The sequence below is a fragment of the Paenibacillus sp. FW101-FHT12H11 genome (assembly GCF_058790355.1).
Genome location: NZ_JBYTCO010000003.1, coordinates 323,833 through 381,503, shown reverse-complemented (window position 1 = coordinate 381,503; position 57,671 = coordinate 323,833). Strand labels below are relative to the sequence as shown.

The window sequence follows — 57,671 nt, the reverse complement described above, 5'->3', positions numbered from 1 at the left end:
GACTGGATGGCATTAAGTGTCGATGCGTTAGCTTTCACTTTAAACGCTTTAGGCATTTCGTTGGAAGCAATCATGATGTTCTTCTTGTCTTCAAAAGCAGCATCTGGAATCCATTGAATATCGATTTTGGCATTCGTATATTTCTCTATCGCCTGCTCAATATCGCTGCCTTTTTTAGGCGCTTCTCCAACTTGCGGTGTAGCAATCGTCACTTCTAAAGGCGTGTTGTCCACCGCTCCTTTCTCCTCTTTCTTCGGATCGGTGCTGTTACTACATCCTGCAAGTGCAGCTGTTGTCAACGCGATGGAACAAAATAAAGCTATATACCTTTTTTTAATCATTCTTACCCCTCCATAATTAAGAATAATATGGTACATATACAAAGATAAACCTTAATAGGCTATCCCTTTACCGAACCTAATAAAACGCCTTTGGCGAAATGCTTCTGCAAGAAAGGATAGACAAGAACAATTGGTATTGTTGCAACCACAATTGAAGCCATCCGAATCGTTTGGGGTAAATAATCTGTAGGATCGGACTGTGAGGCCGAATCTCCAATTTTATCTTGAGACATAAGCACAATTTGCCTAAGCACCACCTGTACGGGCCACTTCTCAGAATCATTGATATAAATGACCGCGTGGAAAAACGTATTCCAATGTCCTACCGCGTAAAACAGTCCGAAAGTCGCCATAGCCGGCATAGACAAAGGCAAAACAATTCTGAACAACGTGCCGATATCGTTGCATCCGTCAATTCTCGCAGCATCTTCCAACCCATCTGGGATTTGCTGAAAAAAGTTTTTCAGAACAACTAAGTTAAACGCACTGATTGCTGTTGGAATCATAAGAGACCAATAGGAATTGATTAATCCAACCGATTTAACGACGAAGTAGGTTGGGATCATCCCGCCACTGAAAAGCATTGTAATCAGAATCAAAAGCATGAATATTTTACGACCACGCAATGTGGCACGAGCTAATGGATACGCTGTAAATGAAGTCAAAATTACATTAATCAATGTTCCTAAAACGGTTACATAAATCGATACACCGATACTTCTAATCATCGTATCCGTTGAAAAAATGTATTTATACGCGCTAAGCGTAAATTTGGTAGGTATCAGCAGCAATCCGCCTTTGACAACCTCCGAAGGGGCTGCAAACGAAACCGAAAGAATATAAACAAAGGGAATAATCGTGATCAAGGAAACGAGGGTCAGTAGCGCATAGTTAACCCAATCGAACATTTTATTGCTTAATGTCTTGTCATTCGTTGGCATTGTTGATCTCCACCTCCTTAGAGCTTCTCGTGATCATATTTTAGTACACGCCTTCTTCGCCTAACCTCTTCGCTAAACGATTCGCGCCAAGCACAAGTACCAGCCCAACTAACGATTTGAACAAACCAACTGCAGCACTGTAGCTATACTGAGCCTGTGTTAAACCCTTCATATACACATAGGTATCGAACACTTCTCCAACTTCCCGGTTCATTGAATTCAACATAAGAAAGATATGTTCAAAACCTGTATCCAGGAAACTGCCCAATCTTAGAATAAACAGGATCACAATCGTACTCCGGATAGCAGGAATAGTAATGTGCCAGAGCTGACGCCACCGACCAGCACCATCCATCCGAGCGGCCTCATATAATTGCAAATCTACCCCTGACAAAGCAGCTAAAAAGATAATCGTACCCCAACCAGCCTCTTTCCAGATCGACTGACTAATGATCATCGGTCTGAACCATTCCTCGCTTAGCATAAAAGGAATTTTCTCAAAACCAAAGTGTACAAGCAACTCATTCACGACGCCACCCTCTGTCGTAAATAGTACATAAAAAATACCGACAGCAACGACCCACGAAATAAAATGAGGCAAATAAAGCAGGGTTTGGACAATTCGTTTGAACATCTCTCTTCTCGCTTCATTAACCATAAGGGCTAAAATAATAGGAAGAGGAAAAAAGAAGACTAAATTATAGATGGCTAACAGTAAAGTATTTCGAAATAGTGACCAGAATTGGGGTTCCGCAAAAAACCGTTCAAAATGTTTGAAACCAACCCATGGACTGTTTATAAATCCAGTAAAAGGCTTGTAGTCCTGAAACGCCATGACCAGACCAAGCATCGGTACATATTTAAATACGACAAAATACAAGATTCCAGGAAACAAAAGTAAATACATCCATCGATCTCTTAGGAGATCTCGTACAAGCTGTGATCGTTTAAATGAGCTAATTTGAGCTCCTTGCACCAGTGTATCCGATGGTCGCGTCACTCGACTTCCTCCTGACTGAAATGTTATTCGTTTATATCTCGTATGATACGTTATCATCTTCGTTACAGGCTATCGTACTCATTTAACTTCTTTATTTGATTCGTGAAAACCCTTACAGGGCAAGGACTTTAGGTCGTGCGAAATCTTCGTGTGATCATATATTTGTTCCATAGACAAAAGCCCCTTCGCGAAAACTCGCAAAGGGACTTAAGTCAACATGCATCTCTACGAGTGTTCGTTAATAGGAAAACTAACTCTCCCCAAGTTGGCTACACTCCTCTTACCGAAAGACCATGTTTATCGAAAATATCTTTCATAACCAATCTTGCTCCGTCTGACGGAACTCTCGCGGAATTCGCCGTGCTACCCCTGTTTGAATTGCAGCTTGGATGACGGAATCACGAATACGTCTCACAACTTCCTGATTAAATACACTTGGGATGATATAGAGCTTGTTTAACTCCTTTTGTGTTACGACTGAAGCAATCGCTGCGGAAGCAGCAAGCTTCATCTCTTCATTGATAATAGCAGCCCGACAGTCCAGAGCCGCACGGAAAATACCAGGAAAACAAAGAACGTTATTAATTTGATTAGGGAAATCCGAACGACCTGTAGCGATAACGCCTGCAATATCCTCAATTTCTTCAGGATGAATCTCAGGTGTTGGGTTTGCCATCACGAACAAGACAGGACGTTTTGACATCCGCTCCACATCCTCTCGCTTCAGTACGCCTCCTGCTGATAATCCTATAAACACATCAGCTCCATCGATTACTTCATGAAGGGATCCAGTCCGCAGGTTAGGGTTCGTCCGCTCCGCGTACCCGTTCCACATCGGATTTGTGTAATCTTCCGTGCGAAGTAGCGCTCCTTCCCGGTCTACACCAATCAACTCTTTCACACCAGCAGCAAGTAAAATGTTTGAGCAGGCAATACCTGCTGCACCAACTCCACAAATGACAACTTTGACATCTTGAATCCGTTTACCAACAACTTTCAGAGCGTTGATAAGCCCAGCGTATAGGACGACGGCTGTACCGTGCTGGTCGTCATGAAACACTGGAATGTCCAGTTCCTTACGTAGTCGCTCTTCAATTTCGAAGCAACGAGGTGATGAAATATCCTCCAGATTAATGCCGCCGAAACCAGGTGCTAAATGTTTGATTGTTGTGACGATTTCATCAGTGCTCTGCGTGCTCAAGCAGATAGGAATCGCATCGACATCCGCAAACTGCTTGAACAGCATCGCTTTGCCCTCCATTACCGGCATCGCTGCGTACGGCCCAATATTGCCAAGCCCGAGAACAGCACTGCCATCGGAAACGACTGCGACCGTATTTCGTTTAATCGTTAACTTGTAAGCATTATCAGCGTTCTCATGTATTGCCATACAAACTCTGGCGACATCAGGCGTGTACACCCTCGAGAGATCATCTCTGTTTTGAATAGGCGCTTTGGGCGTCATCTCGATTTTGCCGCCGAGATGAAGTAGAAATGTACGGTCAGACACATGAACAAGCCGTACACCGGCAAGCTCTTTCATCCTTGCGGTTATCTTATCTAGCTGGATTTGTTCCGCAGCGGAAACGGTAATATCACGGACAGTCCAATTCGAACCTGTCTGAATAACATCAATTGCGATAACGTCCCCCCCGTTTTCTGTAATGACCGTTATCAATTGACCAAAGTGAATCTGCTCCGTCTGCAGCTCCAAACGAAGAATAATGTTTTTACCACCCATTGTTTGTTTCATTTGAAGCCTCCATTATTTCGTGCCATTGCTTAAGAAATTCAGCTGCACGTAGTAGATATAAAAGAAAAATCTTTCCAAAAAAGACAAATGCGGTTAGTACAATAGCTTTATCCTTCCTCGTTCACAAGAACATTTTTGCCTTTCAATTTCATGATCAGTGGAATACAAATCCAAAGCAACCCAATAATTAGGAAAACAAGCGAGATAGGCTTCTGCAGGAAGATCATGAAGTCGCCATTGGAAATGGTAAGCGCTCTTCGCATATTGTTTTCCATCATTGGACCAAGAATAAGACCAAGTACTAGCGGAGCTAGCGGGTAATCATTCTTAGCCAGGAAGTAACCGACCAAACCACAACCCATTATGAGCATCAAGTCAAAAGTCGAATACTGAACGGCGTATACACCAAATACCGAAAAGACGATAATTAATGGAATCAGATATTTGGTTGGTGTTTCAATCACTTTAGCAAACACTTTAACCAGAGGCATATTTAGAATCAAAAGCATAAGATTACCGACAAACATGCTGGCAATGACGCCCCATGCAAGCTGCGGATGATCCTGGAATAACAGTGGACCTGGCTGCACATTGTACATAATGAAAGCCCCCATCAGAATCGCGGTTGTACCTGAGGAAGGAATCCCCAGTGTTAATAGTGGAATCATCGCGCCTCCGGAGGCGGCGTTGTTGGCAGACTCCGGCGAGGCTACGCCCTCAATGGCTCCTTTGCCGAATTTCTCGGGATTTTTACTAATCTTTTTCTCCACGATATAGGCAAAGAATGAAGCAAGAATGGCGCCTGCGCCAGGCAGCAGGCCGATAAAGAAGCCAAGCACGGAACCGCGTGCGATAGGTGCCGCACTGTCCTTCAAATCCTGCTTCGTCGGCAGAATACGATTGATTTTGGCCAACTCGCCATCGTTGCCTTCACGTTGGAGAATTGTTTTAAACACTTCCCCAACGGCAAAGGTGCCGACGGCGACTGTTAGGAACTCCAAGCCTTGATATAATTCAGGAATGCCGAATGTGAATCTTTCCACACCCGAAACGTTGTCAATACCGATTGTTGCGAGCAATAGCCCAAAAGCCGTCATTATAAGAGCCTTCACCATGGATTTGCCGGCTAGTCCGCTAATAGCAAGTAAGCCAAGCACCATAAGCGAGAAATATTCGGCTGGTCCAAATTTAATAGCTACCGCCGACAAGGGACGAGCTAAGAAGATTAACCCAATTAACGAAATAATCCCGGCTGCGAAGGAACCAATAGCAGAGATAGCAAGTGCTGCTCCCGCTCTGCCTTGTTTCGCCATTTGGTAACCGTCCAACGTTGTGACGACAGACGATGACTCACCCGGCGTATTAAGAAGAATGGAAGTCGTCGACCCCCCATACATCGCGCCGTAATAAACCCCTGCCAACAAAATAATTGAACTCGTTGCTGCTTCCTCAGGAACTAAGCCTGCGGTCATTGTTGCCGTGATCGGGATCAGAAGAGCTACACCACTCATCGGGCCGATTCCCGGAAGCACCCCAACGACAGTACCAATTAATACTCCAAGAAATACAAAAATGACATTATGCCACTGCATGGCAGTACCTAAACCGTGTAGTACGTAATCAACTGTGCTCATATTATACGCCCCCTAACCATGTAGGGAATCCGGGAAGCGATCCATCCAACACATTGACGTACAAATAATAGACACCATAAGAGAAACCGGCGGCAATAACAAAGGAAACCCATAATTTCCCCTTTTGCATCGTTTGGAACCCGATCATCAAGAATAAAAACGTGGAAATGACGAAACCGATTTCTTCAAGAAATAAAGCATATAAGACTGCTGTAATAAAAATGATGCCAAATCTTTTGTAATCCAAGTTTTCTTTACGTTTTTCTGAACGTTGTTTACGGAAGGTTTCATAAATGAGACGAATGCTCATCAATGACAAGAACGAACCTAGAAACATGGGGAAAATGTTGGCACCAACATTACTCCCGTAAGCGCTAGTGGAAATACCTAAGGAACCAATAATAAACGTCACACCAACAGCGAAAAAGGCAATGCCGGCATACCGGTCAAAAGTAGTATTCATCTCTCTTCCTCCTATCCTAAGAGCAAGGGAGAAGAGAAGTCTCTTCTCCCTTAGCTTTTATTTCTGCATGCCAAGCGCCGTCAGCATATCTTTTAGTTGGTTTTCTTGCTGGCTTAAGTAAGCTCTGAACTCATCCGCTTTCTTATAATCTGTTTCCCAGCTGTTTGCTTGCATTTCTTTTTTCCAAGCATCCGACTCTACCATTTTCTGGATCGCAGCTTCCCAGTAGCTTCTGGCATCCGCGCTCATATTCTTCGGACCAAAGAAACCGCGCCAGATCATGAACTCTGCATCGACGCCTTGTTCTTTCATCGTTGGGATGTCCTTCAAACTGCCGCCTAAACGGGCCGGCGCGGCAACAGCAAGTATTCGAATTTTACCTGCTTTTACATATTGATCTAAGGAGGATGCATCCGTACCCAACACATCGGCGTTTCCACCAAGCAGCGCTGTAACGGCTTCTCCACCACCATCATATGACACATATTTTACTTTCTTCGGATCAATGCCGTATTTAAATGCCGGAAGAATGGAAACAAGATGATCCATTGATCCTGGAGCAGAACCACCCGCTACTGTAATCTTTGTTGGATCAGCTTTCATATCGTTAAGAAGTGATTTCAAATCTTTATATTTTGAATTTGCCGCTACTGCAATGGCGCCGTAGTCTTTTGTCAACTGTGCTAATGGCGTCGTATCATTGTACCCGTAAGGCGTGTTGCCTTCTTTTTTTAAATGATTAATCAGAATAGGTGGCGAACTGACAAATAGCTTGTAATTGTCTTTCACATCTTTTGTCGCGTACTCCGCCATAAATACGGTACCTCCGCCGCCTGGCTTGTTCTCAACAGTAACCGGCTTATCTATGACTTTAGTTTCCGTCAGTACTTTGGCGATTGTCCGAGCCGTCATGTCCCAACCACCTCCTGCACCTGAAGGAGCAACAATGCTAACCGCTTTCTCCGGATAATTGGACTTCGTTACTGATTCTTTGCTTTTATCCGCGGCTGCTGTCGTTGTTGCCGGCTTGGCAGCACCGTTCCCACAAGCAACCAAACTAACTGCAAGAAGACTAACGGCCGTAACTTTCCATGAACCTATTAAAAATTGTTTTATCAAAAGAACCCCTCCATCTTTATTTTCATATTTGTATGCGCTTTCTTTAAAGCGTTTTCAGAATATCATCTATGGGTTCTTCTTGGGAAGTTTATGGAGATTAGTTGAATTAACGTTGTTTTGAACATTTTGTTCATATTGTTCACGGACTCGGACACCCTATAATCATCAAAATGATAGCGCTTTATGATACAATACAAGCAAAAAAGGGGGCAATTTGGTAATGAGGCTGCAAACAAAGCTCATTTTAGTAATTTGCTCTCTCCTATTCCTGGTCATAGTCAGTTTAGGAAGTATCTTTTATTACATCATGACTAGAGCACTTGAGGATCAGATCGGTACGCGCGCACTCAAGGTCGCGGAAACCGTTGCCAGTATGCCCGAAATTCGTTCTGCCTTTCGAACAGTCGATCCTTCTATCATCATTCAACCTATCGCCGAAAGTATCCGTGATAAAATCGATGCCGAGTACATTGTTGTTGGGAATCGCGATGGCATCCGCTACTCACATCCGCTTCCAGATCGAATTGGTAAAGAAATGGTCGGCGGTGATAACGGCCCCGTGTTGGAGGGACAATCGATAATTTCCAAAGCTGTTGGCTCACTTGGCCCCTCCCTCCGTGGGAAGGCTCCCGTATTGGATGATCACGGAAAAGTAATCGGCATAGTTTCTGTTGGATTTCTTACCAAGGATATTGCAATCACTACTACTGTTTACCAATCCCGTATTGAGCTAGTATCTCTCATCGTGCTTGTAGTCGGGCTTATTGGCTCTGTCCTCATTGCACGAAATGTAAGAAGTTCTATACATGGACTAGAGCCAAAAGAGATTGGCGAACTATACACGGAGAAGCAAGCCATTCTGCAAACTATTCGCGAAGGAATTATTGCCGTAAACAGTGACGGCATCATTACAATGGCGAACCGATATGCATTGCAGCTGCTAGAACTGCCCACCAGTGCTAAAATCACAGGCAGACACATTGAAGACATAATTCCTAATACTCGTCTGAATGAGGTGGTTCGAACAGGGGAAGCTGAATTTGATCATGAAATGCTGATTGGAGACCATGACGTCATCGTAAACCGTGTGCCCATCGTGAGCAGGAAGCATGGGGTAACCGGCGCCGTTTCCAGCTTTCGAAGCAAATCCGATCTCTACCGCTTGGCCGAAGAGCTTTCACAGGTGAAACGCTTCGCAGAAGCTTTGCGAGCACAGACGCATGAATTTTCAAACAAACTGTATGTCATTTCCGGGCTTATCCAATTGGAATCGTATCAAGAAGCGGTAGATCTCATATCCAAGGAGTCGGATATTCATCAGAATTGGGTGCAGTTCATTATGCATGAAATTCCTGATCCGATGATTGGGGGGCTGTTAATAGGAAAGTTCAATCATGCACAAGAACTTAAACTGACGTTTGAGCTCGATCATGAAAGTTCGTTTGCGGATATTCCAAAGGCGATCGATCGAAATTTGCTCGTTACTATTATCGGTAATTTGGTTGATAATGCCATGGAAGCCGTTCTGGCTGGCGGGGAAAAGGTAACCCCGATTGTGAAATTATTTTTAACGGATCTCGGTGAAGATCTAATTATTGAATGCGAAGACCACGGAGTTGGAATTTCTGACGAGGTGAGCAAAGTAGTGTTTACTAAAGGATTCTCAACCAAGACTGGCGAGCATCGGGGCATAGGTCTAGCGCTTGTCCAACATGCCGTACACAAGTTGAATGGATATATCACTTATCAAAAAAATCCAATAGGCGGCACCATCTTCACCGTTGCCATACCAAAACATCCTATTTCCACAGCAAGGAGTCATATCCATGAGCCTGGATCGTCAACAAGCAACAATTGAAGTTTTAATTATTGAGGACGATGTAAGAATCGCTGAAATTAACCGTAGATTTATTGAAAAGGTAGAAGGCTTCCACGTGGTTGGAATCGCTACGGACGAGGTGCAGGCCAAAGAGCAGTTAGATATCTTACTGCCTAATCTCGTCCTTCTTGATGTTTATTTTCCAGATGCCAATGGATTGGATATGCTCTCTTATATTCGACTACATTATCGAGATACAGACGTCATTATGATTACCGCAGCTAAAGAAGTTGAGACTATTAAGGAAGCCGTTCGTAGCGGAGCTTTCGACTATATCATGAAGCCGCTTATTTTTAATCGGCTACAGGAAACGTTACTGCGCTATCTGGATTTTCATCATGAGCTGAATCGTTTGAATAACAGCAGCACCATCAATCAAGGCGACGTAGACCGCCTAATGTCTGGTTCGGGCAAAAAGGATATACGCATTGAGACTTCATTCCTTCCAAAAGGCATCGACAAACTGACGCTAGTCAAAATCGTTCAAGCGATTTCCACGGCGGTAAGTGGCATGACGGCAGAACAGATAGCCAAAGAAATTGGAGTAAGTCGCTCGACAGGACGCCGTTATCTAGAGCATTTGGTCTCTTCAGGAGAAGTCATCGCTGATCTTTCATATGGCGTCGTAGGACGTCCAGAAAGAGTATATCGAAAAAAGGAATCCTAAAATGACAACTGCCACTAGCTTGGAAACCGCCGAGCCAGAAATGGTTCTAACAAGCATCACTGAGCATGATTACGAACTAATTTATAAACATGTCTACCGAGTACCGCTATCAGTATGAGCGCTATCCCATAACTGAACGGCCGTATGTAGGGCTCGACAAGTATCCAGTTTCCCCCCAATTTATAACCAAAATAGGTTAATGCCAAATTCCAAGGTAAACATCCGAGACATGTAAAGATAACAAAACGCGAGAATTTCATTTTTGCTATACCTGCTGGTAAAGATATAAATGTGCGAATGATGGGTAAATTTCTTCCAAAAAAAGCCGCGTACTCGCCATATCGGTTAAACCAAAGCTCTGCTTTTTTGATATGCTCAGCTTGAATCCATACGTATTTACCATATTTCTCTATCATTGTTCTTGCCCCAGTTGCTCCAACCCAATAAATAAGGATTGATCCTACTAGATTGCCTAATACACCCGCGCTAACCACTTCAAAATAAGTAAAGGCACCTTTTTGAATAAAAAAACCGCCAAAAAGCATAATAACTTCACTTGGGATTGGAATACAAGCACTCTCGAATAACATCCCAATAAAGATTCCTAGAACTCCGTAACTCGTGACTAATCCTATAGCATTAGTTGAAATCCATTCTATTAACTGATGCAATGATACCACCTCAATCTTAAATTTCTGAGCAAATTTGTCAGCAAATCCATCCCTGATAAATTCCGCTTCCTCACTGTAACAATAAAAAATGAGAATTAAATGAGAACTATTCCGTTAGCGGTATGAAATAAAAAAAACGAAAGACAAATGTCTTTCGTTTTTTTATTATGGAATTTAACCATTCCTATAAAGTCGCGGAACCGCCTTTAACAAACGTTGCGTATAAGGATGTTCAGCCTTAAGATGAAACGCCTCGCGGGCTATCGGTTAACCCGATAGGCTACTCATAGCTAATAATTGATCCATCTTTGTATATAGCTTTAAACAACTCATGCTGCTCCATATATTGCGATATTACTTCACTTTCATTACCAAGAATGGTCAAATGCAAACTTGAACGCATCATTTCTCGAAGAATATGTATGATCTCTCGGCTCTCACTATAAGTTCCGACCACACTGCCAGGGTTTCGCGGATCCAGCTGACCAACTAGCATTTTTTTGATGTCACTAATTAGCAGCAGCTGAGTTACCCGATTGCGATGAACCTCATCTTGACGTGGGGGATGCACAACAACCCCTGCCGCCTTGAGCTCATAATCCCCGTAAGATAAAATTCGAACCTTTACCCCTTTTTCTGTAATTTTTTTCAGATCATTTGTTACCAGAGTTGCAAAATCGGAACCACAGCGAATATATACTTCATGTTTTGCAGTGGCAATCATTTCCTTCGCTTTGTGCAGCATATGATCATAGCCTTTAACGCGCACAATCGTTTCATTGCTTTTCTGTTGATTCAGTTCCTTTAATTCTTCTCGAACATTTTGAATATTGCTTTTGAACTGCGATTCTAAACTGGACAGATAGGACTCCGGCTCGACAGCCATGTACAAAGCTGGCTCTGTCTGCTGCCAAACAATCGCTCCTTTGTCTGCAAGATTGCCCAGTACCCGATAAACCTCTGCACGTGAAATGCCCGTCGTTTTACTAATTTGATATCCTGTGGCCGAAGCTTCCTGAATTAGCGCCACATATACACGTGCTTCATTTTTGCTAAATCCAAATTTGGTCAACAGCTCTGTGATTGAATCCATACTGGCACCTCGCAAGTAGTATTATAACTAACTACTATGATAATGAGAATCTTTATCATTCGTTAAAAATGACTAATATCATATATATGTCTCTATCTTACTTTAATTATCTCGGTTTTTCTTAGTATTTCGTCGATTTTTCAAAAATAAAAGACTGCTTTTTTATTACGGACACAAATTTGGGTATGCATTATTCATTGGATTGTATTTGGCGTAAACTGTAATTCCGTCTTCTATGCTATCGTATAGAAGTTTCATGACTACTGGAATTTACTGTTTTAGGTTGTTCTTCCTTATACAATTTCACTAGCTCATAGCTTGTTAATAAACCTACAATGATTAAAGCAACAGCAGCAATTCTAACTTTCATTTTAGCCCCCATGTTTATCGGCACTTATTGTAAAGACGTAAGTGCCATTCTTATGTGTCAGTTTTAAAGTTCCTCCATGCAGTTCGATAATATTTCTGGCGATGGCAAGTCCTAATCCTGCTCCGTTCTGAATACCTTCGCTTTTCCGCGAATGGTCAACTTTATAAAAACGATCAAAGAGTTTATTTTCTTGTTCCTGCGTAAGTGGTTGACCTCTATTTTCGACTTCGATATAAAACCGCAAATGTTCCGTCTTTAATGTTATGTGAACCGTCCCCGGTTTAACGGAATACTTGACGGCATTCATTAGGAGATTATCGATAGCTCTAACAAATTTATCGCTATCAACCAGAGCAATCACTGGCGAATGACCTGTCTCGTTAACGATTTCAATTCTATTCTCCTGAGCAAAAGGTTCCAGTTCAAAAAGCATTTGGTCGAGAAGCTGATGAACATCAATCGGTTTCAAATTTAATTGAATGTCGGAAGTTGTAAAACGCGTATATTCGAACAAATCATCGATCAATCTTTTTAAATGAATAGCCTTGTTATATGTGTTATGAATAAAACGTGTATATTCTTCTTTATTTTGAAATGCATCCGTTCTTAATAGTTCCAAATAACCAATAATACTTGTAAGCGGTGTTCGTAAATCATGGGAAACCCCCGTAATTAGCTCCATTTTGGAGCTTTCAATTTGGCGTTCTTTTTCGATCTGCTGCTGCAGCCGTTCCGCCATCAGATTGATATTTAGCGCGACTCGCCCTAATTCGTCTTTACGAACAATGGGAACACGATATGACAAATTGCCTTCAGAAATCGTTTGGAGTCCATCAGCCAAATCAATAATGTACTTCACCATGCGACGAGTCAGTTTATAAAAAGAAACAATAAAACCTATAACAAAAGCAATAAAAGCAGTATTAAAAAAATAAAATCCAAATTGTAATTGATTCACTAAAAAACTGGCCAAATAATTAACTAATAAGAAACTGAATATAGCAATAAGTATGCTGAATATGAACGCCCAGAATATCTCAAATCGTATACTTCTTTTGCCGCCGAATAAATTGGACCAATTATTTTTCAATTTTGTATCCAACCCCCCAAACGGTTTTAATATATCGCGGCTCTCTGGGCAATTCCTCAATTTTCTCGCGCAAATTCCGAATATGAACCATTACCGTATTATCTGAAAATCCAGATGGTTCATTCCATGCACTTTCGTAAATTTTGTCAGCGCTAAATACTTGCCCTGGATGGCTTGCAAGCAAGTTTAGTATCGAGAACTCCAGGGGAGTAAGGGAAAGTTCTTTCCCTTTCATCGTTACGGAATGTTTAGTTTTGTCGATAACAAGCTCTTGGATACGGATTAGAGAATCATTGGCTTCCTTTCCAACAAACGTTTGCCGTCTTAGTTGTGCCTTGACTCGAGCCAACAATTCTAAAGGATTGAAGGGCTTCGTAACATAATCGTCGGCACCGGTAGTAAGGCCATTGATTTTATCAATATCTTCTTCCTTTGCGGAGAGCATGATTATGGGGAGTGTCGATGTTTCTCTGATTTTGAAACAAGTTTTGATTCCATCCATTCGGGGCATCATTACATCTAAGATGACTAGATGAATAGGGTTTAGCTTTAATACGTCTAGTGCCTCCACACCATCAGCAGCTTCTAAAACACGATATCCTTCGTTTCGTAAATATACATGAATGACATCGCGAATTTCTGAATCGTCATCAACAACAAGAATTGTAATCATTACATTCTGCTCCTCTTCCATCTTTTAAAAATTACAAATAACAGAATACCTATAAGTAAGACTAATCCCAGATATAGACCGTAGTGATATATCATGGTTCCTATCTTCTCTACATGTCTGCCTGCTAATTGACCTAATACAAAAAAAACAGACGTCCAGGCGAGCGCGGCAGAAAAGGAATATAGGATGTATCGATGATAAGACATTTTATTAATTCCCACTAGATAGGGCACAATATGCCTAACTACTGGAATAAAATAGCTAATGACTAATGCAAAATTGCCGTATTTATTTAGCAGTTGTTCTGAAGTTCGGAGGTGTTTCTCCACATTTTTTTTACGACGGAGTTTATCTAACACTGCCGACCCAAAAAGTCTGCCTAGTAAATAACCAAGGGACAAACCGGTAACAACTCCTAAATAAGTGACGAGAAACGCCGGAACAGAATGGAGTAACCCTGCTTTGCTTACTGCTCCACCGGTCATAACAATAACCTCATCCGGTATTGGCATCCCAACAATTCCAAGCCATAACGCAAAGAACAATGCTGCGTAACCGAACTGACCAATCGAATGAATTAGTGCATCATAATTCATTTAAATTCCCTCTTTCTTACGGCATGTATAAACAAAAGCCGGGGGGAAGTTAAAAGGTACGAAGTCAATTTTTTCAATAATGAATTTATCGGATAAATACTTTTTCATCTGAAGGGAGTATTGGAAAGCAATAAAGTATCCTCCTGGCTTTAGAGCTTTAGTAATTTCATTAAGTAATGATTCTCTTAGGTCACTACTAAAATTAAAAAACGGTAATCCGCTAAACACGCAGTCTAATAGATGTATACCTTGCTGATTTATTATTTTAGTTAGATGGCATGCATTTGAATGGCATGTGAAACTTGGATAATTGGCTTGCAAATCGCTTTTCATCTTATCGTCCATTTCAAATAATAACACCTTTGCAGAATCATTTACTCTTGGTTCAATAAAACGTGTAATAGCGCCTGTGCCGGAGCCGAGCTCGGCTACTGATTTTACATCCTTCCAAAGTACAGATTGAACCATTTTCTTCGCCAGAAATCGTGAACTTGGTACAAGACTTCCTACTCTCTTGGGATTTTGAATAAAACGTTGCAAGAACAATCCAGGCTGATTAGATTTCAAGAAACTCTCCTCCATTTCCATATTTAATATTTACTTACTGTTTGGCTCATTCAGCCAAGAAGGATTTGAAGTTTTTAGCTTCAACAATCAATGCAAACATTTTGTACGAGACTCTGTTAAGACCAACGAGTAAAGGCAGAATATACCGAACAACCGGAACCAACACACCAAAACACACATGTCATGTGCTTATATTACTTGATAAATCTAAGGATCCAATGGGGAAATTTCTAAAGAAAATCTGAAGTAATGTCTATTGAATTTGAATCGCTCAGAGTTATTCAGATTCATCACTTGTCCCATGCGCTGCCAAACGCACAAAAGGCCAGATTAGTTTTTTGTAAACTAATCTGGCCTCTACTATGTTTGCAAAACATATATTTTGAATCCATTAAATGCACTTTGGAGGTCTGAATAATGACAGAACCTAATATTCAACTAACTTCTGCTGAGTTAGCGTGTATATGGACCGAGTACGAATTTGCTTCCATTCCGGCTCAGGGATGGACGCCTTCATGGCTTCGAACCGTCTCTCCGCTTGCTCAGCCTTACGTACGACGACCGTTATCGTGTTATCTCCCATTAGTAAGCCAACGGGTACTTTGACGCCTCTTGTCGCTTCGGTTCCATTTACCGTGACGATCGCCCCGCTATCCTCGGGTTGGGGATCAATCAGAACCTTGTTCTGCCCGATGAAATCTATAAAATCATAGAACGGCAAGCTCTTATTGAACCCGAAGCCGATGGGTAAATCCCCCGGTATGTCGCTTTCCAAAAATAGGCCTAGAAAATTCAATATAGTGTTGCTGCCCGGTCCACCCGCTCGAGTTACCGTTAAAGTGGTGATTTTCTTATACTTATCTAGAGGGGGGCCTGTGTCACCAGAATTTCTATCGTGTTAACTCCAACATTCAGAGCAATTGCTCCCGACGGACTGCCGCTAGCTATTTCTACGCCGTTTACCACAATCTTGGAGTCAGCGTCTTCCGCTGTCGGCGTGACCGTTATCTCGCTTACGTTGTTCGCAACGTCCGCATAGAATTTCCGCCATAATCTCTATTATAAGAGATAGCAGGGCTGAATTGACCTACCCGAGAGGGTAGGTCAATGGGCTAAATCGGGTAGTTAAATTCCTGTTTACAGATTCGGCTCCCCCTTGGTTTTTAAAAGGAAATAAGCCCCCTGAAGCTAGAGGTCTCCGCGTTCAATTCAATAAAAAGCTTTGATACTCGTCGCTCCTGAAAAAAAATCGAGCAAATCCTACGAGTTACCCTAATTGGGTCAATAACATTAGCAAATAGGCCAGTAGCGACCCACTTTTCTTTGAAAATATCCACTCCATTTAATATAAATGAATCGTTGGTAGTGCTCCCAATAAACTTCCAATCCATAAACTCAGCTCGCACCTTTTTGTTGGATTCTTAAACAAAATAATACTTTATTTTCACAGAACAGTTACACTTATCCGGAATTGACGCCTGCTAATAGGGATATAAAAATAAAAAGCTTGAATTCTCAAGCTTTGATAAGATCATTTATGTCGCCGCTTTTATGTCTATGGACACACGTCAGACACGTGTCTTTAGACGCCCATTAACACGCCTGTATTTTTTGTAATTTTTGTTTAAAAAGGACTTCATTCCTATTAATTCCCGACCGATATAAAGGATAATGACTCATTATCGCGACTATAGTCATGAAATATCAGGAAAGAAGGGTTACTTTATGAGAATAATTCACCGCAAGCCAATCAACGCTACTTTGCTTCAAGTAGGTATTAGGACTCGTTCTTCGAACTTCGCCGCAACGGCAGCCATAGAGAACAGATCGACGAAGCCCAGAGGAAAATTCACGACCGGCATGATTAACGGAGCGCTTTTGGTCGTGCCATTCTGGCTTTTGATCGCCTGGTTGATTTTTCACAACTAAGTTGACGTTCCCCGATAGTGCTAAGCCTAGGCTGCCAGACCCATTCACCCGGCAACCTTTCCGAACCTATTAACTCTCCCTATACGCATCTTTACTTCCCTTGCCAAGTCATCAGATGCCTCAGCGTGATCCGGGTGCCTTGCCACAGGCAGAGTCTCATGTGATACATATCGGAGAGTAACCGCCGGGGCCAAACTCCAGCAAAATGATAACCTGCGACCCCGTTCTGATGAATGGAGTTTTTTCGGCATTATTTTTGATTGTCAGCCTGCTGGGCTTATTATAAATGAGTATCAAGTTAAGGCTATTGCCTATTAGCCAACGCAATTGCTTACTTTGTTCCTTCTTCGTTTAGAGGTGTATCCCTTGAGCCTTATCTAGGCTACTCCATTCGGTTACACCATGCCGGATAAGCCCTACTGTGGTTGCCATTGCTGCCCCTAATGACCTTGAACTATCAATCCTACGTTAGCGTAGCGAACTACTTAAAGGCACATTCATTGCGGAGCCTTTGTACGAAGCAGCTTTAATCCTAATCCGATAAAAATTATCCCTGTTATTTTTTTTAAATAGATGCCAAACCTTAAGTTACCTTTCACTTTTCTTGTAACATATGATGAAAAATAGGCAATAAACAAGCACCATAACAACCCAGTGAACGAAAATGTAAGACCTAAAATAAGAAATGGGATTGGACCGTTCGCCTTTGAATCAATAAATTGTGGTAGAAAGGCAATAAAAAACAAAGAAACTTTGGGATTCGTAAGGCTTGTCAACATTCCTTGTATATATATCTTCTTGATATTTTGTTGATTTGATTCAGATGCACTAAAACTTGCATTTGTTTTATCAAGTAGCATTCTAATTCCTAGATAGACTAGATAAATGACCCCAACAATTTTAATGATATTGAATACCATAATTGATTTTGTAAGTATAATCGATAAACCGAAAGCAACTAAAAATGTATGTATTAAAGAACCGCTTATGATACCGAAAACAGAATACACACCAGCTTTTCTACCTTGTGAAATGCTTCTTCCCACAATGTACATTGTATCTGCACCTGGGATTAGATTTAATAAAATCCCCGTAAGCAGAAACACTTCAAAATTGATTATTCCGTACATTTTTGACAATACCGCCTCTCAATTATTATCACACAAAGGAGTTATATTAATTGAAAATACAACTCGTTGTCAATCTCTAATTAATCTAAATTATGACTTAAAAGCACATTTATTTGATATGTCATTCCATGATTCTGCCCGTTCGCTTAATAGGCTGCCAAAATGCGGCAGCCTGTTTTCATGGAGTTCTCGTATTTTAAGGATAACAAAGCAATCCGTTGTTTGCTCAAATTCATCATTTACAAATGCCCTATGACGGACAATCACTCTCTTGATAACTTTATCCTATCTTTAAATAACGCCAAAAAAACTCATAACCAGTTTGGAATTCATTTATGAATCCTTCTTTTATATCACTTAGTAATTTCCTCAATGAATTGACCTGCTTCAAGGTATATTTTATTAATACGGACTCTAATATTTCGAATGGTTCCTCATCCTCAGCGTTTGTAACATCTATACTGAAGAGTGCATGATCGTGATTTCCTCGTTCGACTCGAACATTTCAACGCTTCTACAGACATGAAACAAAATAGTGTAATATAGGTATATTATAGCATGGAAGCCAGATACGAAGGTTCCCTCTGGAAAATTCATAGTGCAAAAAGTAAAGGGGGATCTACGCATGGAGATCATGACATTAAAAAATCATTTGCAAGTTGTGCTGAAGCCAGATTCGTCTTCGCGAAGTGCGGTCTTTGCCTACGCGATTAAAGCAGGATGCAACATGGAAGTAGGCGTCCCTGCCGGGACTGCTCATTTTCTCGAACATATGCTCTTTAAAGGCAGCGCCACGAAAACGGCAAAAAAGATTAACCAGAACGCCGCGGACCTTGGCACGCTTCCCAATGCCTATACCTCGGAGGATGAAACCAAGTACTACATCCAGGTGCAAAGCAAGTATGGCATGGAGGCGTTGGACCTTCTATCAGACTTTTTTTGGCAGCCGGCGCTCCCGGAAGAAGAAATCGAAAAAGAAAAGCAGGTCATCATCGAAGAAATTCATATGTATGCCGATCAACCGTCTTCGGTTTCCGGCGAGGTGCTTGAAGGTCTGTTGAATCGAAGCTCCCTTTTGGGTACTAAGAAAAGCGTGCGGAAGATCCAGCGTTCACATCTCCTTCAGTTTTATAACGCGCACTATCACACAGGCGCTGTAATCTTTGTTGCGACGGGTAATTTTGATGAAAATGCGGTGCTCTCCTATTTGGAACGCCTAAACGTTCATCAGCCGAAGGATCGTACCGAGCAGGCGAGGCGTGAATATGATCTGCAGCAAAAAGAGGCGGTTGTCAAACGCAGCGTCAACCAGGCGCATATTTCATGGGCAATTCCAGTAGCAGGTGACGGGAGCGGCGATGAGCCGGCGCTTGAAGTTATTGCTACGATTTTAGGAGCACATGGAAATGCGTCTTCTCGTTTGTATGATGAGATTCGTGAAGAAAAGGGACTCGCGTATGCGGTCGATGTGGATTATGAGTCTTTTCATGACCACGGCTACCTTTTGGGATATATAGGACTGCCGGCAACACACGTAAACGGGGTAAAAAAGATTCTGTTCAAGCATCTGTCGGAACTGGAGACAAGTCTCGTCAGTGCCGCGGATCTCCGCCGCGCCATTGCCTGTGTGACCGGACAACTGGCAATCGGTATGGATGATGTGCTCGCACAAAATGATTCTCTGAGTTATAGCACACTGTATGGACTGGAGTTTGATGTTGATGCTTTCGTAGCCAAAGTAGAGGCGGTGACCGCAGATGAGGTACTACGGGTGGCGCAGAAATATGCTTTGGCTGGGAACGTCTATGTGGCATCCGTGGTGCCGAAGAATTGGAGCGCCATCGAACAGCTATCTTAAAACCCTGTTAAAATTCGGTATGATTTTTCAATAACAAAGCTTAAACCCACCATTTGTTGGTGGGTTTAAGCTTTGTTATTGTACTATCGCTCCCGTCTTAATCGTTCTTTCAATATGGAATCACAAGTGAACAACTAATATATGATGTTTATTAAATACAACTTCTCTTATTGATAATACTGCCGTGTTCTCCGAATCATTGAATTTCCATTTCTTCTTTATCATTTAACTATTAAACTCCCTCTAGCAATACCCTTTTTGTTTGAACTAAACTCCCTCTATGGAGAATCGCTTTGCTTTCAAATACTCTCGTTTTCTCAGCTTTTGACCTTTAAATACTTTTTAGCAGATAACATTCAATGGTATCAAGTTGTAGAGGCAGAAATTTATGGATATGCTGAGGGACAAAAGACTCTCTACCTAAACCACCTGTTGTAAAAAACGGATGGTATGGTAATGTATGGTTGCACCTTTGGCTCTCCACATGAGCTCATGGTGGTCAACCCTCCGACATCTCGCAGAGTCTACGCTCCCAAATTCCTTCATTCAACCTATCCATGAGGTGGAGGTCAGATATGCTGCTAGGGCAGGATCTTTGTCCGTAAGTTTAGTGCCTTTCCGACTCATCCGTGCTTCTTGTTGTTATCTTGTCTACCTAGATCATCATCATATAAAAGCGAAAATTACTTTTTATTTCTCAAACCTCATATTCCCTCATAATAGGAATGCTGCCCGTTACTTCAATAAAACAAGGGACAGTTGCCGGCTGCGGCGATATCTGTCCCTTGTTTTTCACTAGCGTGTCCCGTTAGCGCAATGGTCAATGCTTTGATAAAATAATTGAAACAACCGAGCGCTCTAAGGAGGTAACATGAAACAGTTCACTGCTAATAAAGCACCTGAAGATATGTTCACTAAGGCTAGATTGAGGAAAATGGGTCTATCCCCCGTTGCTGATCACTCTGCTTTTATTACTTATCCCCCAAGTAAAAGACGCTATAAGTTATACAAGCTTGAGAACGCACGCCCAATTGAAAATAATGTAGGATATTCCTTACTCATCTCTGTTAAAAAATCAAACGAAGGAAATTTAAGCCCAGAGATTTTACGAGAAATGGCTAAACGACTTCACTCACAATATGATTCAAAATAGTCAACTCAGCTATATCCTCGAATTATCTCAAGGAGTTGCTGAATTAATCTGCTCATAGTTTGAGAAACGTCAGCAGCTGTTCAATATTGACCGGCTGCTGCACTGCTTATGTTGAGCTATCGTTCTCCGATAGCTTAATCAAGTTTCTTTCGCAAAATCTAGATTATTATTATCTCTTAATCTAATTACTTTTTCATCAAATAATTTCAACTTGGTTTCAAAACCGTTTCTAGTTTGTTCAAAATCCCTCGTCCATTTGTACATCATCTTCAACATCGTAATATCCAGTTTATAATGGCACTTTTCAATACCAAGTTTTTGCTTAAGAAAACGTGTTAGGATTCTGACCCTTCGTTTCCATAATGGAGTATCAAGAAATATGATTGTATCTGCCATTTGATACAAGCATTGATATGAATCTCTATCTGTTCCTTCGAAAATCCATGCTCCTTTGTTATCAATTTCCTTTATCACTTCGACTTGTTCTTCTGCTGAACGTTTGTATCGTCCCGTAGGTGTTTTATGATGGACTATGGAGTTAAGTTCATACCACGGCACATTAACTTTCTGTGACAGGCGTTTAGCCAACGTCGTCTTACCACTAGCAACAATTCCAATAATGAGGATTTTTCTCATTCCTGTTCAAACTCCCTCGACCATCGCTCATTGCAGAATCAATCGGCTTTATGACCGGTTGCGGCTTTTGTGTCAACCGGATACGGTATCTTTGCGACCAGCCCATCTCGTTCGCTTCATCAGCTCAGGAAACGCAACCGCAAGCAGTACCAACAAGACACCAGCCCATTGAAGCAAGCTTACGTGCTCGTGTAGAACGATGGATGACAGCATAACCGCGACAGGCAACTCGGCAGCACCGAGGATGCCTGTCAAACCTTCTCCAATTTTCGGAACCCCTACCGCGAACAAGACTGGAGGTAAGAACGCGCCAAACAAACCGAGCAGTATCCCAAACGGAAGCAATCCCTCCAAAAGCGCGTGGTTGAACAGGAAGCTGGGTGGGAACAAGAGAAATACAAATAACATCCCCCCTGTAACCATCCAGGCGCTTCGGTTTATCGGATGCATAGAAGGCACAGCTTTGCCACTGAACAAAATAAACAACGAGTAGCTTATCGCGGACATAAAGCCAAATATGACGCCCTTCCAGTTAAACTCAGACAAACCTTGATCAAGTATGCCGGCCGCTAGCCATGTCCCTCCAAACAGGACGGTCAGCGTGATCAACATGATGCCGTTTGGACGCCTCCTCTGTTCGACCGAATTGATCAATACCCCCATCCATGTGAATTGGAATAGCAACAGAATGGCTAGCGAATTGGGAATATATCGCAGGGATTGGTAATACAACAAGCCTGTTACAGCTGTAGGCACACCAGCGACCATCAGGATGACTCGATGCCTCCACGATAACTTCGTGGAAGCCGTCGTGGATGAGGACGTCGTCTTAACGTTTCCGCTCCATCTTCCCTTCCATTTCATGAATAGAACCAGAGCCCAAGCCAATACGAACCCTGTTAACAATTGACTTCCCACGATTTCTCCGAGCGTATAACCTTTTCCATATGCCTTTGTAACGATTGTCGATAAGATACCGTAACAGACCGCGCCTAATAAAACCAATAATCTGTATTTCATCGTTATGATTCCTTCCTTGGATTTCCTCTACTGTATATTGGAAACAAAAAAACTTCCTTACTATCGAATATAGAATCGTTGAAACTTGATTCCATATTCGTAGCAAGGAAGTTAAGGCTTCCTGTAGAGACCCCCACCCTGTATTTCATGGGGTTATACGAATGTATTGTTGATTCCTCAAACTAAAGCAAAACAACATAACAAATAATAAGGCGCTCGCTCGCATTTGTCAACTGATACCTGCTGCCATGGTGCCTTTATTAAGCTATAGTGTCCCAGTAGCTTATTCCGTGAATAGAAAATTCACTCTCTCCTAAAATCGAATTTCTCATTTGGTAATCTTAAAACATGACCATTGATTTCAACAGTATCATCGTCAATCCATACGATATATGCGTTCTCTTCTCTATAATTCCAATAAATATTCTTTTTCTTCGAGCTTTTGTTGAAAACAAGTTCTGCTCTTACAGCAAAATCAGTCGTTGCTCCTCTACTTGAAACATAAGCATTAATTGTATATTTGCCGTTGGGGGAGTTTGATTGTTCAATTAATTCACCTGTTGGGAGCCGATTCGTGTCAAAAAAGGCCCAGTAAATCCCATAACAAATTAATCCAATCAACAATAAGCCAATTGAAAACAAAAATTTAAGCACATTTTTTTTGGTTCTCTTAATTTCATGCATAATGTTTTGCTCATCGCTTGATTGCTCCATATTTCTCCACTAATAATGACCAAATTTAATATTTTTAAAGAAGTATAACCTCATTTTACTATTGCGCAGAAAAAAGGCGATTAATTCTTAACTTAATGTATCTAACCTGAGCAGCTGTTGGCGATTTGCTCCCTGGTGTGTCTGGATTAACGTTCTCCCGTTAGCGTAATGACACTTCTAATATGCACTTCTTTCACCCCAAACATTTGAACATCCCATTCATTGTTCAATTACGACCTAAAAAACATCGTTATCGGGTTTCGATTCCTTCCCGTCGGGAAAGAGATAATGTAATCATTCAATAATGGGTTTGATTTTCTTTCCGCTCTCATTATAAACTGTATACCCTCCGCGAACCGTGATCCAAATCTCATTATCTGTGTGGAGATCGGCTTGGAGCCCTCGGGTCGTTTTAGGAAAAAACAGCAAATGATTATCCGGAATCGAGGTTCCTGGCTGAAGATCCAAACCTGCAGTCAGATCCGGAATACCTTCTTTATCCGTAGCCACAGCCACTGTTTTTCCCATTCGTACGATCATTTGGGAGCCCGGTTTTCCGTAAATCGTTTGCTCCCCAACCAACTCTACATTAGTAATGCGATTTATGTTCTGAATCGTTAACAATGCCTTAATTCCTATGATTAGTGCAGCGATTGCAATTATTGCAATACTGCCTCCGCGCAAATAAGTTAGTTTCATATTCATGTTGGCCCCCTTTCTTTTCTTATCATTGATGATACTAAAATGTAGTTACCGATTCTTCTAATAAAAATTAATAGAATTGCTACTCCTCAAAGTGTAATTGATGCATATAAAAAGAAGCAAGTTCTATGTGTTTGGGAACTCCTGAACATGCTTTGTCCGTTCCGTCGGGAAATGAGGACATAATTCAAAAAAGCCGCATAACATGCGACTTTTAATGTACCCCTATTCTTGTCGCCAGACAAGTTTATCTTTGCCATAAAAGGCCCCTTTTTAAGAACAAGTTGATCTTTGATAGGTTGTTTATACAGCTCCAATCTTAGGCCATGCCAGTTCGATGCCGTTCGCCGTCAGCAAAGATTGAAGTTCTTTGAGCTTTGCTCCGTCAGCGCGAACCTCACTTGGGGTCATGCCTTGGTTCAAACAAAAGGCAGCCGTATAGCCTGCAGACTCCCCGATATTCCATTCAACGGGATGAAGCCTGTAGCAACCATTGGTAATGTGGGTTGTTCCTATATTTTTACAGGCAGCTAGCAAGTTCGTAACCTGCTTGGGAATCAGACTTCCTAATGGAATCTGAAAAGGCAACGAAGAAATGTCGAGGAAGTTCCGTCCCGTCATACTCGGATGCAAATCGATTCGGTAACATCCGATTCCTACGCTGTCAGGGAACTCTACTGCCCCTTGATCGCCTCGGATAGCTGTGCTTACGTGCTGTTCCAAAACCGTAAATTCCGCTTTGATTCTACGCGATTCCCGAATATACGGCGCCTGTGCCATGCCATCAGCGGTCCCTACGACGTCCGGACGCAGCCTCAACCCCGGATAGCCCACTCCCCCGTCAGGCCGGGGAGCTTCCGTCTGCAGCCAATATAATAAAGAAAAGCTCAGCTGTTTCGCTTGATATAGATGCTTTTCGGCCAACTGTTCAGGTACATCATAAGCATTTCCAAGAAAGTAATCGTTCTGCGCCCAATTGACTAACGAAATGTCCGACGTGTATGTCCCCGCCGCGAAGTTCGCTTTATCCACAATTCGGCGATAGATAAACAATGGGTATTTATCCGTACCGGGAAACAGCGTTTCTTCCGTTGGTTCCAACGTCTTGGGATCAGGCGATACCCAGTTCAATTGCGGATTCGGCCAAAATGGTGCCTGAAATGAACGCCAGAACTCATAATCATGGGGTTTATCTATGACATGATTCTCACCTTCGAAGTAGTCCATCGCAAAGCAGTAAGTAAAAGCCTGGATATCTTTGGGATCTGCGGGACCCTCCAAGGCATGAGGTTCGTTTGTTTCTGACTTCGATTCTGCCCCCGTTACATAGTCGACTTCCGCAAGTGGCAATACATCCCCACATTCCGTTGCATCTAGAAAATAAGGTGCATGAACAGTCAGCTTTTCCCCGGTTTCGCGTTTGATCGTAACGGCTTGGATCTCGTCGCCGTGTCTACACGCTTTTACGATTCTACTTCGTGTGTGGATGGTAAGTTTCCCGCTGTTAACGAACGGCGCGAGCATCTGCTGCAATACGGCATGCGTGACACGTGGTTCTGCGCACAACCGGCTTACTCCACCATTTCCTGGATTCAAATAGTACACCGAACGCCCATACTCGGATAACGGATAGTTTTGACGGTAGTACGCTCTGACCTCGTCGCGAAATTGGCGATAGCTTCGTGTACAGCCGAATTGCTCGATCCATTTGTGCTCGTCAGGCGGCACAGCCTGGCTCGTCAACTGACCGCCAATCCAGTCGTATTCATCGGTCATGTACACATTTTTCCCCATCCTACAGGCAGCTAGAGCTGCAGCGCACCCTCCCACTCCTCCGCCTATTATTGCAATATCTACGTGCAGATCTCGTTCCATATTCATCATACAACTTTTACCTCCTTCATCCACATTAGTAAAATTAAGCCTATATAATAGACGGATGGGATCTACTTAAAGTTGCAAAATCAGCTGAACTTTATAAGCTTCCAGGGATTCCTCGGAGGATATCATTTAATGAATAAAAACTAACTCCAATGTTAAAAAAGCGAAAGCCTTCGTCCTCAAAAAGGATGAAGGCTTTCGCTCATCAATCTATTTCGTCCTCATGACCGTAAATTCTTGCTGCCATAAAATCCTACCGCCAATCTCAAGTCTAGCCCGCAGCTGGTTCTGCCCGACCTTTAACGGTTTAGCAGCTTGGTATTGGAAGAAAGCCCTATCCCACTGAATGGGTGCAACCCATTTTGAATAGGCATGGATGGCCTCTGCCAGTGGGGCTCCGATCTCTTCGACAGTCAACTTGGGTCTTAACTCAGGTGAAGCGTCGGCCGCGAACTGCTGAGTGCTGTCTGTAAAAGCTACATTGAACACCATCTGATCGGAATCGACTGATGTGGGAATTGCAAGATCAGTCACATTATACGCCTGAAGTGTAAAGGTAAGGGAGTTATCAACCTTAGCAATAAGAGTACCGAACAAGTTCCGCACATCGGCTTCGTTCAGATATATTTCTCCGTTTGACGAGACCTCTGGCGCTGCAGTCAAGTTAACCTCCTGAACCTCTTTGCCATTCCAAAGTGTTGTCGCCTGCAAGGAGCCCGCCTGAATGCGAAAACCATTACCAAACTTGCTGTTCTGATAGGTGGTCCAGCCTCCTGACTCACTTTTATCATAGCGGAAACCTTCGGATAGAAAGGGAATGGATACATACCAAGCGTTATCACGTACATATCCCACTTGTCGATCTTGAAACTTAAGCTCGTCACCATCAATCTTCGCGCTGCTGTAGTACAAAGTGTAGAAGGAAATGTCTATAGCCGGATCAAATCCTTCACCAACAATATGATCGGTATATGGATTTAACTTCAACCAGACAAGTCCAACATAAGAATCGATCTGATACCAACGATTCCCTAAGGTATCATCCCAATAACGAATCGGATGTACAATTTGAGGGGAAGCTTGCGCGAATTTATACCAATTACCTAAGGGATAGTTCATCAACTCCGCATTGGATTTCAATTCTATGGCCACGTCTGTCGGTTTGGCATCCATCGGATCGGCAAACTGTTTATTCACCCAACCATCCCCTGCCGAAGTATGTACATGATACCAGATGGATTCATCCTGTGAGTTCCCATATGGATTATTGTTAATTCGTTCGAACACTTCGACTTTCTGAGGCTGAAGAACGGCCACCTCTTCCCCATAGGAATCAGGTTGTGCAAAAAGCGTTGTTCGCGTATACAATACTAAGCTTTCTTGGGACTCTTCAATCCTCGCACCTCGGTCATACATCCACTGAACTCCACTCTTTGTCTCTACACGATAGCTGGTGCTGTTGAATGGCGAAATGAACTCTGCTGTTATTTCCCCAACACCTTGCGGGATGCTGCTTACGTTCATGAAATATTCTTTCTCAGGGACGACGCTCCGCAGCGTACCAATGCGATTGAGGGCAATTTGAATCCATTGATCACCGAGCCAGGACGTATGAATCTGAAGCCAAGTCATCGTGTTGTAATCGGAGTTTTCGGCAACAAACCACCTTTTCGCAGCAGCCACCACTTCGACATCCTGAGGTGCCAATGAACCCGTTGATGGTGAATTGGTATTCGGATTAGCATACATCAGAGTATTGTCCAGCAGCGATATTTGCTTCGGAGGGGAGACGTCTAACGCTTTTGAAGGCACATTGATCCACTTATCGCCAAGCCAGGTGCTGACTTTCCACCAATTATACGCATCCGACCAAGGCATGCCTGCCTTGACTACTTGTACCTCTTGAGGAGCCAGATAGCCTTGAGGTGGACCGCCGGAATCTTCGTATTTGTCATAATAAGGGATGTTGCTCAATAACTGAATAACGGCAGGCACTCTACCTGACTCGGGGACATCCGAAGGAAACATTTCGTGCTGAAACTCCGGCTGCACACTAGGTATGGGTTTCCAAACAACAGTTGTTCCTTCCGCTGAAGCGTCGAAAGCACATGACATCATGACTTGCGCTCCGACTACAGCCGCAATGGCTGCTTTTTTCCAGCTCATTGGATCACACTCCTATTCATTCTCTCAACTTAAACCGCTATATTGGTTATACTCGGTATTTGTTCCAAAGTTTCCTATACAAGTTCTCTAAATTCAGCATAAATAACACTTATAGCTCCACAGCTACGGACTGTGGAGCTACAGTTGTGTAAGATACAAATTATCGATGTTGTTCATACCTATTTGAACGAGTCAACTTCTGTAGCAAAGTAATCTCGTCTTCCCTTAGGGGAGGAGTCTCTGCAACGTTGATGTTCTCCAACAATTGTTCTAGAGAGCTAGCCCCTGGGATGGTCACAGCCACCGCAGGATGCGATAGCACATAGCGAATGGCAAGCTGGCTTAAACTACGGCCATTTACATTGGCTGAATCCAGTAATTTGGGATACAGGCTGCTAAGTGAGTCTCCTGTGTAGTCAAGGTAATCTTTCTGAAGCCTCTGTCCCCTATTCGACAGAAATCCTCTCGCTACTGGACCACGAGCAATCATACTGATTGAATGCTCGGTAAGCCAAGGCAGCACCGCTTCCTCCGGCCTTCGATCTAGTAAGCTATACTGACTCATCACACTTACAATCGACGATCGCATTGTATATTCTCGAATGACATTTGGACGAATCGAGGATATACCATAATAACGGATGACTCCCTCTCGTTTCAATTGTTCGAAAGTTTCGATCGTCTCGTCGATCGGGTCTTCAAGCGTACCGCCATGCAATTGATATAAATCAATGTAATCGGTACGCAGCCGTCTCAAACTTTCTTTAACCGCGGAAAGTATGTACGCTTTGGAGGCATCCCATACCCAACCATCTCTGCCTGGAATTCGTCTGTTACCTACTTTTGTGGCTATAATCATTTCCCCACGATTGCGACCTTGAATCGCTGAACCCACGATTTCTTCATTAACACCTTCATCGTACAAATCAGCTGTATCTAGAAAATTCACCCCACGTTCCAATGCTGTATGAATCATAGAAATGGCATGTTGGCTATCTGTACCTAACGACATGCAGCCTAATCCTATTTCGCCTACCATGAGCTCTGAAGTACCTAATTTGTTTCGTTTCATATTTTGTATCCCTCCTAAATATGGATCTACTTTCTCTTCGATTTATCATATACAATTTTTCACTTGAAGGACAATTTAACTAAACAAGCTCTTGCCTAATAGCTACAAAAAAGCCCTATGCACTCCTATCGGATGCATAAGGCCTTTCATTTATTTCTCTACTGGTACCGTTAGCACGTCACTGGAGGTTACTCCGCTCGCATTGACCAATTCACTCCGGTACTCATAAGTACCAACTCCACGTCCGTCAATTGCACTCACCGCACTTTGAGCGCCAGGCGTAGCGGCTTGCAATGATTTCGTTTCGAGCAACACACCATTTTCGTATAAACGGTATTCGGTCGCATTGGTTCCCCACCACATGTTCATAACAATATGAAATGTGCCGTCTCCGTCCCAATTATCTTGGGAGAGCACCGGTTTGCCCGGCGTTGCATTCGAGATGGTGACAACAAGCGGATTGCTCGTAGTCGTACCGAATGGACTAATGAGCTCGCTCGTGTACGTATAAGTGCCGTTCTGTTTGCCATGCACATCAACCTTCGCCACTTGTGCCGCAGGTGCTGCATCCTTCAACGATTGGGTAGAGATGAGGGTACCATTTTCATACAATTTAAATAAAGTACCGTTATTGCCCCACCACATGTTCATGGTTACTGTGTAGTTGCCATCACTTATTCCCATTGCTTCACCACTGTTGGATGATAAGACTGGCATACCTGGAACCCCTAGAGACACCGCCTTCACCACTGTGATTGTAACAGGATTGGTCTGCACGGATACGCCATTCAGAGTAACACCAGCTGTGATTTGAGCAGTACCTTCAGCTATCCCGGTGATATGCCCCTGCATATCAACCGATACTATCGCGCTGTTGCTTGATCCGTACGTAACTGTGGCTACGGTAAGATCAGCAGGTGCTGCATTGTTAAGCGTACCCGTTACCTGCGCCAAAGCCGTTCCTCCTACTTGAAGTGATGTCGCGTTAACCGCAAGCATCGCTTGACTAAGTACCGGTGTTGTTGTTGGCGCTTCGTTTTGAATCGTTATGTCATCCATGTAAGCCGTATAAACGCCATCTCCCGTGTGATCGTATGCGGCGATAACCGCTACGATCGTCTTACCTATAAAGGATGAATCTAAATGATAAGAGATTTTTCCCCATTCACCTACGGTACCTTTTGCGCTTTTGCCGGTAAATCCTGCCTTGTCGCTTAAATGCGTACCGTCGTCAAACACCAGATCAATGAAAGCATGACGACCTAAGTCATTTTCTGCCCGGATATAGTAAGAAAGCTCCAAATTGTTTTGAACTTTTATTTTTGTAGGTGCAATTCGCGCATAAAGCTGAGTATTATCGGTCCCGTTTTCCGACTTGCCGCTAAATCGGAAGGAATATGCACCTCTATGAGAGGTATCTTTCTCGATGGCAAAAGCGTCTAAAGCGGGATCCGAATGCTGACGCTTCAAAATTTTTGGATTTCCGCGTTCATTTTCATCACCGGGATTGTAAATACCTACGTCAACGTTCGTTAATTCACCGCCAGCAGCGACGCGTTTCTCAAAACCGTTCCGCCAATACACAGGACCCAACGAATCCTCAATCGGTACCTCACGGCTAACTGGATTACCTTCCGTAATGTCGCGTTTATTCAAAACGGCAATAGCTCCCGTCAGCCGCAAATAAAAATCGGAAGAAAGCCATGTACCTTCAGATGCTTGTGTATACAAATACTGCTCGCCTTTCGGAATCTCATAGGAATCTTCAGCGCCCTTAATGATGGATGTACCCTCATCAAACTCATCAAACATGGCAATATACGATGATCTTAAACCATGTTCTCTTAAAAGCGCCGCCTGCGTCCACATGAAATCTCCGCTTTCTCTGCCTATCTCATTCGGCGCCGAATTCACACCATTTCTCAGATTCGACCAAGCAAACCCTGGAAAAATAACAGGTTGGAAGTCGATTCCGTATTGCTCGCAATATGCCATCTCTCTTTCCAATCGTTGGTCGGTTTGCTCCCACCAATCTTTGGCACCCTCTGAGCCATTGAACCGTCCTACTGTCCAAGGAGAGGCCATATCAAGGGACTGATATACCGCAGCATAATCATTGGTTACCGATGCCCATGTATTATCAGGCAACCCTCCGATCACATAATAACCTCTGTCTTGGAACCAATGAATAAGTGTGAGCGCATTGCTTGCACTCGGATATCTGGACGGGTTATCACCCGCAAGACCCCATAAGCAAACGACCGGTTTTCCTTTTGCATAGGCATAACTGGTTGAGCTTACAATACCTTTTCGTTCTATATTGTATACCCAATCTTTTTTGATTCTGTCTACAGCAGCTTCTCCTACACTTCCAGATCCTGATAAATCATACATGACATAAAATAGTTTGTTATACTTTTCAGCTGCATCTTGAACTAGGTTTATATTATTTTTTATAGGACTTTCCGTCACTTCTGTTGAACTATAAAACCGCTGAACCGCTAACCCGTCTACGCCATAATCACGTAACCAAGAAACATGCAAGTCAACCACGTCTTTATTCTTGGATGTAAATAACTTGGCTTGTTCGCCGGTTTCCAGGTTATCGAAATTGGTAGGGAATAGAGCATTGTCGGGATACTCCCTTACATCGGGCCAATTTTCAAATTTAAGCTGGCCAACGCCAGGTTTCGTCCCGGAGTTCCAATGCACCCAACCCGAATTGGTATCATTGGCAGTAAACCACATCTGATAACCGGCAACCGTCTTTCCAATCATCGTATTACTTGCCGTTTCCCCGGCAAATACAGGTGGAAGGGTTTCATCAATGGCAGGTTCCTTGCCACTCTCCACGCGTATACTTTTCACATAAAAATCTCCACCGGCAGCTAATATCCTGAAATCAGCACCGCCATTTTGCGCTTTCCTCATTTGGGCATCGGTCACATATATTTTCAAGGTTACCAGATCTCCCGTATTATAGAGCTGTATAAAGTGCCTGTTATTATAAGCGTTTCCAGTTGATTTTTGACCCAGCTCTAGAAAAGGTTTCTGTGTCCCGACATCATAATACTGAATGGTAAAAATGACATCTTCAGCGCCTCTAAGGGATGAGTCTGTACTCAAAGTACCATACAGATATTTTTGAGCATTAATGCGCCCAACCGTATCTCCTTTATACGCTTCAACGAAAGTTTGCGCTTCAGAAGAAGGATTACCGTTGTATTTGGCATAAGTCATACCTTGTTCCACGACAGGTTCGCCGAAATCAAGCAAAGTCGAGGAGGTTTCCAGGCTGCCAAATGCGGCTGCCAACTCGGTTGTAGCGGTAGCAATCTGCTCGATAGTCGCATTATTGTTGTCGTACACGGATTTAGCCGCATTCCATTTCGTCATGTAAGCATCCCAGGAAGCTGTGATGTACGAAGTGGAATCCGCAGGCTTTTTGTTCATCTCAGCGAGCAATTCATCTTTGCTGACAGGCTTAACAACCAAAGCGCTTTTTGCCGTAATGACATTATCATTAGCCTGACCCAGTTTGATAATATCGGTGCTGTTAGCCTGAATCAAAGCGTCTGCAGCCGTTTTTGCGACATTGTATGCAACCAAGGAGGCAGCGGTATATGGGCTGGTATCTGCAACGAAGGTTGCTTGCAGCTGGGTCCGCATCGTAGCCGCATTAAACGCTGGGTTAGCAGCGCTCAGCTCGGCATCGGTCTTCACGCCGGCAGTAGTACCAACCATGACTTTATCGAGATACAGGCTGCCATCGGTTACACCCGTAAAAGTGAACTGCATATCGGTAATGGCATTGAGCAAAGTTTTGGTATCGGTTACAACTTGCGTTCCGTCAAACAATTTGCGCAGATTAAAGGTGACAGTTGTATACTTATTGTCTTTGGCAAGGTTTTTTTCATATAAGCCCGTTTCGGCAACAGCTGCCGTATACGTCTTGCCCCCACTTACGAATTGCAGAGCCAACTTGGCAGCGTTTTCATTAGCATTAAGGACATTGACGGACAAATAGTTGTAATTGCCGGCTTTAAATTTCAGGCTGTCATAGGCCAGTATCGGGCTGATGCCGATCACTTTAGCAGGAGCACCGGTATAGTTGATCTGCAATGCCGAGGCACCTTCCAGTTTCAAAGCAGGAGAATACCCGTAAGTAACCGCTGAGGTGGTGTTCACAGTACCTGACTTCCAAGACGGATGGAATCCGAAAGAATTAATCGTGGTATCGTTTTGGTCTACGACCCATTCGTCTTTGTCTGCGTACATCCAGCCTTGCTCCGTATAATAAGTGACACCCGGGTCGGGAGCACTGGTGCTATCTGCATATGCCGTAGTACGGAAAGGGCTGACCGGAATATAATAATTCCCTTTGGCGGCACCGACCAGATTGGCATTGTTATTGAAATTGTCAAACGCGTAAATGACATCCTTCGGATCAGAGACCATATTGCTCCAAACTTTAACGGTGTTCGAACCTGTAATTTCAGCGTTGGCGGTCACATAGACATGGTCTGCACCTGCAATGCTGAAGCCATGAAGGGAGATCCCGTTATAGGATTTAAGGCCTTCCCCGACATTGTCAAAGGTGAGGTTGATGTTATTTCCTGAAACGCTCATACTCTGATAGATCGGAGCCGATTTCAGGTCGTTGGCGCCGTATACCAAGCTCATGGCACTATCGGCAAACCGCTGGCCAACCTGTTCTTTCGTACGAGGATGGATCGCGCCAGGCGAAGTCCCGTTCAACACATGAGTCAGCGGAACATCGTAAATCGGAAACAGCGTCATATTCTTGTCCGCGTTGGCCAAATAGGATTTGGTCATACTCTCTGCCAGCCAGCCGAGATGCTGCGGGTTGGTACTACCGATGTCGTACTGGTCCGGAGCAACCTGCGCTTCGATAAACGGCATGGAGTTGTTTGCAAAACCAAACGCCTCGCTCCAGCTCTTTTTCAACAGATTTAACTCGATATCATAGATTTCGCTGCGGTTGGAGTTGCTCTCGCCCTGATACCAGATCGTACCAGCAATGTTGGTTCCGGCAAGAGGCCCGATTTTCTGATTGTACAAAATGGACATTTTATTGGCTTCTGTCGGCCACCAGTCGGCATCATCGTACAGACCGCGTTTCATCAGAGCGGCTTTTACCTCTGCGTTGCCTTCAATGGCCGTGCGGGATAGCCAAGCTTCAATGATCGTACCGCCGGTAGCATCGCTGATCACGCCCACAGGAACGTTCAGCTTCGGCTGCAAACTTTTTGCCATGAAATAGGCGGCTGCGGAAACTTTGTTGACTTCGGTGCCGCTATCGCCTGCGCCCCAATAGGCGCCGGCAATATCCGGCGTTGGATCAATTGGCTGATCACCCGTTTGCCCCGCTGGGTAAGCTGGAACCAGGAAGAAACGGATGTTATGGTTATTGGCGTTGGCTACTTCGGTAGCTCCTGTCATCGCCGAACCCACGTTTAGAGCCATATTGGACTGACCGCCCGCGAGCCATAATTCACCTATGGCAACATCTTTGATGGTCTGAATGACGGTGCTGCCTTCACTGACAACAATTTTGTAGCTGTCATAGCTGCCGACCCGGGGGGATAAAGCAACATCCCATCTTCGATTAGCAGCAGCAACGGCCGTCTTGGTTTCAAGAGCCGTAGTCTCGTTGCCTTTGAACAATTCAACTTTTATGTTTTTACCCTCATCCGAATAACCCCATATATTCATGGGTTTCTTCTGCTGGAACAACATGCCGTCGTTGAAAAAGGTGGGCAGTGAGGTGTCATTGGTCGTATCGATTAAGCGGACATTCGAAATTTTGAGCACCAAATTGTCGGTAAAGGTTGCCGGCCAATTTGTCATATAGAAGCGCATATAGTTGATCTTTGAATAATCAATCGTACCGCCAGTCGTGCCACCGGTAGTCAACATAGCGGAAGCGCTCGATTGCCCGTTTTGCCAGTTCAGCGATCCGACACTGAAGGCTAGTTCATTGGCGTCATTGTGGCCGCTGCTCGTAAGCTCAACTTGGCCTGCAGCTTGTGACATCACCGTAATATTACCAGGATGAGTCAGGTTTTCTATCTCGGTATCCATGACCAATTTCACTTTTCTGATATCATGGTGTGAAGCGTCAATTGATGGAAATTGGACAGCAAAAGAGGCTGTAGGAGTTCCGGCACTACCGCCACCGGTAATGTTGAACGTCTTGGTGAAGGGAATATTAGCTACCAGAGGTGTGGTGTCGTAATGCACCGGTGGCACCGGATCGGCCGGACGGGACATGTCCACGATGTTCACGTCTTTCATCCGGATGACATAAGCGTCTGGTTTAACAGTGAAGTTAAAAAACTCTAAACGGAAAAACCGGATGTGAGCCAGGTCGACTGCTGCAACATTGCCCATCGCTGAAAATGGAAGCAACACGTCATTCCACCCTGGCTGGATCTCGGTGCCGTCTGCTCTTTTCAAATCCTTGGCGTTATACATTAAGTAATGCCCACCGATTTGATTATCCGACACTTCAAATCGGCCGTTGCCGCCGATTGTTTTCATCAAATCATTGATATGGCCGGGATGATCATTATTCTCGACATAGAGCTGCAAACTCACGGCTAGATTGGCTGGAGCTACTGGCGACACATCGGAATCAATCGTGTTGATATAGCCCGATCCAAATCCATACCGCGTAGGATTGGTTAACGTATAGGGCTTAAGCTCCCTTTTATCCATAATTTTTTGCACAATGTAGTTATCCATAACGTCTTTAGCAGCCGTAGCTGAACCTGGTTGTATCATCATAATGGGCAGTATCAACATGATGGATAAGAGAACAGCCATTCGTTTTTTTGCCTTCACGCCATGTACCTCCTGTTTTAATTAAGCTTTTTTAGCAAAACAAAATAGGAACCCGCATAAATCTTCCCTTCCGCTTCTTCATTCGGATTATGGATCCATCATCACTTTATCACCCCTTTCTAACCCTCTAGGAAATCGCTTACATTCCCTTCCTTTATTTACTATATCGCTCTCATAAGTTTAATTACATGATGTTTCTTTACAAAAATTGATGCATTTTTACTGTTGTTATTAACCCGGACGTCGCGTTGCCAGGGCGGTCGATTGACGAATGACAATGACTCCGTTGTCTTCGGAGACCACCTCGGCACACCCCGTAGCCGTTGAGCGCTGCGGCATCATGGCAGGCCGTATCTCTGCACGAATGTAAGGTTGGCCTTGCAGGGAAACCGAAACCTCCTCAGCACTTAGTTCCAAGCAAACCGTTGCTCTGGACATCGAGGCAAATAGCGTATGTCCGCTATGGCGAAGTACACTCCCATACCCGATGAAACAGCGCTCGACATTCGTCCAATCGTCCTCATCCGCACCTTCAGGTCGAGTTACGGCGATTAGATAAGCATCCGTCTCCCATCCATGCAACTTGCGGATGCAATTCTGATGCATGACTCGGCCATCTGCCCGCAGATTCCAATAAATATCCGTTTGCTTGCCGCCTGACCGTATGCGTACACCAAGCATTTCATGTCCCTCCAGGGCGGTCACTTCGGGAAGCGGCTGCTCCTGTTCCACGGGGATTACAGCCGTTATAAATTTAGCCTCATGAACAGGTTCGTAGGTTTCGAATGACAAATAAGTCACCTTTGTATCAGGGGCATGATCCGCCATGCCTTCCTTTTGCTTCAGAGTCAGTTGCTGCGGGAATAGATGCTTAACGATCACACTGGCATCGCCGTTCGTGATTCGCAATGGACCGTTTTCCACCATGCAGGTTTCCCCTTCGTAGTGAAGCAGCCATTGCAGATGGCCTTTCTCGTGCGCCCGAATGTCGTCCATGATGACGATGACACCATCGACCCAGAGAAAATGACGGAAATTTCTTGAAAAATGCATCGACATTGGCCCGGTTGCATCAGCGTATACATAACGGAGATCGGCGTGATCCACCAGATTATACACGTGTCCAGGCTCCTTCACGCCACGGGGCATATCCGACCGCAGTTGCCCTTCACCGTTAAACAGCACAACATTATGCGCTTCACTCTGTACATAATAATCAACATATTCAGGTCTCTCGTAGGAGCAGTTGCCGGAGTCAATCAAGAGAGGCCGCCCTTTACGATATAGAACAAAAGAACCCGCATCCGCATGAGCATGATTCCACGTAAAGCCGGACTTCACCGCCAGCAGCGTGCCATCCTTCTCCCAGCCATCACGCATCGTCGCCCAGCCGATATCCTCGTAGATCACGGATGTCTCTACAGGAGATGGTGGTCTCGATTCCCCCTGCCAAATACGATCCTGCTGGATAAAATCATAAAATCCATACTCTGCTTGCCATTCTTTCAAATACCAGCGCAAACGTGAATCGTCGAGCCCATTCGCCAGCAGCATCTTTGCAGCGTGCACGGCACCTGTATACATATAACCGTCACCGAAATTAACGGTCATCGGCCGTTCGGAGGCCGGATATGTCGTGTGCAGAAAGAAGTCTCCAGCCTTCGCTAGCACAGGGATATCGGAAAAATCCGTATAACCGAAAGCATGTTGATAAGCCAACCTGAAGACCAAATATTCATACAGGCCATAATCGGCATAATTGAGACTTTCGTAGAAGGCCCCAGCTTCGTCGTAATTCAAACTTTTATTGCCAAGCACACTGCCTTTATACAAAAAGTATTCAGGGAAAATGCGAATGATTTCATCGAGCCAAACGCTCGCTTCAGGTTCCTCATCGATGACGGAAAGCACGCCGACTCCCGCCAGTCCAATCATCACAGCCCACCAATTATGGCCCATGGAATCAAGCGTATGAATACGGGTATCGGCAAATACCCAATCCTTCAGTGTCGGCAGAACGCCAAGATCAAGCAAGGAACGTCGAATCGTCTCACGCTCTTCCGTGCTCAGCAACTCGTAGATGCAGTCGTAGCCGACGGCAAAACCATGGCAGAATCGGGACGTATTTAACTCCGAATGCCAAGGTGGATCGTTCTTCAGCAGGCCTTTACCGTGCCATTTCTGAAAGGTGCTGTAATGAAGGAGCGCTTCCTTTAGTTTTTCTGCATAATGCCGCTGCCCCGTTACTTGATACACCAACCCAAGCATGGTGCCCATCTTGGCCACTTGCTCGCTCGGAGGCCCATACTTGCCATGCTGGGAATCCACCCCGTCAGCTTCCACTTCATCTGTAAAAGAATTTTCCAGAAGACCATCCGCTTTGGCCACATAAGCCTGCCATTCCCTCCGCAGGTTCTCATCCTCTTGCAGTTGAATCCGAAAACGCGCAACCCAATGTTGATCAAAATATAAATACGGATGCTGCTTATTTGTCATATTTCCCACTTCTCATCTTCCTCCTATGATTAAGATCTCACTACTGAGCTCCTTTACGAATAAAGAAATACGTTGTACATTTGGTATAGAACTTATCGATGGGGTTGATTCCAATGAAAACAAAAATTCAAAATCAATTCTTTTTATACTATCTATTTCTTGCCGTCATTCCGCTTTTGGCGCTTTCCTATTATTCGTACTACACCATTAAAACTAATGCTCAAAAAGAGCTGGTCAATACCATTTCCTTTGATATGCGGCAAAGTCAGGCTTCTCTCGATGCACTGTATATCCGATTTCAGAAATATATGGACATTCTTTCGAATTCGTCCACGTTCTATAATTTCGTTCTCCCTGCGTTAAGCGATATCAAGCAAGGGGATATTCAACATGCCAAATACATCGTCACGACGAACCTTGATCCGCAATTTAAGAGCTTGTTTGCAACGGACGATGTCATTTCTGCTGCCATGGTGATGATCGACGGACGCGTCGTCTACAGCTACAAATCTTTTGTCTCCGTTACGAATGAATTCAAGCATAATCCCATCATAGCCAGCACCGAAGCCAGTCCCGCCATGCGTTGGTTTAGCAATCAGCCTACTCCCTTCGGCTCTTTCGAAGGCAACTATTCCGTCATCACCAAAAACATTTATAACATTATGGGCAATAATCCGTCCGAGATCCTTTGCCAAGTTATCCTTTTGGTTAATCAGCAGAAAATGAACGATCTCTTAAACAATAAGCTGCGTTTTACGGACAGCATCATTCGCGTCTTGGATACAGACAACACGATTATTGCCGGAAACGATTATGCTCTCCCCATTAGCGATCAGCAAACTGCCTTAATGACCCAAAAACTCCCACTCGATCAAGACCCGAGCAACATCACGTACATCGATAAATTTTTCATTTTACAAAACATATCGAACGTTACGAATTGGCGCATTGTCCAATTGTCTTCTTCAAGCCATGTAACGGAAGCTTCTTCGGCCATCATTCTTTTTTCCACCATTCTTGCAGCTGTCTTGCTGATCCTCATGTTTCTGTTTTCATTTATTATTTCTAATGAGATTCTGCTTCCTATCAAACGTCTGGCCAATGCGATGAAAAAGGTCGGAGAAATGAATGTGAAAATGACCGTCATTCCCGATTCCAAAAACGAAATCAGCGAAATTGCAAGCGGATTCAATCAAATGGTGGATCGAATCGACCACTTATTCAGACAAACGATTGACATCGAACGCCAAAAACGCAAATCCGAAATTGATATGCTTAAATATCAGATCAACCCGCATTTCTTATACAACACCATTAATTCCATACGTTTTTCCGCAATGAAGCATAAGGACGAAATCACGGCCACTATGCTGGTTACGTTAAGCCGTCTGCTCAGAAACACGCTCAGTCATCCTAGCAACGTGATTGCATTAAGAGAGGAAATCCAAAATATTAAGGACTACATCTCTTTGCAGCAGCTGAGATACGACCATCAATTAAACGTTGAGTACCAGATAGAAGAGCAAACTGCCCATTTGCTAGTACCGCATATGATTCTACAGCCCATAGTAGAAAACTCTATCATGCATGGCTTGAATCACAATTTGAACACGGGCGTCAAAGCCAACATTACCCTTTCCTCCTTTTTGAAAAATAGCACGACCCTGATCCTTGCGGTTCGCGATAACGGGATTGGTATCGCCAGCCAACTCGTAGACAATTTGCTCGTTCATCCATCAACGATTTCTTCAGATTCACTGCGCATTGGCTTCGTTAATATTCATAAAAGAATCAGGCTCCAATATGGGGAACCCTATGGCATCGAGATCGAGAGTGAGGCCGGTTTCTTCACAAATGTCAAAATCATTCTTCCCGTGCTGGACAATATAGAAGATGCCCAAGCTCATTTCATTAGCGAAGGAGGTACCAACCAACCATGAATGCCATTATTGTTGACGATGAGCCTTACGTAAGACAGATGCTTAAGAACATGATCCATTGGGATGACCTGTCACTTCATCTGGCGGGCGAGTTCTTTAACGGTCAGGATGCTTATGATTGGATAAAGCAAGGCAACAACGTAGACCTGGTCATTACGGATTTAAGAATGCCGATCATGGACGGACTTCAATTGATCAAGAATACTTTGGCGATTAGAGAACATATTACTTTTCTTGTGATCAGCGCTTTTAACGAATTTCATTTAGTGAAAGAAGCCTTTCTTCTTGGTGCCAAAGATTATTTATTGAAGTCTGAAATGACGGAAGCCCATATCCATCATACGCTGTCCAATCTGCGGTTGAACGAGCACCCGAAATTGCCGGCTGTCTCCAGCAAAGAATTGATGAAAGAAACGCTATTAAGCCGGCTTGCAGCGGAAAATCTGACAACAAACGATATCAGCACCTTGAAGGAATTGATGGGCAATAATGAAAAAAGACGCCTAACCTTGCTTCTGCTGAGATTAAACAAGCTTGACGCTCATGCTTCTACGCCTGAAGCATCCATGAAAAAGGCCATCTCGGAATGCCTCTCACCTAACGAGGAGATCCTGGCTTACAGCCGCCAAGCGCAGGTTGAAATCATTCAGACGTCGCCATTCGAGTATTTAATTCTTATGCTCTATGCCCCGCAGGAATCCAAGGCCAGCATCATGCAGCATGTAAGGCGCGCCTTTGGCTCATTTCGCCCAAGCGGGTTCCGGATCAATCTCGGTGTCAGCCGTGCTTCTTTCGATTTCTTCTCGCTTCCGCAGCTCCTTCATGAGGCAAGGCAGTCTGTGGATTATTGTTTTGTTGCAGGCAACGGTTCCATCATTCCCTTTACGGTGCAGTTTGAAGAAACGCCGCCGCTTGCGATCGACAGCCGACAGCAAGTTTCCATCTTAAAGGAGCAGCTGAGCGCCATCCTATTTGACAAGCGCAAACCGGAAATCCACAGTGTCATCATTCCGCCTCAAAACGTAAGTGCCAGCCATATTCGTGCTATCAAAGAGCTCTACATGAAATATCATTTTGTTCTCATGGACTTCGCGATGCAGAACGGTCTCTATGGCGAGCTGCGCGAGCTTAGCAATAAGTACGAGGAGCATTTGAAGTTTTACGGCGATCTGGACTCGCTCAACAAATGGCTATCCTCCGTAATTGCCGTCGTAAAGGCCCACAATGGCGAGAATTCCATGATCAATCAAGTGAAACACTATGTGGAAGAAAACTATATGCACGATATTAGCCTGCAATCCGTTGCCAACAAGTTCAATATTAACAGCAGCTATCTAAGCCGTCTGTTTTCAGAAAAACGCGATACCACTTTCACCGATTATTTGGCCCATACTCGCATCACCAAAGCGATTGAATTTATCAAATCATCCAATCTGAAAATCTACGAAATTTGTGAAAAAGTAGGCTACACCTCCCCTGAGCATTTCAGCCGAACGTTCAAAAAATTGACCGGCAAAAGCCCAAAACAATTTATGGATGGGCGAGAATGAAAAAAAATCTGCCGTGCAGCTCCGGCAGATTTTTTTTTGAGTCGCTTCACATTAATAGCTAATCTTGACTGTTTTAATCTCAAATGGCTTGAAACTAAGCGCGATCACGTTCTTTGTTTCCAGCTTCTCCGTGTCTTCTTCCAACATGTTGGTTACAGCAGCTTTGACCATACCATTCGCAAACGTCAAGGTCGAATTGGTATAAGTCCCCTCTGCCTCATACATCCTGATGATATAAGCCATATCGTTATCCTCGCACGGCTTGATCGCTTCAATCATAATATTCGGTTCACTTACGCGAATAAACGATTCGAAGCTGCATGCGCCCGGAACGATAATCGGCTTATAATTGAACGCGTAAGCGGGCTTAATGACGGATTCTGCATCGAATCCGCTGTGATGCGGCAGGAACGCATAGGAACAGCTGTGTTCGCCCTTATCTCCCCTGAAATCCGGCCGGCATCCGCCTTTATGAAGCGTGAGTCCAAGCTGGGATTGATGGACGGATATCCCGTATTTGCAATCGTTTAACAGGGCAACGCCGTACCTGGTTTCGGACAAATCGGTGTATTTATGATTGCACACCTCGAACTTGGCTTTTTCAATATCCGTATTCCGGGTCGTTGGCCGCTTAATGTAACCGAATTGCAGCTCCTGTCTTGCAAAGTCAGCAAATACAGTCGTATCAAATACGGTCTTGAGCAATCGGTGATCGTCCTGCCAATTCATTAACGTCTCGAACTTCACTTGCTTGCTGTCGCTGTAGAAAATGACGTCCTGCTGCAAGCTCGATTTGGCGGTCAGCTTATACTGATTGCGGATTCTAAATTCCACGAGCCCATCCGAGACGATTTCACTTGAGAGCAGTTCAGCGTTATCCTTAAACTTCAGCTCAATATCCGCATCAATGTCCCAACTGTCCCAAGCGGTCGGCACATCCTCCGCCATGAGCAGCGTATTCAGGGCATAGCCGTTTCCTCTGAGCTCCCTATTCAAACCTTTATCGATCATCGATTTGATATAGCTCTTTTCGTCGAAAACCACTTTATAGAATGGCGTATCCAGCGTCTGGTTCTCATAATGGAAGCAGGTGCCTTCACTCAAGTCGCCTTCCACCCGCTCCAACACCGCAGAAGATAAGGCTTTGATCGTTACACCCGCGATAGCGAGCTGCTTGCGGCCCCACAGATCGGTTACCCGCTGCTGAGCATAATCCCCTTGGATCACGCAGCCATCTTGAGCATCCAAATAAATTGTATCGTTGCGATCGAAAGCTAATGTGTTAATAACCGAGACTTTGTTGTCTACAGGTTCAGCAGGCACAACCTGTTGAATTAATTGATCCGCTTGCTGAATGATGTACGTCGTTTCCGAGATGCTCCGGTCATGCACGTCAGGAATGGATGTTCCCGGTAAAATATCATGAAATTGGTTAATGAGCAACGTCTCCACAAGTGGCCTGATATCGGTATCTCGACATATCACATCACGATTCACTGCATCTCTAACCGTAAGGTATTCCAAGTCATGCAGTCGGATCTCGGATAAGCGGTTATTGCGTTTGATCGTATGTTGATTCGTCAGCGTGCCCCGATGAAGCTCGAGATACAATTCGCCCGCATATACGGGAGGGCTTGTAAGGGACTGCTCCAATCTTTGCATGAAATCGCCAACGAACATCGTCTCGACTCTCGGGCAGCCTTCCAAATCGCTGCATCTGCGCGCCATTTCAATCATTTCGAATTGCGGTCCACCGCCACCATCGCCATACCCATAGGCCAATAGACGCATGTTGGACACCCTTTTATCCGTGATGGCATCTTTGGAACGGTGACCGTCCATCACGGAGTCAATGCAAGTTTCCGGATCCGGCCACAGGTGGGTTTTATTTAGATGCGTTAACACTCTCGTCCCATCCAGTCCCTGCCAATAAAAGGTATCGTAAGGAAACTTGTTCGTGTCGTTCCACGACATCTTGGTCGTCAGGAAATAGTCGACCCCGCACCCCTTCATAATCTGAGGAATGGAAGGACTGTACCCGAACGTATCCGGCAGCCAGAAGCAATTTGACGTATAGTCGAAATGCTCCCGTGTAAATCTCTGCCCCCAAACGAACTGACGCAGCATCATTTCCCCGCCGACCAAATTGCCGTCGCATTCAATCCATACGGCGCCATTCGGTTCATACCTTCCGTCTTTAACTGCAGCTTTGATATTTTCAAACAACTCGGGATAGTGCTCCAACATCATTTTTCCATGATAGGCGGAACTTTGTACAAATTTATACTCCGGATACTGCTCCATTAAACTAATCTGATTGGCATACGTACGCGCACACTTTTTAACGGTTTCTTCAATCGTCCAACGCCATGCCGTATCCATATGGGAATGCCCAATGACCGCTGCAATCGGAGCCAGAGAAGTGTTCTTGTATTGATATAATGTTTTAATGAGCTTGCTGGATTGCGCAACGGCCTCCACAAATATGCTGGTCTCAATATTATCAGGGGAATAATAGAGAATTTCATGAATTTGCGTTAACGTTTTAATGATATTAGCTCTAACAAAACTATGTTTATCCAATGCACCAGCCATTTGGTTAAAGGTTTTCAGGTCGAAGTAAAAATCAGCCATCTGATGGTTTTTGACACAAATGTCGACGGATTCGTATTTGTGCATGAAGTCGGAGCGCGGAGATTCCGCCAACGGCTGGCTGGCTGCTGAGAAATGCCCCGCATAAGACTCCAGCGCAACCTCAATGCGTTCACCCCCTTGAACATTCGACTTCAGTAAATCGCAGTAGTGATTCCCATGGCTTAATGTAAATGTTCCTGAAGGCGATCCGTTTACCCAGAGAAGCGTCTCATGTCCTCCGACATGCGGTTTCAGGAACAACGTCATCTGATCCAGCTCCTGCTTGACCTTGTAGGTTCCTTTCAGCCAACAATAATTCCCTTCACCGCCCCATACTTCCCCTGAACTGGTCTGGACGAACAAATGGCTCTCCGGTATGCGATGCAATCTTTCTGGAGTCCGGTAAACCTCTACATCCAAAGTGTCTACTTTGGTGAAAATGTAAGGCTCAATCGTTTTCTCGAATCGCTTGAGTTTCCCGAGCATGCGCTCTGTCTGTTTTTCATTCAGCATAACCTGTTAATTCTCCTTACTTTTTGTTATACAGTCTGTTCGCGTTCTTGACTAACTCATCGCCGAGCTGTTTTTTCCAATCCGCAATAAAAGCATCAAAATCATTAATCGTCTTCTCGCCAACGATGACTGATGTGAACATGGTGTTCCATTGTGTCGCATACGTTTGATTTTTGCCATCCAGATTCTCGCCGGATTCCGTGGTAATCGGGCCCTCAACCGTCGGTTTATCCGTAGTCACGAGGTAATCCACCTTTTTCTTGCTGTACAGCCCATTGTCGTCAAACAGCAGCTTCTGTCTGTTCTCTTTTATAAAAGCAGGAAGCACTTTCGCATTCACATCATCCGTGGCGTCAAAAGCGCCCATAAACGGCCAGCCGAATCCTTCTTTGGCTTTGGCCTCATTCGTTGAGAATTCCTGTTTGGTTACAGGCGAATTATTAACAAGCGTATAGTGCGTATCTTTCAATCCATACTTGGCCAGTGTAAACGTCTCCGCATCGCCAAAAATGGTATCCCAAGCCGTCATAATTTTATGCAGTTTGTCGCGATCTTTCTCCAGCTTCTTATTAAAGAAGACAATATTGGTAAACATCGGTGCGTTGGCGACAATCGCCTTGCCACCGTCTCCAGACGTCGGGAATGGCGCCCATTCCAGCTTCGCATTCGGATATTTCGCTGTTAGCTTGGCACCGATACTTCCTTCATCAAATGGCGGGTTGATCTGGAGAGTCGTATTGTAATATTGGTAAAAGAGTGCATTGTTATTGACAAATTCGTCGATAGGCGCCGATGTATTCTGATACATCGTGTAGTACTCCGGATTGATATAGCCGGCCTTATACCATTTGTTAAGCTGAATTAGCGCTTCTCTCATACCGGGCATGAAAGGTGCGTATTGAATTTGGTTATCTTTATAAATCCAAGCATCACGCCGCACACCATATGCAGACAAGAAGTAATACATCGCCTGCGCTTCTCCGCCGTTTTGAACCGTTATCGGATAATTGCTCGGATATTTTTCCTTATACTTTTTGAGCACGGTATCCCAATCGGCAATCGTTTTGGGCATGCTCACCCCAAGTGCTTGCAAGATGTCGGAGCGAATGGCGACGCCATAAGGCAAGGAGTTGCCGAGTGCCCCATTGTTAAAGCCCTTCAGTTTGCCATCTCTCGACCATAGATCGAGGATGTGGCTTTTTTGACTGCCGACTCTGCTAACAAATGACGCATAGATGTTGGGCGCGTATTGCTTGACTTCGTCCTCCGTCAAAGTTGCAGCCGAATCAAACAGTGCTTTGCTGCTTGTAATATAGCCCCCGTACACATCCGGCATCTCACCGGACGCAACGAACAAATTCAGCTTCGTGTCATAATCGGCATCGGCCACAGCTGTGATTTTCAGATCAACGCCAAGCTTTTCATTCAGCTGCTTAATAACTTCTGAATTGGGATTAGGCTGAATTCTTGTCGTAAAGATGTTGATGGACGGCTTTTCCGTGGTACCAGCTTTGGTTTCATTGGTAGAGGAGGTACAACCCGCAAGAACAGCAACCGCAGCCGTGGTCAAAACAAGTGAAGCAGAAACGCTTTTGACAACTTTCATCGACAATTTCCCCTTTACTTTCATCATGTATTTGGACTAGCCTTTGAAACCTGTATTACCCTTTCACAGCACCGATCATAATTCCCTTAACAAAATACTTCTGCAAGAAGGGATACACCAAGATGATCGGGATGGTGGTGACCAGCAAGATAGCTGCCTTTACGGATTCGGCCGTATATCGCTGACCGGACATATCGACATTCTCAATCCCCATGACATTGGCCAGGGCTGCATCCTGCGCATTATTAAGGACATCCCTTAAAATAATTTGCAAGACTTTGATCTCACCATTGGAGATATAAATCATGGCGTCAAACCACGAATTCCATTGGCCAACCATCGACCATAACGTCACAGTGGCAATGATCGGCGTAGATAAAGGCAAAACAATCGTGAAGAAGATAGAAAAATCGTTCGCTCCATCAATGTATGCGCTCTCTTCTACCTCAACAGGCAAGGATGTAAAAAAATTCCTAATAATCACAATGGTATACGCACTGCACAAGCCTGGGATGACCAAGGACCAGATGGTATTGAGCATATGCAGCTCTTTGACCAGCAAGTAAGTCGGAATTAATCCACCTCCAAAAAACATCGTAAATATAATGAGGCCCATCCACCATTTTCTACCTAACAAATATCGTTTGGATAACGGATAAGCGAGCATAGCCGAAACAACAACCGTCAGCAGGGTCCCCAAAACCGTCCTCAGAATCGTCCAGTAATAGGATTCAAGCAAAGCGCCAGTTGCAAAAATCTGTTTATAAGCATCAAAAGTTGGATTGCTGGTAAATAAGTGAAGTCCGATTGTACTGGATTCATTGGGAGGGCTAATGGAAATTACAGCCTGCTGTACGAATGGAAAAACAATTGTTAAACAAATGAATAACATGAAGCCTATATTAAAACCATGAAATATCCTTTCACCTAAACTCAATTTCATATGCGTACTCTTTCCTTTCTTTATTAGAAGACTGTATAGTTTGATAACTTGCCAACAATCCAATTCGAAGTTAAGACAAGGATGAGTGCGATGACACTTTTGGCGATGCCAACCGCTGTTGAGAAACTATATCGCATATCGACCAAGCCTACCCGGTACACAAAGGTATCGATAATATCCGCAGTTGGCATGACGATGGAATTGTAAAGGTTAAATATCTGGTCGAAACCGCCATCAAGAATACCGCCTAGCCCTAATACGAAGAGCATACAGATCGTAGGCAAAATACTTGGAATCGTAATATACATACATTGCTTGAATTTGCCCGCACCATCAATGACAGCCGATTCGTACATATCCGAATTAATCCCGGCAATCGCAGCCAGATAAATGATACTGCCATATCCAATTTCTTTCCACACGTTAGAAACCAAGAGGATCTGCAGGAACGAATCTGCGTTACCCAATAAAATCCGGGGCTGCCAACCAAACGCATCGCTAATTAAGCCATATAAGCCGTATCTTGGAGAAACGAGTTGAAAGATGAGTCCTGCTACAATAATCCATGAAAGGAAATGCGGAAGATATGAAATCGTTTGCACAATTCTTTTGAATTTATGCGAAACCAACTCATTTAGCAGCAAAGCAAAAATAATGGGTGCTGGAAATCCTATGGCAATCTTTAAGATGCTGATTTTCAGCGTGTTTAACGTAACCGTCCAAAAATATTTCATTTCAACCATCTCACGGAAATACTTGAGACCTACCCATGGGCTGCCAAATACGCCGTCTTGCGGACTATATTCTTTAAAGGCAATCAGAATCCCATACATTGGAATATATTTAAAAACCAGAAAGTAGATCATCCCAGGGATTAGCAACAAGAATAGAAACTTCTGCTTCATTAGCTTTGGAAATAGGCGATTTTTCTTTCGCAAAGTATGGATGCCTAATCCTACCTGCTCATTAACAACGCTCATACACATCTCCTGCTTTCTCTTGTAGTTTGCTACACGCATCGCGAATGCGCTTTCTTTCTTGGATTTATTGTAGCCCGATTATGAACGAATAGTAATGATTTATCTTTACAAAAAATGATGTATTTTTACTGTCGTCATGGTGATGGCGCGAAAAACCTTATCCCGCGGCGAAAAAGGCTGAAACAAATTCGTTTCAGCCTACTCAATGTGCACAAACGCCCACTCCGTTGCATATGGTGGAAGCAATGCAGGATCTCATTTCAAAGGAGATAACCCTATGTGGAATAACTTCCCGTCCTATCAAGATAACAGACCAGGAATTTCAAACCTTTTACAGTGTATGAATAAATGGGTGACCATCCAATTAACAGATGGGACAATTTTACATGTATATGTAACTGATGCCAATTTCAATATGGCATCAGGATTTTTAACCCATCAATCTTATAACTCCTTAGTCTGCAACGGATCTGCCATTCAAAACGCACAGCAAGCAGAGGCTTGCTTAAATCAGTGGGTTCAGCTTGTGCTTCCCAATGGAATTTCCCTCTCTTTTTATTTGACTCATTATGATGATCAAGTGATCGGGGGCAGTTTCCAATCGAATCAGCTTTTCGGACTGTTTAACCTTGTCGCTTCCGTACAATGTTGAATGAATTATTTGGAAATTTTTAGCTAAATTATACTTTTTGGGCAAACCTGTTTCTATACTGCTGAGGCGTTTCGCCTAAATACTTTTTGAAGGAATAGCTAAAATATTGGGAGTTTTCATATCCCAAATTTTCGGAAATATCCATAATCTTCATTTTGGTGCTGGCTAACATTTTTTTGGCGTCATTCATCTTCATTTCTATGATATATTCATTTATCGTTTGTCCCGTCTCTCGTTTGAACACCGCACAAATATAGGTAGGGGACATGAATACTTCGCTTGCAATCTCTGCCAGTGAGATGTTTTCTTTAAAGTTCCGGTTCACATAACGTTTGATGCGCTCAACTAAGTTGTTATGCTTTTTGTTGTATTTTGCGCTGTAGTAGTCGGCAATACAAATCAGCATTTTGCTTGCATGCGGCTTGATTGCTGAAATCGACTCCCCCCTCATAATCGCTTGCAAAGAAATCATGTAGGTGGCGTTAACTTCCTCTACTTCATCTTCGGTTTCACAGATTTCCCGGTGAGCATCAATGACTAATTCCAGAAAGCGGCCCCGGATATATTCCTGGGAAAATTGATTTACTTTGGAGAGCAGCGAGTAGTATTCTTCAAATAATGCCATCGTTTTCATAGATTCGCCCAGTTTAATTTCTACGAGCAAAAGCTTCTGCAGCTCATTTAATCGGGCATTATGATTCAAATCACTCATTTTATCAATCGTGTTAGAGTCGATAATATCATTAATATGAATAATAGAATTATTGCCGGTATAAAACTTATAGCTTACAGCATTACAAGCGCAACGATAAGATAGATTAGCCGTTTTGACACTCACACAATTCCCTATGCCAATAGAAAGCGAAATACCTTCAAAATCAATTAGCAGCTGTTCAATTCCTTCAAAAATTGGAGTCATTTTATCTTCATAGCCGTACTCCTCGCCAAAAATGATGACAAATTCATTATCTTTGGTTGAAAAGCAGATGCCTGCTTGAAAGTTATTTAAGGTTTGCTCCATGATGTTTTTAATCGAAAAGTTAAAAAACTGTACGCGCTCAACGCCTTCTTTTCGCACGCGTTGTTCGTACTCGTCCATTTTAGCTACCACGACGGTGATATCTTCCGAGATTTGAAACGGTAAATCGAAATACACTAAACGTTCTTGCAGTTCGTCATTGCTTTCCATTCCATCGAATACAAGATTGGTTAGAAACTTATCTCGCATCAAAGACATGTTTTCTGAAAGCTGCGACGTGAGCCGCTGAATAACCTGTTCGCGTTGGAACTCCATTTCAATGGTATCCCGCGCTTTTTTCAATACGGATGTCACTTCTTTAAGCTGAATAGGCTTAAGAATGTACCCAGTTGCTTTCACATTCAGCGCCAGCCTGGCGTAATTAAAATCTTGTACACCGCTTATTAGAATGATCTTCGTTGGTATGTCATGCTCCATAAGCTCCATCGCCACTTCCAACCCGTTGCAAAAGGGCATCTGTATATCCGTTACCAAAATATCCGGTCGAAGTTCCAGACATAAGTCCAGCGCCTTCCGGCCATGATCGGCAATGCCAACTACCTGCATCCCCAGATCATGCCATGGAATTGTATCGTTTAGAATTTCAGTGACCAAGCAATCATCGTCAGCTAGAACTACTGTTAACATCGTTATCCTCCGAAGTGTAATTCTTGGGAATCAGAACTTCGACCGTGATTCCTTCGGTCTGATTTCGTATGTATCTAATCCCATAGCATTCTCCGAACGTACTTTGGAGCCGCCGATGGACATTCCGAATAGCAAATGAGTGTTCTTGGGGTTCTGTGGACTCCAGCAATTGATTAAGTTCTTCGACTTCGGCGCCGACGCCGTTATCCGTGATGGCAATGACAATTTTGTCACCCACATGCTTGGCGGATATCGTAATCTCCAATTCCCCCTTATCAGGATGAAAGCCGTGGATGATTGAATTCTCTACTAAAGGTTGAATGACTAATTTCACGATTCTGCTTCTCCGCAGCTCGCGTGGTATATCGATGCCATAACGCAGCTTCGAACCGAACGACATCGATTGGATCTCTAAATAACTATGCGTATGGTTGATTTCCTCTTCTAGCGTGATCATGGAACGCCCTTTACTCAGCGAAAAGCGATAGAAATTAGCGAGTGATTGAATCATATTGCTAATAATCGGCGCATTATATTTGATGGCATACATATTAATTGAATCTAACGTATTGTATAAAAAATGCGGATTGATTTGAGCTTGCAGAAATCGAAGCTGAGCATCCTTGGCAAGCAGTTCGGCGTTCTGCTTCTTCAAGTCGCTAATCGTTAATTTCTCGATTAAATCTTTGATCTGGCCAATCATTTGTTTATATTGCCGGATCAGATACCCGAACTCATCTTTTTTGTTATAGTTAAGGTTGATATCAAAATTATTCCCTTTCACCGTGCGCATAGAGGCAACCAACTTTGTAATCGGGCTAGAGATATAACGTGATAGAATGAATGCGGCTAGAAGAGCTGTTGTCATGCAAATTACGAGGATAACGACAACAATTCGCGTCAACCGAATCTGATCTGAATTAATTTCGCTTAAGTTCGTAACATTCACAATTCTCCAGTCGATATTATCCATCATTTTGGAGGTTACGAGTACTTTGCCCCCGTCCGAATCCATAATCTGTGAATGGCCCTCTTTTACATTCAGTTTCTGAATAAAGCTTTTTTCGACCTCAGATAGCGAGTCGCTGCTCAAAATAATTTGATTGTTGGGGTCCAGAATACATATTTTACTTTCTGGTGAAGGCTTGTAGTTTGAAAGCACACTGTTGATCGATTTGTTTTCCAACTCAATTTTAACCAAAGCTGCATATTCATATTTATCCGCGTTCTTTAAACTGAATATTCGTCTTGCCACGATAATATGATCTTGATCAGGACGAGCTTCTATGACAAAATTTTTACTTTGGCTGCTCACATACCAAGGTTCATTTTCAATTTTCGTAATATCTTGAACCTTGGAAGAAATATCATACTTTTGATATTCCGGCCGGTTGACCAAGTAAATCGTAGGTACGATCGCTGAAATCGGGGAGGCATAATAGTTTGACAAATAGTAACTGTCCAATGCGCGGTCCAGCTTAATAATCTGTTTCACATTGTCGGATAAATCCTGTGTCGGGCTCTCGCCTACCACCTCTTGAATCATCGGGTTTAGCGAAATTAAGGTGGTCATCTCATTAATAAATGCCAGCCTTTCTTGAACGATTAGTCGCGCTGAATCTAAGTTTTTCTCAATCAGTTCACTCATCTTCTTATTAATAATGCCGGTTGAACCTAAGTACACAATGACCGTAATAATGACGGAAGGCACTAAGATAGATGCAAGGAAATACAACACCAAACGATTACGAATATTCATACGTATTTTCCACTCGTGCTGGCCCCTTTCCGAGTAATCGCCGTGCACTTTCAGTATACCAACAATACGAAAACAGCCACAAGAGAGCGCATACAACTGCATAACATTTTTAACTTTTTCCCTCAAGTTTTTATATTTTATTGCGTTTACAAACTTGCTAACATAAATACGAAAGCGCTTCACATAACTCAAAGGGGGCTACAATTTGAGAACAAACTTTTCCAAATCGCGATACCGTCTTAGTCTTGCATGCCTATGCGGTGCACTCGTTACCACCGTTTTAGCCGGCTGCACCAGCAGTTCGCCTACTACGAGCAATTCACCAAGCAGCAGCTCGGAAGCTGCATCCAGCACTAAAATGGAAACTGTAAGGGTATGGACGAATGATGCTTCTTACAAACCTATTATGGATCCTATTGTTGATAGCTACAACAAGGGCCAAGGCTTAAAAGACGGGATCAATATCGAGTACAAAGTATACGGAAGCAATTACGACGACGTGTTAAAGGTTGCCCTGGCAGCCGATCAAGCTCCCGAGCTGTATAAATTTGTCGGCACGGTTAAAGAGCCTTTCATTAAATCAGGCTGGATGCTCCCAATAGACGATCTGCCGGGAGGCAAAGAATTCCTGAGTACTTATAAGGATATTTTGATTAAAGGCTACACAACGTTTAACGATAAATCCTACAGCGTTCCTTATAAAGTGTTGACTACGAAATTCATGTACAACAAAGACTTGCTGAAAAAATCAGGTTTTACGGAGCCTCCTGCGACTTGGGATGATGTTGTTGCCTATGCGAAAAAAATTACGCAAGACAATAAAGGCAGCGCTTACGGATACGGCGTGCACTTGAAAGATTCCGCTTCCTCTGGAAAATGGTACTTCGCTACCCAATTTGCAAGCTCGGTAGGCAATATGGGATTTGACTTTGCTTCCGGCAAATTCATTTTCACGGATTTTAAAGATAATATCCAAAAAATACTGCAAATGAAAGCCGACGGAAGCATATTTCCTGGCGGGGAAGGCATGGACAACGATTCGCTAATGGCTCAATTCGCTGCGGGAAGAATCGGGATGCTGCCAGGCGTGAACTGGGATGTCTCTTCACTCGATAAGTTTTGGAAAGAAACCGGAACCAAATTTGAGCTTGGCGTCGTCGATACTCCTGTTCTGAATCCAGCGGATAAACATAAAAACTACGCTCAGATCGCGGATGTGCTCTGTATTGGACCTAGCGCGAAAAAAATGCCTGAAAAAGCGATGAAGGTCTACGCCTTATTCCATAGCGATGAAGTGCTAAAAGCGATTCAAAATAACGAAATCGACTTTGTTGCCAGACAAGATATTCAGGCTCAAGCCCCTTCAAGCTTTAAAAAGGCAGGGACAGCAGAATTCGGGAATACATCTAATTCTTATTTTGCGCCCACTCCACCTGATGGCGTCATTACGATTGAAGGCCAGCCCTACCAAAATACGATTATCAATCTGATCGCTGGACCGGCAAATGCAGACGTCGCAAAAGTGCTTACCGACTTAACCAATCGTTATAACACAGCTCTTGATAAGGCGGTTGCAGGTGGATTGGATCTTAGCTTATATGTGAACAAAGACTGGAACACCAAGTCTAAATGACACATGACTACAAAAATTGAGAGTATGGCCCTGCCATGCTTTCAATTTCCAAGAAAGAAGGCATCGCACGCATGGACAGTATGCAGCGCAGGAATACGACCAGAAAGGTTTTTACCCCTCATCAAAGAGATAACATGCAAGCTTACTTGATGTTGGCTCCGATGCTCATTGGATTTGCCTTGTTTACCATTTACCCTATGTTATGGCTAATTCAATGGTCATGGTTCGACTACAACGGAATTTCAACAGCCAAGTTCATTGGGTTTGACAACTACATTCGGGCGTTTATGCGCGATAGTAACTATTGGCATTCCCTGTTAAATACATCATTTATCGTTGTCATCAAATTCATACTTGAAATTCCTCTTGCCTTATTTCTTGCCGTTGTGTTGAACAGTAATAAAAAAATCAATTCCTTGTTTCGAACCATCTTTTTCTCTCCAACCATCGTCAGTACAGCCATTGTCGGTATCGTTTTCTTTTTAATGTTCGAGCCTTTTCAAGGCGCTGTGAATCAACTGCTGAGATCCTTTAACCTCATCGATTCCCCTATCAATTGGTTTGGGGACAAATGGCTCGCTGATATTGTCATTATTATCGCTAGTGTCTGGAAAGGGTTTGGGGTTAACATGATCTTCTTTATCATGGGTCTTCAGAACATTCCACAAGATATTTACGAATGTGCGGACATCGACGGCGTAACCAAATGGAAAAAGTTTAGCCGCATTACCCTGCCTATGCTTGCTTCTACAGGAAAAGTCGTGATGATGCTCTTCATCGTAAATAGTATCAAAATGTCCGATCTGGTTTTGGTTCTAACCAATGGACAGCCCGGCGGTTCAACGGAGGTCGTGATGTCCTACACCTTTAAGTTTTTCTTCTCCTATGGTGCAGCGGACATGGTTAGCCAATATGGTTATTCTTCAGCGCTGGCCGTTATAACAGCCGTCATTCTGTCGATCGTCGTTGGTCTATATATGACCCTCACCAAAAATGTCGGAGATCATTATTAAGGAGAATGGAAAGAATGAAAACGAAAAGAGCAATAGAAGCCATTCCACTCTATTTCTTTCTGGCGCTGCTCGCTATAATAGTGATTTTTCCGATCTTTTATGTGATCATCAGTTCGTTGAAAAACACAGCAAGTATATTAACGTCTACCTCCTTTTTTCCTGAAACGATTACTCTTAAAAACTATGTGAAAGCTTGGAATTTATCCAATTTCAAAGTTTACGTATGGAACAGCATCTATATGTGTACGTTCATCGTCATCGGGACCATCTTTACTTCCATCTCTGCGGGCTATGTATTCTCGCGCGGACATTTTCTAGGAAAACGCCTATTGCTTGCCCTAATCACCTTTTCTATGTTCATCTCAGCAGGCAGCTTATACCTCTATCCGCAACTCAATATTGCAAAAATGCTGCATTTGAACAACTCGCTTTGGGGTGTCATTATTATCTACATTTTCGGAATCAATGTTACGAATCTCTATCTGGCCAAAGGATTTATCGACGGAATTCCGAAAGAGATCGACGAAGCGGCCAAAGTAGATGGTTGCAGCTTTTTCAGAATTTTCTACAACATCATTTTCCCACTGACCAAACCACTTATTGCAACCGTCGGCTTGTTGGCTTTCATGAATTCGTGGAACGATTACCTGCTGCCTATGGTGTTTACCTTAGGAAATCCAGACAAGCAACCTCTCGTCGTAGGAATTGTGTCTATGAAAACCTCCGGAGAATCGGTAACCTCCTGGGATCTGATGATGGCAGGCACCGTCATGTCGGTTTTGCCTATGTTAGTTGTCTTTATTGCTTTAAATAAATATTTTGTCGCTGGACTGACCAGCGGAGCTATCAAAGGCTAAATTCTATTAGAATGGAGAGATTACGATGCAAAACAAATTAATGACAGGGGTTCTCCCTGCACTGGTCACACCTTTGGATCAAGAAGGAAATGTCAAGACGGAGCTGGCTCCGGCTTTAATCGACATGTACGTCAAGCAGCAGGCAGATGGCTTATACATGCTGGGCTGGACAGGCGAGGGCCAATATTTAAGTGTGGAAAAAAGAAAACAATGGGCCGAAGCGGTATTACCAGCTGCCGAGCATAAATTGCCTATTTTCGTGCATGTCGGGTACAACGAGAATTTAGAAGATTCGATTGAACTCGCTGCGCATGCCGAAGAGCATGGCGCGTATGCCGTCGCATCGGTTGGTATTTCTGAACAAGCCACATTGCAAGATAATGTCGATTACTTCAAACGTATTTCTGCGGCCGCTCCAAACACACCGTTTTATATTTACTGGGTAGCTATGGGGAAAACGCTGACAGGAGGGCAAAGCATCGAGCCTTCCCTGCTCCTCGAGGCTATGAAAGAGGTTCCCACTTTCCGTGGCATTAAATTTACGGACAACAACTTTTATTTCTTAGAAAGATTCAAGAAGCATCAACCCGATCTCAACATTTTAACGGGAGCTGACGAACTGGCTATTTGCTCACAGCTGATGGGAGCCGATGGTAATATTGGAGCTCTACAAGCCGTTACATGTTATCACCATAAGGTGATGATGGAAAAAATGAGCGCAGGCTTGTACGAGGAAGCCCGTGACCTTCAATATCGCGCGAATGAAGTTACTGAGGCGTATTCAAAAGCCGCAATCGGAAATTTACCCGGAATCAAATTGTTAATCGAAGAAATTTTCCAGATTCCTGTTGGTTACTGCTCACTGACCGGTCCCTTTCACGGGGTCTATCATACAAAAGATACAGCGACTGAACTTATCGAAACTTACAGGAGAAATATCTTGGTTAACGGATAACGGCAACTAGGTACATACGTCCAATCAATTGCTGCTCAGCGGACATAAGGTATACCGTAGTTACTAATTACCAGGAAGGAATGAGTCAACATGGGAGCAGTCGGTTACGGTGGTAGTTGTGCAGGTTACGGTTCAAGCGCAGCAGCAATTTTGGTTCTCTTTATTCTTTTGGTAATCATCACATCCGCTTTTGTATGGTAATTTCTTAACCAAAACAAAGGAAAAAACGGCCGCTTATACAATGCGAGCCGTTTTTTTCTGCGTCGACACCTAATGCGAGCTCTCGAGTATTTTTTCCATGTCATGCAAATAGGTACATACGTCCAATCACACGGCACTTATCTAACATATCTTATACGGTAGTGATAAATCACCAGAAGGGAATGAGTAAACATGGGTGCAGTCGGTTATGGTGGTAGTTGTGCAGGTTACGGTTCAAGCGCAGCAGCAATTTTGGTTCTCTTTATTCTTTTGGTAATCATCACATCC

General features: G+C 43.6%; 45 protein-coding genes and 1 riboswitch (1 of these 46 running past the window's edge). Of the genes, 14 read left to right on the top strand and 31 right to left on the bottom strand.

From position 1 onward, the window contains the following. The 7 genes from AC3WTJ_RS11925 to AC3WTJ_RS11895 form a co-directional block, all read right to left on the bottom strand. Positions 1-341: the beginning of an extracellular solute-binding protein gene (locus tag AC3WTJ_RS11925; protein WP_492521910.1), read on the bottom strand. It extends 1,180 nt beyond the left edge of the window; the window shows 341 of its 1,521 coding nt (coding positions 1-341); its start codon is at positions 339-341; its stop codon lies off the left edge, out of view. A gap of 59 nt (positions 342-400) precedes the next feature. Beyond that, a complete protein-coding gene (locus AC3WTJ_RS11920) occupies positions 401-1,282 on the bottom strand; it encodes a carbohydrate ABC transporter permease (protein WP_492521909.1) in 882 nt (293 codons plus the stop codon). Positions 1,283-1,322: 40 nt separating this feature from the next. Next, complete coding sequence (locus tag AC3WTJ_RS11915; protein WP_492521908.1) at positions 1,323-2,282, bottom strand: ABC transporter permease; 960 nt, start codon at positions 2,280-2,282, stop codon at positions 1,323-1,325. 313 nt (positions 2,283-2,595) lie between these two features. After that, entirely contained in the window at positions 2,596-4,035 is a 1,440-nt protein-coding gene (locus AC3WTJ_RS11910; protein WP_492521907.1) for an NAD-dependent malic enzyme, read from the bottom strand. Between the two features lie 107 nt (positions 4,036-4,142). After that, positions 4,143-5,669 carry a tripartite tricarboxylate transporter permease gene (locus tag AC3WTJ_RS11905; RefSeq protein WP_492521906.1) on the bottom strand — a complete coding sequence of 509 codons (1,527 nt, stop codon included), beginning with the start codon at positions 5,667-5,669 and terminating at the stop codon, positions 4,143-4,145. 1 nt (position 5,670) lies between these two features. Then, positions 5,671-6,132 carry a tripartite tricarboxylate transporter TctB family protein gene (locus tag AC3WTJ_RS11900; protein ID WP_492521905.1) on the bottom strand — a complete coding sequence of 154 codons (462 nt, stop codon included), beginning with the start codon at positions 6,130-6,132 and terminating at the stop codon, positions 5,671-5,673. Between the two features lie 57 nt (positions 6,133-6,189). Continuing rightward, positions 6,190-7,251 (bottom strand): tripartite tricarboxylate transporter substrate binding protein, encoded by a 1,062-nt coding sequence (locus AC3WTJ_RS11895; protein WP_492521904.1) that lies wholly within the window; start codon positions 7,249-7,251, stop codon positions 6,190-6,192. Positions 7,252-7,471: 220 nt separating this feature from the next. Here AC3WTJ_RS11895 and AC3WTJ_RS11890 point away from each other — a divergent pair, with 220 nt between their 5' ends. Together AC3WTJ_RS11890 and AC3WTJ_RS11885 are read left to right on the top strand one after the other, a co-directional pair. After that, positions 7,472-9,109: an ATP-binding protein gene (locus AC3WTJ_RS11890; RefSeq protein WP_492521903.1), complete on the top strand. Its 1,638-nt coding sequence runs from the start codon at positions 7,472-7,474 to the stop codon at positions 9,107-9,109. Continuing rightward, positions 9,078-9,797: a response regulator gene (locus AC3WTJ_RS11885; RefSeq protein WP_492521902.1), complete on the top strand. Its 720-nt coding sequence runs from the start codon at positions 9,078-9,080 to the stop codon at positions 9,795-9,797. The genes AC3WTJ_RS11890 and AC3WTJ_RS11885 overlap by 32 nt, the downstream gene beginning before the upstream one ends. A 56-nt stretch (positions 9,798-9,853) precedes the next feature. Here the strand turns inward: AC3WTJ_RS11885 and AC3WTJ_RS11880 are convergent, their stop codons facing one another. The 8 genes from AC3WTJ_RS11880 to AC3WTJ_RS11845 all read right to left on the bottom strand — a co-directional run bounded on the left by AC3WTJ_RS11880 (position 9,854) and on the right by AC3WTJ_RS11845 (position 15,865). Beyond that, positions 9,854-10,468, bottom strand: coding sequence for a DedA family protein (locus tag AC3WTJ_RS11880; protein ID WP_492521901.1), 615 nt, complete (start codon positions 10,466-10,468; stop codon positions 9,854-9,856). A 280-nt stretch (positions 10,469-10,748) separates the two neighbouring features. Further along, on the bottom strand, positions 10,749-11,561 hold the full coding sequence (locus AC3WTJ_RS11875; RefSeq protein ID WP_492521900.1) for a TrmB family transcriptional regulator: 813 nt from the start codon (positions 11,559-11,561) through the stop codon (positions 10,749-10,751). A 371-nt stretch (positions 11,562-11,932) separates the two neighbouring features. Next, positions 11,933-13,021, bottom strand: coding sequence for a sensor histidine kinase (locus AC3WTJ_RS11870; RefSeq protein WP_492521899.1), 1,089 nt, complete (start codon positions 13,019-13,021; stop codon positions 11,933-11,935). Then, positions 13,011-13,694, bottom strand: coding sequence for a response regulator (locus AC3WTJ_RS11865; protein ID WP_492521898.1), 684 nt, complete (start codon positions 13,692-13,694; stop codon positions 13,011-13,013). The genes AC3WTJ_RS11870 and AC3WTJ_RS11865 overlap by 11 nt, the downstream gene beginning before the upstream one ends. After that, complete coding sequence (locus AC3WTJ_RS11860; RefSeq protein ID WP_492521897.1) at positions 13,694-14,290, bottom strand: DedA family protein; 597 nt, start codon at positions 14,288-14,290, stop codon at positions 13,694-13,696. The genes AC3WTJ_RS11865 and AC3WTJ_RS11860 overlap by 1 nt, the downstream gene beginning before the upstream one ends. Continuing rightward, on the bottom strand, positions 14,291-14,857 hold the full coding sequence (locus AC3WTJ_RS11855) for a class I SAM-dependent methyltransferase (protein ID WP_492521896.1): 567 nt from the start codon (positions 14,855-14,857) through the stop codon (positions 14,291-14,293). 427 nt (positions 14,858-15,284) lie between these two features. Next, on the bottom strand, positions 15,285-15,653 hold the full coding sequence (locus tag AC3WTJ_RS11850) for a cadherin-like beta sandwich domain-containing protein (RefSeq protein WP_492521895.1): 369 nt from the start codon (positions 15,651-15,653) through the stop codon (positions 15,285-15,287). A 65-nt stretch (positions 15,654-15,718) separates the two neighbouring features. Further along, a complete protein-coding gene (locus tag AC3WTJ_RS11845) occupies positions 15,719-15,865 on the bottom strand; it encodes a cadherin-like beta sandwich domain-containing protein (protein WP_492522226.1) in 147 nt (48 codons plus the stop codon). Positions 15,866-16,582: 717 nt separating this feature from the next. On the opposite strand from AC3WTJ_RS11845, the gene AC3WTJ_RS11840 reads away from it, so the two are divergent. Beyond that, positions 16,583-16,786, top strand: coding sequence for a hypothetical protein (locus tag AC3WTJ_RS11840; RefSeq protein WP_492521894.1), 204 nt, complete (start codon positions 16,583-16,585; stop codon positions 16,784-16,786). A 497-nt stretch (positions 16,787-17,283) separates the two neighbouring features. On the opposite strand, the gene AC3WTJ_RS11835 is transcribed toward AC3WTJ_RS11840, so the two are convergent. Then, on the bottom strand, positions 17,284-17,916 hold the full coding sequence (locus AC3WTJ_RS11835) for a LysE family translocator (RefSeq protein ID WP_492521893.1): 633 nt from the start codon (positions 17,914-17,916) through the stop codon (positions 17,284-17,286). Positions 17,917-18,541: 625 nt separating this feature from the next. Here AC3WTJ_RS11835 and AC3WTJ_RS11830 point away from each other — a divergent pair. Next, a complete protein-coding gene (locus AC3WTJ_RS11830) occupies positions 18,542-19,774 on the top strand; it encodes a M16 family metallopeptidase (protein WP_492521892.1) in 1,233 nt (410 codons plus the stop codon). Positions 19,775-20,645: 871 nt separating this feature from the next. Then, a complete protein-coding gene (locus AC3WTJ_RS11825) occupies positions 20,646-20,927 on the top strand; it encodes a hypothetical protein (protein WP_492521891.1) in 282 nt (93 codons plus the stop codon). Positions 20,928-21,065: 138 nt separating this feature from the next. Here AC3WTJ_RS11825 and AC3WTJ_RS11820 read toward each other — a convergent pair whose 3' ends face one another. From AC3WTJ_RS11820 to AC3WTJ_RS11780, 9 genes are all read right to left on the bottom strand, one after another. Continuing rightward, positions 21,066-21,563, bottom strand: coding sequence for a P-loop NTPase family protein (locus AC3WTJ_RS11820; protein WP_492521890.1), 498 nt, complete (start codon positions 21,561-21,563; stop codon positions 21,066-21,068). A gap of 72 nt (positions 21,564-21,635) precedes the next feature. Further along, the gene (locus AC3WTJ_RS11815) at positions 21,636-22,583 is read right to left on the bottom strand and encodes an EamA family transporter (protein WP_492521889.1); all 948 of its coding nucleotides are present in this window, start codon (positions 22,581-22,583) and stop codon (positions 21,636-21,638) included. An 80-nt stretch (positions 22,584-22,663) separates the two neighbouring features. Further along, a riboswitch (purine riboswitch) is annotated at positions 22,664-22,764 on the bottom strand. 122 nt (positions 22,765-22,886) lie between these two features. Beyond that, a complete protein-coding gene (locus AC3WTJ_RS11810) occupies positions 22,887-23,297 on the bottom strand; it encodes a DUF5412 domain-containing protein (protein WP_492521888.1) in 411 nt (136 codons plus the stop codon). 294 nt (positions 23,298-23,591) lie between these two features. Beyond that, positions 23,592-24,002 (bottom strand): hypothetical protein, encoded by a 411-nt coding sequence (locus AC3WTJ_RS11805; RefSeq protein WP_492521887.1) that lies wholly within the window; start codon positions 24,000-24,002, stop codon positions 23,592-23,594. Positions 24,003-24,302: 300 nt separating this feature from the next. Beyond that, entirely contained in the window at positions 24,303-25,874 is a 1,572-nt protein-coding gene (locus AC3WTJ_RS11800; protein WP_492522225.1) for an FAD-dependent oxidoreductase, read from the bottom strand. 216 nt (positions 25,875-26,090) lie between these two features. After that, positions 26,091-28,046, bottom strand: a complete 1,956-nt coding sequence (locus AC3WTJ_RS11795) for a hypothetical protein (protein ID WP_492521886.1) — start codon at positions 28,044-28,046, stop codon at positions 26,091-26,093. Between the two features lie 160 nt (positions 28,047-28,206). Next, positions 28,207-29,118 (bottom strand): aldo/keto reductase, encoded by a 912-nt coding sequence (locus AC3WTJ_RS11790; RefSeq protein ID WP_492521885.1) that lies wholly within the window; start codon positions 29,116-29,118, stop codon positions 28,207-28,209. A 150-nt stretch (positions 29,119-29,268) separates the two neighbouring features. Further along, positions 29,269-35,985, bottom strand: coding sequence for a sialate O-acetylesterase (locus AC3WTJ_RS11785; RefSeq protein WP_492521884.1), 6,717 nt, complete (start codon positions 35,983-35,985; stop codon positions 29,269-29,271). Between the two features lie 231 nt (positions 35,986-36,216). Then, entirely contained in the window at positions 36,217-38,481 is a 2,265-nt protein-coding gene (locus AC3WTJ_RS11780) for a heparinase II/III domain-containing protein (protein WP_492522224.1), read from the bottom strand. A gap of 113 nt (positions 38,482-38,594) precedes the next feature. On the opposite strand from AC3WTJ_RS11780, the gene AC3WTJ_RS11775 reads away from it, so the two are divergent. Then, positions 38,595-40,421, top strand: a complete 1,827-nt coding sequence (locus AC3WTJ_RS11775; protein ID WP_492521883.1) for a sensor histidine kinase — start codon at positions 38,595-38,597, stop codon at positions 40,419-40,421. Beyond that, positions 40,418-41,971, top strand: a complete 1,554-nt coding sequence (locus AC3WTJ_RS11770; protein WP_492521882.1) for a response regulator transcription factor — start codon at positions 40,418-40,420, stop codon at positions 41,969-41,971. Before AC3WTJ_RS11775 ends, AC3WTJ_RS11770 begins: the two co-directional genes overlap by 4 nt. A gap of 51 nt (positions 41,972-42,022) precedes the next feature. Here AC3WTJ_RS11770 and AC3WTJ_RS11765 read toward each other — a convergent pair whose 3' ends face one another. From AC3WTJ_RS11765 to AC3WTJ_RS11750, 4 genes are read right to left on the bottom strand one after another with little or no spacing between them, the layout of a single operon-like run. Beyond that, complete coding sequence (locus tag AC3WTJ_RS11765) at positions 42,023-45,118, bottom strand: alpha-mannosidase (protein WP_492521881.1); 3,096 nt, start codon at positions 45,116-45,118, stop codon at positions 42,023-42,025. A gap of 16 nt (positions 45,119-45,134) precedes the next feature. Beyond that, complete coding sequence (locus tag AC3WTJ_RS11760; protein WP_492521880.1) at positions 45,135-46,724, bottom strand: type 2 periplasmic-binding domain-containing protein; 1,590 nt, start codon at positions 46,722-46,724, stop codon at positions 45,135-45,137. A 55-nt stretch (positions 46,725-46,779) separates the two neighbouring features. Then, positions 46,780-47,667, bottom strand: a complete 888-nt coding sequence (locus AC3WTJ_RS11755) for a carbohydrate ABC transporter permease (protein WP_492521879.1) — start codon at positions 47,665-47,667, stop codon at positions 46,780-46,782. A gap of 23 nt (positions 47,668-47,690) precedes the next feature. Then, a complete protein-coding gene (locus AC3WTJ_RS11750) occupies positions 47,691-48,647 on the bottom strand; it encodes an ABC transporter permease (protein ID WP_492521878.1) in 957 nt (318 codons plus the stop codon). A 277-nt stretch (positions 48,648-48,924) separates the two neighbouring features. On the opposite strand from AC3WTJ_RS11750, the gene AC3WTJ_RS11745 reads away from it, so the two are divergent. Then, positions 48,925-49,299, top strand: a complete 375-nt coding sequence (locus AC3WTJ_RS11745; RefSeq protein WP_492521877.1) for a hypothetical protein — start codon at positions 48,925-48,927, stop codon at positions 49,297-49,299. A 28-nt stretch (positions 49,300-49,327) separates the two neighbouring features. On the opposite strand, the gene AC3WTJ_RS11740 is transcribed toward AC3WTJ_RS11745, so the two are convergent. Both AC3WTJ_RS11740 and AC3WTJ_RS11735 read right to left on the bottom strand, forming a co-directional pair. After that, entirely contained in the window at positions 49,328-50,965 is a 1,638-nt protein-coding gene (locus AC3WTJ_RS11740) for an AraC family transcriptional regulator (protein WP_492521876.1), read from the bottom strand. Then, positions 50,943-52,724: a cache domain-containing sensor histidine kinase gene (locus AC3WTJ_RS11735; protein ID WP_492521875.1), complete on the bottom strand. Its 1,782-nt coding sequence runs from the start codon at positions 52,722-52,724 to the stop codon at positions 50,943-50,945. Before AC3WTJ_RS11735 ends, AC3WTJ_RS11740 begins: the two co-directional genes overlap by 23 nt. A gap of 205 nt (positions 52,725-52,929) precedes the next feature. Here AC3WTJ_RS11735 and AC3WTJ_RS11730 point away from each other — a divergent pair, with 205 nt between their 5' ends. From AC3WTJ_RS11730 to AC3WTJ_RS11705, 6 genes are all read left to right on the top strand, one after another. Next, positions 52,930-54,357, top strand: coding sequence for an ABC transporter substrate-binding protein (locus tag AC3WTJ_RS11730; RefSeq protein WP_492521874.1), 1,428 nt, complete (start codon positions 52,930-52,932; stop codon positions 54,355-54,357). A gap of 35 nt (positions 54,358-54,392) precedes the next feature. Continuing rightward, positions 54,393-55,370, top strand: a complete 978-nt coding sequence (locus AC3WTJ_RS11725) for a carbohydrate ABC transporter permease (protein WP_492521873.1) — start codon at positions 54,393-54,395, stop codon at positions 55,368-55,370. A 14-nt stretch (positions 55,371-55,384) separates the two neighbouring features. After that, positions 55,385-56,227, top strand: coding sequence for a carbohydrate ABC transporter permease (locus tag AC3WTJ_RS11720; protein WP_492521872.1), 843 nt, complete (start codon positions 55,385-55,387; stop codon positions 56,225-56,227). Between the two features lie 25 nt (positions 56,228-56,252). Next, complete coding sequence (locus AC3WTJ_RS11715) at positions 56,253-57,182, top strand: dihydrodipicolinate synthase family protein (RefSeq protein WP_492521871.1); 930 nt, start codon at positions 56,253-56,255, stop codon at positions 57,180-57,182. Positions 57,183-57,272: 90 nt separating this feature from the next. Then, positions 57,273-57,383 (top strand): YjcZ family sporulation protein, encoded by a 111-nt coding sequence (locus tag AC3WTJ_RS11710; RefSeq protein ID WP_079412559.1) that lies wholly within the window; start codon positions 57,273-57,275, stop codon positions 57,381-57,383. Between the two features lie 192 nt (positions 57,384-57,575). Continuing rightward, positions 57,576-57,671: YjcZ family sporulation protein (locus AC3WTJ_RS11705; protein ID WP_492522223.1), on the top strand; the 96-nt coding region annotated here is incomplete at its 3' end.

Coding starts and splice junctions, on each gene's coding strand:
- AC3WTJ_RS11920 (WP_492521909.1), bottom strand. CDS start 1,282: ATGCCAACGAATGACAAGACATTAAGCAATAAAATGTTCGATTGGGTT.
- AC3WTJ_RS11910 (WP_492521907.1), bottom strand. CDS start 4,035: ATGAAACAAACAATGGGTGGTAAAAACATTATTCTTCGTTTGGAGCTG.
- AC3WTJ_RS11905 (WP_492521906.1), bottom strand. CDS start 5,669: ATGAGCACAGTTGATTACGTACTACACGGTTTAGGTACTGCCATGCAG.
- AC3WTJ_RS11900 (WP_492521905.1), bottom strand. CDS start 6,132: ATGAATACTACTTTTGACCGGTATGCCGGCATTGCCTTTTTCGCTGTT.
- AC3WTJ_RS11890 (WP_492521903.1), top strand. CDS start 7,472: ATGAGGCTGCAAACAAAGCTCATTTTAGTAATTTGCTCTCTCCTATTC.
- AC3WTJ_RS11885 (WP_492521902.1), top strand. CDS start 9,078: ATGAGCCTGGATCGTCAACAAGCAACAATTGAAGTTTTAATTATTGAG.
- AC3WTJ_RS11875 (WP_492521900.1), bottom strand. CDS start 11,561: ATGGATTCAATCACAGAGCTGTTGACCAAATTTGGATTTAGCAAAAAT.
- AC3WTJ_RS11865 (WP_492521898.1), bottom strand. CDS start 13,694: ATGATTACAATTCTTGTTGTTGATGACGATTCAGAAATTCGCGATGTC.
- AC3WTJ_RS11860 (WP_492521897.1), bottom strand. CDS start 14,290: ATGAATTATGATGCACTAATTCATTCGATTGGTCAGTTCGGTTACGCA.
- AC3WTJ_RS11840 (WP_492521894.1), top strand. CDS start 16,583: ATGAGAATAATTCACCGCAAGCCAATCAACGCTACTTTGCTTCAAGTA.
- AC3WTJ_RS11835 (WP_492521893.1), bottom strand. CDS start 17,916: ATGTACGGAATAATCAATTTTGAAGTGTTTCTGCTTACGGGGATTTTA.
- AC3WTJ_RS11830 (WP_492521892.1), top strand. CDS start 18,542: ATGGAGATCATGACATTAAAAAATCATTTGCAAGTTGTGCTGAAGCCA.
- AC3WTJ_RS11825 (WP_492521891.1), top strand. CDS start 20,646: ATGAAACAGTTCACTGCTAATAAAGCACCTGAAGATATGTTCACTAAG.
- AC3WTJ_RS11820 (WP_492521890.1), bottom strand. CDS start 21,563: ATGAGAAAAATCCTCATTATTGGAATTGTTGCTAGTGGTAAGACGACG.
- AC3WTJ_RS11815 (WP_492521889.1), bottom strand. CDS start 22,583: ATGAAATACAGATTATTGGTTTTATTAGGCGCGGTCTGTTACGGTATC.
- AC3WTJ_RS11810 (WP_492521888.1), bottom strand. CDS start 23,297: ATGGAGCAATCAAGCGATGAGCAAAACATTATGCATGAAATTAAGAGA.
- AC3WTJ_RS11805 (WP_492521887.1), bottom strand. CDS start 24,002: ATGAATATGAAACTAACTTATTTGCGCGGAGGCAGTATTGCAATAATT.
- AC3WTJ_RS11800 (WP_492522225.1), bottom strand. CDS start 25,874: ATGGAACGAGATCTGCACGTAGATATTGCAATAATAGGCGGAGGAGTG.
- AC3WTJ_RS11795 (WP_492521886.1), bottom strand. CDS start 28,046: ATGAGCTGGAAAAAAGCAGCCATTGCGGCTGTAGTCGGAGCGCAAGTC.
- AC3WTJ_RS11790 (WP_492521885.1), bottom strand. CDS start 29,118: ATGAAACGAAACAAATTAGGTACTTCAGAGCTCATGGTAGGCGAAATA.
- AC3WTJ_RS11780 (WP_492522224.1), bottom strand. CDS start 38,481: ATGACAAATAAGCAGCATCCGTATTTATATTTTGATCAACATTGGGTT.
- AC3WTJ_RS11775 (WP_492521883.1), top strand. CDS start 38,595: ATGAAAACAAAAATTCAAAATCAATTCTTTTTATACTATCTATTTCTT.
- AC3WTJ_RS11770 (WP_492521882.1), top strand. CDS start 40,418: ATGAATGCCATTATTGTTGACGATGAGCCTTACGTAAGACAGATGCTT.
- AC3WTJ_RS11765 (WP_492521881.1), bottom strand. CDS start 45,118: ATGCTGAATGAAAAACAGACAGAGCGCATGCTCGGGAAACTCAAGCGA.
- AC3WTJ_RS11760 (WP_492521880.1), bottom strand. CDS start 46,724: ATGAAAGTTGTCAAAAGCGTTTCTGCTTCACTTGTTTTGACCACGGCT.
- AC3WTJ_RS11755 (WP_492521879.1), bottom strand. CDS start 47,667: ATGAAATTGAGTTTAGGTGAAAGGATATTTCATGGTTTTAATATAGGC.
- AC3WTJ_RS11750 (WP_492521878.1), bottom strand. CDS start 48,647: ATGAGCGTTGTTAATGAGCAGGTAGGATTAGGCATCCATACTTTGCGA.
- AC3WTJ_RS11745 (WP_492521877.1), top strand. CDS start 48,925: ATGTGGAATAACTTCCCGTCCTATCAAGATAACAGACCAGGAATTTCA.
- AC3WTJ_RS11740 (WP_492521876.1), bottom strand. CDS start 50,965: ATGTTAACAGTAGTTCTAGCTGACGATGATTGCTTGGTCACTGAAATT.
- AC3WTJ_RS11735 (WP_492521875.1), bottom strand. CDS start 52,724: ATGAATATTCGTAATCGTTTGGTGTTGTATTTCCTTGCATCTATCTTA.
- AC3WTJ_RS11725 (WP_492521873.1), top strand. CDS start 54,393: ATGCTTTCAATTTCCAAGAAAGAAGGCATCGCACGCATGGACAGTATG.
- AC3WTJ_RS11720 (WP_492521872.1), top strand. CDS start 55,385: ATGAAAACGAAAAGAGCAATAGAAGCCATTCCACTCTATTTCTTTCTG.
- AC3WTJ_RS11715 (WP_492521871.1), top strand. CDS start 56,253: ATGCAAAACAAATTAATGACAGGGGTTCTCCCTGCACTGGTCACACCT.
- AC3WTJ_RS11710 (WP_079412559.1), top strand. CDS start 57,273: ATGGGAGCAGTCGGTTACGGTGGTAGTTGTGCAGGTTACGGTTCAAGC.